This is a genomic window from Candidatus Bathyarchaeota archaeon, from assembly GCA_026014745.1.
Lineage (GTDB): Archaea > Thermoproteota > Bathyarchaeia > Bathyarchaeales > Bathycorpusculaceae > Bathycorpusculum.
In genome coordinates, this window is sequence record JAOZHS010000002.1 from 401,341 (window position 1) to 459,011 (window position 57,671).

The following is a 57,671-nucleotide window of genomic DNA, read 5'->3' on the forward strand; positions in this document are numbered from 1 at the left end:
CGAAAAACGTGACTGGCCAAATAATTCAATAAAGTTTTGCATAACCACAAAAGGGGTTATGCTCCGTTTTTGTATACCTAAGCCAAGTTGCCTGTTAATTCACAAGTCATATTAATTCATCAAAAAGATTGAGTGCTGGAGGCAGGTCGGTGGCGGATTGGACTCCAACAGAGCTGGAGAAGAAACTTTCTAACATAAAACTCGCTGTAACCATCCCTGTTAATCTCTACATAGAAGGGACACAGAGAGTTCTTGATTTATCACAAATGGAACAAATACTCAGCCAATCAAAACATATCTCAATTAGTGATTGTGCCTGCCGAAAGAAAATCCGAAAATGCGAAGCGCCACTCGATGTTTGTTTTAGTTTGGATGAGCGAGCAGAGAAATTGGCGAAGAAGGGATCAGCTCGGAAAGTAAGTTTGGCGGAGGCACTTGATGCGCTTAGGCGGTCTCATGAGGCAGGGTTGGTGCATTTAACAATTACTTACCAGGGAAAAGATAAGCCTGAAGTTGTCTGCAGTTGTTGCTCTTGTTGCTGTCACTCTTTGAGTGGGCTGATTAGGTTTGGAATGCCTGACGCCGTGGTCGCAAGTAAATATGTCGCCCAAATAGACTCGGACAAATGTGTAAATTGTGGAAAATGCATCTCGAGATGCCAGTTTAAAGCAAGAAGAATTGAAAACGGTCAAGTAAGCTATGAGGTTAAGCGTTGTTTTGGTTGTGGAGTTTGCGTGAGCACATGCCCAACCGGCGCCATTTCACTCGTAGAAAGGAAGAACCGTAACCGCTAGAGGAAAAATGCTTCGCCATCGCCATCTTGAGCTACTTAGTCTATTTAGCAAATCCTTTTAACAGGCAAAAACTGATTCAAAACCATGTCCACCACTAAGACGATGGTTGTTGATTGGAAAGGCAATCTCCGATTAACAGCAAAAAACGAGAAGGGACTAACGGTTAATTTTGACGCTCCAAAAGAGCACGGCGGAGAAGAAACCGCGCTTTCCCCCATGGAAAACGTGTTGGCAAGTCTCGCTTCATGTAGCAGTTTCCATGTCTTGACCATCCTTAAAAAGAAAAGACTCAGAGTCACCGATTACAGCGTGGAAGCCACAGCGGAGAGACGAGAAGAACCACCCCGCGTTTTCACAAAAATCCACCTAAAATACACAGTTAAAGGCGTAAATATTACTCCTGAAGCGGTGGCGAGTGCAATTAAACTCTCGGAAGAAAAATATTGTTCTGTAGGGGGGATGCTGCAGAAAGCGGTGCCCATAACGTCGTCATTTGAAATTGTGATGGATAATACCTGAAGAGAGCGTTTAGTAAAATCGCCGCCTACAGTGCATGCTAACCGTTACTTTTTGGAACTGCATACTATTATTAGGCGTGACTGCGCTAAATTGTTATAAGGGGTTTAGATTGGACAGGAACAGTTTGGTGTTTGTGGTTTTAGTTGTGATTTTGGCTTTGGTTTTGGTAGTGGGCTTTGTTAACCAAGTTGAACAGAACAACAGAAAAGAAGCAATCAAATCGCTTGTTTTAGACGCAGCCAACCTTATCTCAACTGACGGCGAATCGGCTTTTGGGCAGTTTAGGCAGCAGGGCAGCGAATGGTTCCAAGGTGACACCTACGTCTTTGTTTGGCAAACCGATGGGTTACGGCTTGTTTATCCTCCTGACCCTACGGGGGAAGGACAAAACATGACGGGATTGATGGATGCTACGGGTAAACCGATTGGAAGACTCTTCATAAACGCTGCACTGAGCCAAAATGAGGAGGGCTGGGTGGATTATTTGTGGCCTAAACCCGGCGAAACCACACCTTCACCTAAACAAACCTTCATCAAGGGCATCCAAACTAACCAGGGAATGTTACTTGTGGGCTCGGGGCTCTACATTGAGAGCTACGAGAACGCGTTGGCACCATTACAGTATGTCTCCGTTGTCGTGGAGGGTGTGATTGCAGCGATGGGGTTAGTCGTGGCGCTGAAACAGAAGCGGCTTTTTGGTTATGGAATATTTTTGACCTTTATCATCTATGTCTTCTATGATTTGGCAAGGTTGACATCCATCGAAATCTCTAACGACATTTTATATCCAGTCTTTTTTGTTGCCACACTCTCCATGCTATGGGTTGTCATCCTGATTTACAAAGAAAAAAGGCACTAGGCTTCTTAAGCGGAGCCAAGTGTTCGCTTCTTTTTATTTTAGGACAGTTACATTTGGGCTAGTGGGTTACTGGATGGTTGGCTGAAATCGACACCAGTATTTTTCTTCATTTCTGATATATACCATAAGTCAAAGGGGTCCTTGGAAACCGTAAAAGACGCGAAAACTGCAAAAAGTCCAATAATTACTAGTGATTGAGGAGTTATCAAGTATTCGGTTTTGAACTTGTTTGCGCTTTTTACCCTAACCCCTTATTTCATTGAACTTAAGTAAACTTTATTTCAACGCTGACTTCTACCCTTAGGCATGCGCGTCCCAGCTACGGTACTCCTTATTCTACTATTATCCGGTTGCTTCCTGCTTATGCTTGAAACACCTCGACTCGCCCAAGCGCAAATCAGCCCCGACGTGCCCCAATTCAGCCTAAAAATCAACGACCAATCCTACGACGTAGAACCTCGCAGCACCACCGACCCCTTCACCGGCGAACAAGTCAAAATCAGCGATGGGTTCCACGTTGACAAGAAGTTCATAGACTTAATCATCGAAAACCCTGACACTCACTCCTTTTACAGCGTTGTTAATGAGAGCGTCGTAAAGCTCTACTACAACATCAGGGTTAAGACGAATCTTGACGATAATTGGCGCAGTGATACAAATTCGTCCAGTAATTTGGCGCCTACTGAGGAATCCAATTACACTATAGTACCTTTTGGATATGGCTCACAGAATCTGGGAGGCTTTAGAATTTGGCTGGGTGACCTTGCGCCGGGAACAACGGTGGATTTCCAAGTGCGCGCCATTGATGGATTCTACACCAAAACAACCGAAGAGGATCCTATCTGCTGGCGCCTCACCGAATTTAACGTCTTCCACGAGACAGGCCATAGCGGTTGGAGCGAAACCCAAACCATAACCATACCTGAAACGCCAACTGCTACGCCTACAGAACCTGCAGCCACAAGCTCAAATATCATAGGTGCCCCTTCCACCTTGCCTGTATTGGCGGTTGTCGGTGTCACCGTGGCTGTTTTAGTAACGGCGCTATTTTTTCGATGGAAAAATAGGCACTCATAATATATGGACTGAATTCAGTTTTGTTTGAGGTAACAATAAATGCCCCAAAACCTTCTTTTTCCAGAAGGTTTACGCTATGATGAAAAGAGTTGCCCACGCCATCCTTTCTAGACCCGCCACAGAAAAGTATCCAGAAAAAAAGGCGGAGGTAGCAGAAAATTTTCGAGGGCAACCCATCTTGGACAGCTCTGCGTGTATTGGCTGTAGTTTGTGTTGTCGAAACTGTCCCGCGAAGGCCATAACCATGGTTGAGGTGGATGGAAAGAAGCGTCCCCAATTCGATTTGTCCGCTTGCATCTTTTGTTATCAATGCGTGGATATCTGCCCAAAAAAGGCTATCCATCAAAGCAGTAATTTTGAGTTGGCGACTACCGATAAAGCCTCGCTTATTATCAAGCCTAAGTCCCCTGACCAGCCATAGCCAGATTGCGGTGAAGACATTAGATGTGTTTCGTGTGATAATGTGCTTCTTTGAAGGTTACACCACAATTGTTGCAACGGTAAACTTGTATGCAGAATGCTGAATTTTCAAGCTTTTTAATTGAAGTTAGCGGTTTTCCGCATACGTTACAGTCAACCATTCAAGCACCCGAGCAAGAGAATACTTGGCTTGATGATATTTGAGCGCTTGTTGTTTGCTAGTAACAGTCACAATTCCGAAAATGTCAGACAAATAACAACCAAAAAACGCCATCAATATGATTTAACACAGAACCGGTAAAACAAAAATTCAAGAATAGTGAACTGTTGAACAGTTGTACAGTTAGTCGCTCAAGCGCCAGCGAAACCAACCAACCCCCAAGAGTCCATTCACCGGTAACCTCTCCGAAAAGGGCAAAAGAACCAGAAATATAGAAAGATAACGAGGGTAGAGGAGGGAAAGAGAGAGCGCAGGTTGAGCCTAAACCTCGACGGCATACACTGGCTCTGTTCTTTAGCACTTTCAAAGTCGCTTTCTTTGATGTTATCTCCGTTGCGCTCTTTAGCAGTTACTTCAGATCAGTTTTCGTGTCACCGTGAAGCCTGTTCCTCAACCTGCAAGAGACTACGCCCAAACATAAGATATAATTCTATGTTGTTGCGGCAAGCCACCCACGCTTAGGGCTGTTTTTTCATATCCAAACGGCAGGGTCATGCAGCAAAACTAATAAACAGTGCTACTAATTTCTAATTTAGTATTACCTAAGAGGATTCGCCATGGAAAAAAACGCACCCCACAACATCACACAAACATTCAAAACCCGCCAAATCACCCGCGTATTCGAACCCATAGAAGATGAAATAGCACTAATCACCGCTAACGCCCAATTCAAATACACCACCTGCAAAACCGACCAAAATACCCTAAAATTAACCCTAGCCTACATAGAAGACACCAAGAGAATCATAATTATGCTAAAAGCCCGCATGGAACTCCTACAAGAAAGCCAAAGCTAGTTATGCCCCAAGCTTAGCGGCGCAGTTAGTGAAAAAAGCAATTTCCATAAAGATATGCTAAGGCACATTACAGAAAAAGAAAAGTGGTGGGGTGAGGGCTCTGGCTTGATTTATGAGGGTTTTCTTTTGAATATTACGTGTTTGGGGTCTTTTAGCAACAAAGCGCCTTCCCATACTGCGAGGCCCACAATCACCATGACGCCGCTTAGGACTGATGCTTCGATTGATACTTCAAAGAATTCTCCTCCGCCCTCCATCAGGTAGGGCACTACGTGGTCAACGAGCACCATTATTGTTGTACCCCAGAATATCAGGCTAAGGTACTTGAGTTGGTATTTGTCGTTTTCAGCTTGCGTGTACCATATTGCGGTTGTGATTGTTGCCGCGAATGCTAGGATGATTAGCCACATATTTGGTTACCTCCGTTACGCTTATAACCTAGTGTTACGATATTTAAATTTAGTGTTACTAAGGAGAGGAAAATAAAAATGGCATGCTTCTTAGCACCAATGGCGCTCGCAATCGTAATGACAATCGTACAAGTACTAACTAGACACAGCGAACTATCGCATAAACTAAAACTAAGCGCACTAAACGCAATGCTATGGGGAGGCGTAGTCATTCTTGCCGCCGAACACGTCTTCCACGGCGAAATAACCGCATGGGCACCCTACCTAACCGCCATGTCATCACAGGCCGACACCGCAGTCATGCTATCTGAAATCGCCAGCATAGGCGGATCAATGACTTTAGCCATATCGGGAACTTGGGTGGCGATGCTTGCAGTGAACTCACTAATGATGAAGCGGATTGCAATCAAAGACCAAATGAGCCCACTTAGCAGACCAATCAGCACAACAAAATAATCAAGCCGTCAAAAAAGAGACAGCTTAAACAATCACCTTTCTTTTTTATCCACCACAAATCAGGGGGGCTACCTAAATTTTGCGGCGCGGTTAGCTATCAAAGCGGCTACTGCTCCAGCCGCTACACCCGAATCAATGTTAACGACCGCCAGCCCGAGTGAACAAGACTGCAACATCGCCATCAGTGTGCCTACACCTTTCTCGCCAAACCCATAACTGTTCGAGGTCGGCACGGCAATAACGGGCACATCTACCATCCCCGCAACCACCGAGGCTAAAGCGCCTTCACGTCCCGCCACCACAACCACAACATCCACGTCGGCAGCTACAACTGCTTTTAGGGGTTCAAGGAGCCGATGAATCCCTGCGACTCCGACATCATAGAAGGCAGATACGGCACAACCCATTTCTTGGGCGATAATTGTTGCTTCTTCGGCAACGGGTATGTCTGAGGTTCCTGCCGTTAAGACCCCGATTCTGCCTCCACTGGGTTTAGTGTGGAAGGTTTTGGTTTTTATGATTACCATCTTTGCCTTATCATTAACCTCCACAGAGGCGTCGCTGTCTGCAAAACAAGCCTTAACCGCTGCGATGTGAGCGTCACTGCATCTGCTTATGAGGGCGCGTCCGCACCGTTCAACCATACGCCGCGCGATGGCTGCCACGTCTGGGGGGGTTTTGCCTTCTGCCAACACAACCTCGGGCACGCCTTTGCGTAAGCCTCGGTTTCCATCGAGCCGCGCTAAACAGCCCACATCATCGATAGCAAGTAACTGTAGCATTTTTTCGGCTTCGACAATGGTGAGTTCTTTGGCGGCGACTTTGCCTAAAATATCTCTAAGAGATGACATAAGCAGACAATATTTAAAAAACGCATCATAATATATCTATTATGCTTGCCTAAACCAAACGCTTTTGTGATAACTATGTTGACTGACAACAAAATTTTGGTAATTGATTGCCAAGCTTCAGGTGTAGCCGGAGACATGATTTTAGGCGCCCTAATAGACTTAGGCGCAGACCAAAGCAAAATTGTTTCAGCCATAAAAACGCTGGAAGCCCCAGAGTTTGGCTACGAAAACCTCCACATAGACATAAAAGAGGTTCTCCGCGGCGAGTTTAGAGCCACACAAATCGACGTGACCTCAAAAACTGCACATAAGCGTCATGGCAGCCAACTCATCGAAATCGTGCAAAAAGCCGCAGCCAACCTCAACCTAACACCGAAAGCTCAAGCATTCGCTTCTGGAGTCATCCAAACCCTAATTCGCGCCGAAGCAACCCTTCATCAAACCGGCTTTGATGACGCCCACCTCCATGAAGTTGCACTAGTTGATACTGCAGCGGAGATTTTGGGAGTAGCTGCCGCGTTGGAGGATTTGGGGTTGTTTGAGGCAAAAATCGTTTCAACTTCTCTGGCGGTGGGGGGTGGCACGTTTAGGTTTTCGCATGGTGTAACGTCTGCTCCTGCGCCTGCGACGTTGGCGATTTTGCAGTCCAAGAATTTTCCCTTCCACGGTGGACCCATCGAAGCAGAGTTGGCAACGCCTACTGGCGCGGCGATTCTGGTTAATTTGGTTGATGAAGTCAGCAGGTTCTATCCCGCGGTTGTGCCGTTGCGTGTGGGTTATGGGGCTGGAACTAAAGAATTCAAAGAGATGCCCGCAGTTTTGCGCTTAACCATAGGCAGTAGCCAAAATGACGGATTGACGCGGGACGAAATCGCGGTTTTAGAAACTAACGTTGACGATGTCACTGGGGAAACGTTGGGTTACACGTTTGATAAGCTGTTGGCGGAGGGCGCTAAAGATGTCAGTTTAATCCCCATGTACACCAAGAAGAACCGCCCCGGAACAATCATCAAAGTCATAGCGGACCAAAAAGACGCCGCCCACCTCTCCAAAGTGCTTATTGATGAGACGGGTACGTTGGGAGTCCGCGTCTACTACTGTGAGCGGCATATCATCAATCGAGAAGTCCACACTGTCGATTTGCTTCTTTTTGGCAGCAAAGAAACGGTGCGCTTAAAAGTTGCCAAGAACGCTCAAGGCCGAATAATCCGCATCAAACCCGAATACGAGGACCTAAAAAGGCTGGCAGAGAAAACGGGGAAGCCGCTTCGGGAGCTCATGGAGTTGGCGGTGGCAAAGATGAAAGAAAAATTTCCTTAGAGGGCTACCATGGAGTTGCTTGAACGTAAACTTGAGCTGCTCAAGAAGTTTATTGCTGAAAAGGGCAAGGACGGCGTGGTAGTGGCGTTTTCAGGCGGCGTAGACAGCTCTACTTTAGCTGCGATTTGCCATGAGGTTTTAGGTGACAGAGCTGTCGCGGTCATTGCTCAATCCCCAACTTATAGCAATGCGGAAATGGTGGACGCCAAACTAACTGCACAAAACATTGGCATACCTCTCTACGTGATAGAAACCAACGAGCTAGAGAACCCTGATTTTAGGCGTAATCCTGAAAACCGCTGCTATTTCTGCAAAAAAGAACTCCTCCAAACCTTACTGGCCTACGCGCAAAAGCTGGGGTTTGAGGCGGTTTTTGAAGGCACTAACCATTCGGATTTAAGTGGGCATCGACCTGGCTTAAGAGCAGTTCAAGAAACCCCTAACGTTTACAGCCCATGGATGGAAACAGGGTTTAGTAAAGAGGAAATTCGCCAAGTTGCTAAACAACGGGGGCTTTCGGTGGCGGATAAGCCTGCGTTGGCGTGTTTAGCGTCGCGGATACCGTTTAATGTGGAGATTACTGCGGAGAAGTTGCGAAGAGTTGAGCAGGCAGAGCAGGCTGTTAGGGCTATTGTGGGTGTTGTGCAGATTCGGGTGCGGGACCACGACGGGTTGGCACGCATAGAAGTTGACCCAACAGAGCGTGTAAGGTTTTGCAGTGCAGAGGTCATGGATAAGGTGGCAGCGGCGCTTAAGCAGTTGGGCTTTAGGTATGTAACAGTTGATTTAGAGGGCTACCGTCAGGGGAGCATGCTAAAAACCCTTTAGTCTTGTACAGGGACTGCCCAATTGAGTTGCTATAGACCTTACTGTCCTCCCTTGTTGGCGGGGATTTTTACTGGTTTTCAACATGCTAATGCGCTTGTTTTGCGCCAATAGTGACCTACCCCCCTTAGGTTTCTGCATAGAACCACTAATAGGATCCAAATAGGCTACAAATAGAAAGGAATACCGTTAGCTTATACCAGTTGGGTCTAAACCCCACTTTGGCACGTACTTCACCAGAAGTGCTTACCAAACGCAAAATTTGAGGCAATCGCCTTTCTGCATTTTAGTAGTAACCTGTGGTCTATACACACGCCATGTGAAGCGTATTCCCCAACTGGTCACCATCTGAGAAGGACAGGTTGAGTCAAAACCCCACGTTTTTTCTCTCATAAGTCCATAAGTTCTTTTCAGGTCCTTTCTTGACGTTATCTTTGTCAGGTCCTTTAGGAGTAGCTTATGGTTTTAAGGAGGTTTCGTGAAGCGTATTCCTCAACCTGCAAGAGACTACGCCCAACCATCGGATATAACGATATGCTGCATCAACATGCTAGCCACAAATAAGCTCCACAAATAGCCAGTATACATAATAAAAAAGCTAGTTTTTTTGAATTTTATACAGACTATTTAGCGGTTAATTATAAATACACCTGAATTTGATAACAGACTTATAGCAAGCAAGTTAACTTGTTTGCAAAAAACGAAAGGAAATCTGAAAATGCATAAAAAACAGTCTATAATTTTGGCATTATTTCTAATGCTGATAATGTCTCTTAGCTTTATTCCCCTGCAAACAGCACGCAACGTAGGATACAAGTATCCCACTTGGTGCTACTGCGTTGTCAGCAACGACGTAATTGGCGTAGGGCAAACGGAAAAAATCATCTTCTGGATCAACAGCGTACCACCCACCGCAAACGGACAATACGGCGACCGATGGAAATTCACAGTCGACATCATGAAACCTGACGGAACCAACGACACCATAGGACCAATAACTTCCGACTCAGTGGGAAGCGGCTACACCATGTACGTTCCCGCAGAACCCGGCAACTACACGGCTGTCGTGAAATTCCCCACAACCGTAATCACAGGGTTACCCTTCAAACCCGGCGTGCCAGACGCCCAACAACAAGGTTACGCATCCATCAACGACACCTACTACGCAAGCATAAGCGACCCCACACCATTCACAGTACAGCAAGACCCTATACCGCTTTGGCCTGAAACACCCCTACCAAGCGCATACTGGACGCGACCAATCAACAGCGCCAACATCTACTGGTACACCCTCGCTGGCGACTGGCTAGACATGGTTGGCTCATTTGGAGGCAACAACAACGCCCAAACCAATGGCCCAACAACCAGCTTCGGATATGGTCTAGCCCCTGAAAGCGCCCACATAATGTGGTCAACCCAAGGATTTACCGGAGGCATCATGGACGAAAGATTCAACGACTACACCTACGTAACTTCACACTACGGCGGATTATCCTTCTCGCCCCTAGTTCTTGACGGCAAAATCTACTATAATGCCATAAACCCCCAAATGAGCGAAGGCTGGTACTGCCTAGACCTCTACACGGGCAAGCAACTCTACTTCCACAACACCACCGGCCCAGTAACAGGAGTCGGAGGCGGCATGTTCGACAACTACGGCTCCATCCCAACAGAGGCACTCTCATTCGCACAGATATACGACCCCGAATTAGACAACCAAATGGGCGGATACCCCTACCTATGGAGCATGTCAGCAGCTACCCCAAACACTTGGATGATGTTTGACGCATACACAGGCAGCTACATCTGCAGCATAAACAACGTCCCATCAGGAACCAACTTCTTCGGCATGACCTCAGCATGGGGCACCGGAGTATACGGCAAAGACGGAAGCATACTCAGATACAACATTGCAGGAACACCCGGCCCAAGCCCATTCGCACCCGCTGGACCACCCTTCTACCTGCAATGCTGGAACTCAACCCAAGCTATCTGGTGGAAAGGCACCCAACAAATGTACCAAAAAGGTGACTACTCAGGATTCTCAAGCAACAACTATGCCAGCTGGAGACCATACCTCAACTACACCTATGACGGAAGCCACGCCTACTCCCTCAATGTCTCGCTTCCATGGACATCATCATCAGGCAGCATCCAAACCATACGCGAAGACAAATACGTCATCGGCGGAGCTGCAGGCAGCAACAACGAACAAGGCATCACACCAGGATACCTCTGGGCACTAAACTTAGACCCCTCCAAAGGCGCATTAGGCGCACTACTATGGAACGTAACATTCACGCCACCCTCTTCTGCAGGCAACAAAACCGTAAGCATGGGAACCGTTGACCCCGAAGACGGAGTCTTCCTATTCTCTTGCACCCAGACCCGAACCCGATGGGGCTACGACCTCGCAACGGGAAAACATATCTGGCAAAGCGAACCTGAAGAACCCATGAAATACTACGGCATGAGCAACACCAACATCTACGAAGGCAAACTCTACTCAGGAACCTACCTCAACGGCGGCATCTTAGTCTGCTACAACATAACCACCGGCGAAGTACTCTGGAAATATGAACCCAAACAAATCGGCTACGAATCACCCTTCGGAGACTTCCCCGCAGAAATCGCATGCATCGCAGACGACAAAATATTCATCTACTCCAGCCCACTCTGGCGCACACAACCGCTCTGGCGTGGTTCATATGTACGCTGCATCAACGCAACCGACGGCACAGAAATCTGGAAAATCCTCCACTACGGCAACGTAATCGTCGCAGACGGCTACGCGATAGGCCTCAACTATTATGACAACAAAATCTACTGCTACGGCAAAGGACCCAGCCAATTAACCGTCACAGCCCCCGACGCAGGCGTAGACCTCGGCAAATCAGTCATTATCAGCGGCACAGTCACCGACATCTCACCCGGCACCAAACAAACCGAGCAAGCAGCCAGATTCCCCAACGGTGTACCCGTAGTTTCAGATGAAAGCCAAGAAGCATGGATGGAATTCGTGTATGAGCAGCAATCCGAACCCACAAACGCAACTGGCGTCGAAGTACAAATCGACGTGATAGACGGCAACGGCAACTTCCGCAACATCGGCACCGCCCTCACAGACGCATCAGGCTTCTACAGCTTAAACTGGTTCCCCGACATCCCCGGCAAATACACCGTTAGCGCAAGCTTTGAAGGCTCCAGAGCCTACTGGCCCTCCCACTCGCAGACAGCGTTTGCAGTTGACGAAGTAAGCAGCCAACCAACCCAGCAGCCCATAACTGCAGAGCCCCAATCCGACGCATACCTCATCGTAGGTGCAGCAGTAGCCATAATCATCGCCATAGCAGTCGTGGGTGCACTCATTCTGGTAGCTGTGAAAAAACGCCCATAACTCTTCCCCTCTTTTCTTTTTTTGTCCCTGTTCTTGAGCAGAATTCGGTAGACGCTAAACACAAAACTTAAACAATACTTTGTAGAGTGTATCGGTGCTGGTGGCGGGGTATCCGAGCCAGGTCTAAATAGGTGGCCAGACACCGCAAGGTGCACCTAAGATATGGAGGAGGACTTAAGATCCTCTGGCGCAGGCCTTCGTGGGTTCAAGTCCCACCCCCGCCACCACTTCCTTAAAAATACTGGGGGTTTATCCCTGGCAAACCCCAACAGTATTTTTTAAAAATCTAGGATCGCATTTGGCTGTTTTTCTTATTGAATTTGAGGAGCTTTCTAAAGGATTTTACAAAACCTTAAAAATAATCCATAGTTAAAGGTTAAATAACAATCTTCTGAATGGGAATAGTATGCGTAAAATCCGAGTATTTGTCAGTTCCTCCCTCTTAGAGCTTGAAAATGAAAGGGAGATGGCTCTAGAAACTATAAACCAGTTGAATATGGAGCCAGTAATGTTCGAACAACTCCCAGCAATGGACAAAAATCTCGAAAGCGCATATTTGGATGAAATAAAAAATTCGAATATTTTTGTCGCTATTTTATGGAAGGACCTTACCGAAGCTGTAGAAAAAGAGTTTAACACAGCAATTGAGCTTGGAGTTCCCGTGTTGCTTCTTGTCAAAACGATTACCTACCGTGAAGCAAGAACACAAAAACTTGAGAGCTTTTTGAGCGGAAATACTCAAATTGAACTAAACCAAGGAATTCAATATGTTCCTTTCCGAAAAAAGTTTCGAACCTTACGGGAACTTGAAAGAGAATTAAAGGAAGGCTTGATGAATCTTGTTTCTAGCAGATTTATAGAGCCTGCTTTAACTTCGACTAGTATTGAGACCACGTGGAAAACTGCGATAAACGTCATCAAAAATGCCAAAAGGCGTCTTTTGATAGTTGTAAAAACCCCTCAAATGCTATTAGGGCTAAGACCCTATGGTTCTGAACAAAAGAATTACTTAGAAGAGTCTTTTTTTTAAAGCAGTTGAAGCATGGATTGATTTATTGAAACAAGACGAGCACCGCCGATTTTTGTATCTATACTCTTTGGAACACACCAAAGAAGAAATATCAAAATACAATTTGCAGAACATTTTTGAAGCGAACTTGGAAAAATATAAAAAAATTGAAAACGAGACTAAAGGCAGATTTGAAATAGGTTCAATGCAGGAATTCCCAGGTCAAATTTTGGTCGGCGACAACACTTTCGGAATCCAATTTAGAGCGCCTAAAGACAAAGTGTTTTCTGTTTTTCGACAAGATGCAAGTATTGCTGAAAATCTTTTTGAAACTTTTCTTGAATACAAAGCTCAGAACCGATAAAGAGATACTACGCCATAACTGCAGGGGTCACGGAGTCAAACAAGCCGCCTCTGTGAAGCTTTTGGGTAGCTTGAGTCTGCATCCACAATAGCTGTGTAATCATTAGCCAGCAAGTGGAATTTGTGCTTGTAACAAAACTATAAATCAGTACCCAACCTATGCCTATCGTGTCTTTAGTTTTTGTTCTTGGAGCAGTGTCAAATGGTAAGTTGGCTTTGGGCTTTTAGAAGCATTTTAGCCCGCGTAACAGGGACGAACACAACCGAGACGGCCATAATAATTCCTTATGGCAGACACAGCTATGGTCCACGTCCTAAGCTGGTCGGGGTAGGAGGCGCCAAAGAAAGGGAGGTTACGCTTAAAAAATCAGCTGGCAGCCGGATAGGAAATTTCTGCTCTATCTCGGCGGGGCTTGTGTTTACCTTTTTAGACAAGCACAATTACCATTGGGGGTCAACCTACCCTTTCTACGCATTCTATGATGCTTGGAAATATGATGTGCCGCCCAACTATATCAAAGGCGAATTTGACGTATCAACGTTTGAAGCTAACCCCATTATCATCGAGAACGATGTTTGGATAGCCAGCAACGTTACAGTAAAAGAAGGCGTGACCATCGGGAACGGTGCAGTTGTTGCAATGGAGTCTTTGGTTACGAAAGATGTTCCGCCCTACGCAGTGGTGGGAGGTTGCCCTGCGAGAATTATTAAGTACCGTTTTGAGCCAGAGCAGATTGAAGAGTTACTTAAAATTGCTTGGTGGAACTGGTCGGACGAAAAAATCAGTCAATTTGTTCCGCTGTTGATGTCTGAAGATATTGATGCGTTCATAAGTGCCGCCAAAAAATCAACAGAGTCAACGACAGAGACTGGCGAAAAACCGAGTATAACTGAGTCGCTTAGCGTTCCGTTACACTATGCTGAGTAATTACGGTAGCTTGAGGGTTAGCTTTCTCCGAAATATTACTGTAATAGTCAATATAGTCAAAATCAGAAAGATAATTACTATTATGGACAAGAACTCAGGCACAGCGGGCATAAGAGCTGGATTTGGAGATTGAGTGGGCATCGGAGTTTTTGTTGGGGCGATAGAGGATGAGGGTGAAATTACATAAGAACTCTTTATTTCATCTACTGTTGTAGAATCGCAATGAGCGAATTGAAAAAGCTCAATACTTTCACTAGCTGAAATATCATACTGTTTCTGTGCAAACGGAATAATACCTTCCGTAACGTACTCTGATACTGCAATGACATTTACTTGCAAGCTATGGCCTCCATGGCTTACATTCACGGCTGCGGAAAACTCTGTTACTTTAGGCAAATAATAGGTGATTCCAAAACCGCAAGGTGTGCCATTCCATAGAACAAATGATTGCCCATCAACTATGCAAGTTATAGACCGTAGCGTGTTTTGTCCAACAACCACGGTATCAGAATTATCTGTTAATGAAGTTGGCAGTTTAAAACTTTTATTTGTTACCCATGAGTCCGGTTGAATTATTGTTATGTTCAATGGAACTGGATTGCTATAGCACACAGCTGGATGGTTGTATTCTGTTCTTTTTGGGGAGTTAATGATTATTTGGGGCGGATCTCTAATAGGCGGTATGGGTGAAGCCGACGTTCCCCAAGATGGATTAGCATCTGTCACTTGAACCAACGCAAAGGATTCCATTGAGAAAAGCATCACAAGAAGAGCTAATACTATAACGGGCTTTCTCATTGCTACCAAGTATGCACTATTAATGTTGCTTTTAAGAAGTTTTTCGTAAAGAATCCTTGACTAACCTATTCAAAGTTTCTTGACTAAGCCCTTCCGATTAGCCTAAAGGGCTTCAAAAAACGCCGCCAACATGTGCCACACACGTTGCTAAAATTATAGGGGTTTTCCCACACGAACCCTTTCATATTTTTTGTTAGAACCTTGCTTTAAGCAGAGTTTAGTTGAAGGATGCTAAAGATGGCGTTCGACCAAGCGGTTTTGTTGGCACCAACTTAGAGAACAACTCTATGTCGCTTGGTGGATAACCTGAGTAATATTTCGCGAAATATCCGAACATAGGCGTTTTTGGCAGGTAGGGCTTTAGTGTGGCTGCCCACGTTTGTAGGTCGCTTGCGCGGTCAACTTCGACTTTGCCCAAGGTGCCGTTGACTGCGGCGCGGTCGCCTTCCCAACGCATGTACAAGAAATCCGCCGTAACCTCGCGAGTCTCACGCATAAGGGGACTGTCTGCCCACGCCAACGCCACGCCCAACCGCCGCAGCAAATCGTAGAAGTCCTTGTTGAGCCAGCTTTTGTGGCGAACTTCAACCACGTACCGCAGCGTCTTAGGCAGCTTTGAAAGGTACGCTTCTAAATCTGCAAAGTGGCTAGCGGCAAAACTGGGTGGAAACTGCAGCAGCAAAGCGCCCAACTTTTCGCCCAGCAACTTGACGCGCTCCAGAAAAACGTCAGTTTCGGCGTCTGTGCCCTTGAGCATTTTGATGTGGGTGATGAGTTGGGGGAATTTGAGGGAAAACTTGAACCCTTCGGGTACCTGCGCTTTCCAGTTTTGCACCATTTGTTGGGTGGGGATGCGATAGAAGCTGCTGTCCACCTCGACGGTGCTGAAGTGGGTAGCGTAGTAGTGGAGGTAGTCTTTGGGGGCGGTTTTGGTGGGGTAAAATTTTCCAAGCCAGAAATTGTAGCTCCAGCCAATCGTGCCCAAATATAACTCAGACATTGTCTTTTCCCTTCAGCATCAACCAGTCCTTTTGGTCCTCTGCTTTCTTGAGGCGTACCAACACGTAGCGTCCTTTGAGGCGTTCGCCGTTGAGGGTGAACTCGATTTTGTCTTGTTCCCAGAGTTTGGGGGTGTAGTGTCCTTTGTCCCAGATTTTCACGGTTCCCGCGCCGTATTGTCCTTTGGGGATTTCGCCTTCGAAGCTGGCGTATTCGTAGGGGTGGTCTTCAGTTTCGACGGCTAGACGGCGGGTGCTGGTGTCTTGGGGGATGCCTTTGGGGACTGCCCAGCTTTTGAGGACTCCGTCTTTTTCGAGACGGAAGTCGTAGTGGAGGTTGCGGGCGTGATGCTCTTGAACCACGAAGATTAGGGGGTCGTAGGGTTTGGTTTCGCCTGGGGGTTCAGGGGTTTCTGAGAAGCTACGTTTGGAAGTGTATTCGGCAAGTTTAGGGTTTTCTTCTGAAGGGATCTTTGTTTTTTCAGGTTTTAGGGGTTCCATCTCTTTTTTCTCCACAATTTGGTCTAACGTGCATTGGTTAGGTTTTTTATCGTCGCGGAGCCGCTTATACCGTCCCATCCGCAACCGTTGGTCATGGGTCACGACTTGATAGGCAACCTCAACGACGAGTTTAGGCTCCAACCACGTTACGACGTCACCTGTTTCGGGCTTGAAGGGGACGGTTTCGGTTCGGAGTTTCTCGAATTTTTCTTTTAACTCTTTTAGGGTTTTTTGGGTGAAGCCAGTGCCCACTTTTCCCACATAAACAGGTGTACCCTCCCCATCGTAGAGCCCTAAGAGTAGGGCACCGAAGGTGTGCCTGCGGGATTCTTCACCTTGAGTGAACCCGAAAATTACGCAGTCACAGGTTTTGAGCTTCTTAATTTTTAGCCAGCTCCCTGTGCGCAAGCCTTCCTCGTATGGGCTGCTCTTCTTTTTGGCTACCACGCCCTCCAAGCCGCGCTGTAGGGCTAATTGGAAGTAGGCTTCTCCGCGTTCTTCAATGTAATCGCAGAGCAGCACGTTTTTGCCTTCTTTTAGCGACTCTTTTAGGATACTTTTACGCTGCATCAAGGGCAGATCAACGAGGGATTCGCCGTTTTTTTCGAGTATATCAAACACGATGTAAACTGCAGGTGTCCGTTGGGATTGCCGCTCAATCTCGCGTTGCCCAACCGCTTGCCCCCTCTCAAGCAGTCGCTGAAAATCGGGTACACCACCCGCCATAACAACGATTTCCCCATCTACCACAATTTTGCTGCCGAGGCTGGTGAGTTCTTGCAGCTCAGGAAAATTCTGCTTCAACTCTTTGCCGCTTCGACTCCGCAAACTAAAAGGTTCCTCAATGTATGCGAGGGCTCGGAATCCGTCCCATTTGACTTCAAATATCCAGTCGGCGTCGGTGAAGGCGTCTTCGGCGACTTTGGCAAGCATAGGCTGGTAGAGGTGACGAGTCATTTCTGCTCCAACTGCTTAAGGGTTTCCCGTAGCGCCGCCATGAGGTTTTTTGCTTCAGCTTCGGGAGGTTTCTCAACAATGATTTTTTCGCCTTTGAGTTTCTTGGCGACCAGCGCTTCAACTTTCTTTTGGTAAGTATCCTCAAATTCAGATATGTCGAATTCGCCTGAGAGGTCGTTAACGATTTTTATGGCAAGGTCTAATTCGACCTTCTCGGGTTGGGGAAGGTTGCCGAGTTTCTCAAAATCCTGCGGATCCACCACATCATAGGCATAACGCAGCGTCGTTAGCACTAACGCGCCTTTGTATGGGTGAAGCAGCGCGGGGTACTCTTTGGTTCGAAGCGTGATACGAGCCGCACCCGCCTTGTTTGTCCGTTGCAACGCGTTAAGGAGAAGGCTGTAGGCTTCTTTGCTCTTATCAGGCAACAACGCGTAGGTACGGTCAAAATAGACAGGGTCCACGGAGAAGTAATCTACAAACTTGCTGATGCGGATGCGTTTGTCGGAGTCGGGTCGAACCGCGTCTAACTCGTTTTTCTCAAAAACCACGTACTCGTCTTTGGCGACTTCGTAGCCGCGAACCACCTCATTCCAAGGCACAATGGCGTCGTCTTTGGTGCACATCTTTACGTATTTGAGGGGTTGCCCATCAGTTTTATGCAGAAAATGAAAGGTGACCCCGCGGTCATAAATCATCGAGTACAACTTGACGGGAACATTGACTAAGCCTATTGTAATGCTACCCGACCATATGGAGCGCGTGGGGGTGGCTGCACTGGTTTTCTCAGTTTGCTCTTGATCGGTTTGGGGTGGTTCTTGTTCTAAACCCAAAAGGTTTCCTCCAAAAACGGCAATATCCAAAAGTATCTATTGGGCTTCGAGGGTTTAACCTTTTTCAAAAACCAAGCAGGCGTACTAGAGTCTAAGTTTTGCTTGATGCGCAAAAAGTTCCCGCCAAGGATTACTTTGCCGCTGAGCCACGTTGGAGAGGTTAAAATCTGAGGGTTCGATTCCGCGGTGTACCTCGCGCCAGTCCAGCGGCGTTGAAACCGTCGCATTGGGAGTCGGACGGACGCTATAAGGCACAACCATGGTGCGCATCGGGGAATTCTGGAGATAATCCACAAACACCTTGCCAGGTTTCTTGGTATCTTTGAATTCAGAGACAATCATGCTGCTTTCTCCCGCGAGGGCTATGCCGACTTTGTGGACAAACACGCGAGTCTGCTCAAAAGTATGCTCCGCCTTAACGGGGACAACAACATGTAAACCTTTTTTGCCCGAGGTCTTCACAAACGGCGTGTAGCCTAAGCTTTCAAGTTTGTCTTTTAGGAGTAATGCCGCGTCGGCAGCGTCGCTTAAGGTTGCGGGGGGCTCAGGGTCAACGTCGAAGAAGAGGAGGTCAGGGTGGTCGATGTCTTTGGTGGTGGAGAAGGGCATGTGGATTTCGAGCGCCGCCAAGTTTGCCAGCCAAATCAGGGTGTCGAGGTCGTTGCAGACAATGTAGTTAACGTCGCGTTTGCTGGCTGTTGAGTAGATGCCAAAGGTTTGGACCCAGTTGGGGGTGCCTTCAGGCGCGTTTTTCTCGAAAAAGCTTGTTTTTTGTCCTTCTACGCCGTCGGGGTAGCGGGTTAGGACGAGGGGACGGTTTTTTATGAGGGGGAGAAGTTTGGGGGCGACTTTGATGTAGTATTCGATGACTTGGGCTTTGGTTGCGCCTATTTGGGGGTAGAAGATTTTGTCGAGGTTTTTGAGGTTTACTTTGGTTAGCTGCTTTAATTCATCAGAGTCGTTGGTCATCCTTGTCACCGTAAAAGGGAGTAAACTTGTTTATTGTTATGTGGAGTCTTAGCTTTTTGTTTTGTGGAAAACAAATGAGGCGACCATCGGACTGTACAATTATGCTTGTTTTAGCCTGAAAAATCGTTTTTTGTACAGTTACACCTATATAGGGAACCTGTTAATAGTATAAATTGCGGAATTTAATCAAGGATAAGTAAATTTTGGCTATCCGTTTGCTTGTTTCGAGATTATTCGCTAAATAAACATGGGGGAGAAAACACCATATGAAATCCAAAAAACCCACACTCGAAGACCAGCTTGCCTTCATCTCAGCGCAGCATGATGTTTACCCAACGGAGCTCTTCCAAGCTCTAACTCAAGCTAAAGGAGAAAGCAAAGTAGCCGTAGGAGACTTAAATGTTGAATACCGCGGCGACGTCAACGACCAAGCCATCTTTTTAATAACCAAAGACGGCAAAGTCGTCGCTCAATTCCGTGTTCCAATTAGCACCCTACAAAGTGGCGACGTTTCCTTTGACAGTTCCATGGGCTCTACTCGCGTGCGCAAAGAAATCGCCCGACAAAGCCCCGTACCTTCACATTATAAGGTACAAGACCTCCGCGTTGGCATGAAAAAAATCAACATAAACGCCGAAGTCCTCGAAACCGCCCAACCCTCCAAAGTTCACACCCAATTCCGAGACAACGCAATCGTCTCCAACGCCGTCATAGGCGATGACTCAGGAACAGTTCTGCTTTGCCTCTGGGATCAACAGGTCGGGTCGGTTCACGTTGGCGACTGCATCGAAGTCAAAAACGCGCATGTGGCGATGTTTAAAGGAGAAAAGCAGCTGCGTCTAGGCAAAAACGGTTCGGTGACCGTTTTAGAAAAACCACTTGAAAACTAAACCCACCATTTTTTTGGTGCAGTAATTTCTTTTACCTGATTAAATTGCAGTAGCTTCGCTTGTATCGTCTAGGTTTTTTTACAAAAATTAGAAATCGAAGGTGGAAGCTGCCGCATCCGTTGGAGGCGGTGGAGAGGCAGGTTTGGCTTTTTTCTTTTTACGAAACAACACAACCCCAACAACTGCAACCGCAGCCGCCACAGCCACAACTGCAATTATGATTATCAATGTGTAATCTGGTTGAGACCCAGACACCAGTCCATTGTTTTCGTTATACGTGCCGTCTGAGGGGGTGCCTATGAAATCGGGTCGTGTAAAATTGCCGTCACCACTTGGTCCGCCAGGCATGGTTCCATTGAAACCGCCTGGACCACCCATTCCGCCATCGGGGAAGGTGCCGTTGAATCCGCCAGGTCCCATGCCACCATCAAATCCCGGGCTGGGCATGGTTCCGTCTAATGGGGGCTGTTGGGGATTAAAAGTTTGAGCTGACACTCCATTGTTGATTACTATGAAAGCAAGCAGCAGTGTTGCCGTTGCAAGAGCAAGGGTTAAGAGTTTTCTGGTTTGGGTTATCGGCAAGGGTTCTTTTTCTCCTTAAAGCCTTAGTTAGCCAGCGGTTAGGTCGGGGGCGGATATAATATTTTACCAGATTGTTACCCAAAACAAAAGTCGGCTGAAAATCATAAGCCCTTTTCGCCATGAAAGGCACCTAAAGAGAAAAAGTCAGCTACGGATTACACTGAATTGAAAAAGAAAAAATGAAAAAGAGAGTTAGACGTATTTTTGTTCGTTGTAGCAGTACCAGCGGTTATACTGGGCAATCCACGTTAGAGGTTTGCCGCAGGTTGGGCAAGCCTGTGCAGAAGCTGATTGCGCTGGTTGGGCAGGTTGAGCGGTTGCCTGAGGTTGAACGAACTGCTGTTTAACCGCTTGTGGTTTAACAACTACAAAGTCCGCGGCGCCTTGGACATCTTCCCAGTCTATAATCAGGGTTTCTCCCGTTGCTTTTACTACTTTGAGGGATACACCCATACTTCCAATCTTAAAAATGACATCTTGAATTGTACCAAGCAGATGACCTTGAGCGTCGATAACCTGCATGGATAATAATGCATCTCGAGTTAGGGGTTTGTCGGATTTCTCCATAATCTCACACCGATTGATTATTAGTAGTGGATGGTTTTAAGAATTTTCTGGTTTACCAATAAACAAATCGTGACAAATACTGCTTTCAACAACCAAATTTTTTTGTTGTCTGTTTTAAAGCAAGGGCTAAATAGGTTGAAAACCGTTTATTAGTTAAAGGTGTTTTGCATGTCTGAGAAATTTGATCTTTCTTCAGAGGGAGTTACAAAGATTAAGCAAGCAGCCAACGAATTCAAAGACACACTTCTCACCTACTTCAAGGAACATAACGTGGAAATCAAAGAATGGAAATTCGCGGTCTCAAACAGCGAAGAGAGCTTTGAAGTTGATGCAGCCGTTAAAATCGTTGTTAAACCCAAAAAAACTCCTTAACCTCTTTTTTATTCGGATACCCGTTAGTCTATTTTGTTTTTAGATGATGACGGAACGGTGACTTGTGGCATAATCGGGTCACTTTGAATACTTAGCGTCATTGATGGTTTCAGCCCCAGCAAATTGATGAGAGGATACCCAATGAGCACTTGGCACCAAAATGTAATTAACCGTGACAGGGTGGTTGCTGCTACAGCTATCGCGACTGGCACACCATAGAGCGAAAATAGGTTGATAAGGGTGATTTCCACGGCTCCTACAGGGAAGCCAGCGGTCAAGGTTTCCACAGTTGAAGCTACACAATAAACTGTCGCCAAATCCAAAATGCCGATTTGGCTAAACCCTAATGAATAAAATATCATAAGGTAAACCATGAGGTTACAGAACCAAGCTATCACCGCGAATATGGCAGGTTTTATTAGCATACGTGGATTTTTGCGGTAGGTTCGGAAGGCTTCGCTAAAAGAGAAAAGGGCTTTTTGGAGATTCTCTTTTTCCTGTTCTTGCTTTGCTGGTCGCTTCACAATCACCGCGATTATGCGCATTAAAAAGTTGACTAATTTTTCGGCAGCGCCTTCTTTGAAGGCTAAATACAAAATTGCAGCCAAAATCGTCACGGTTCCAGCCGTAATGAGCGTGACAATTGTTAGCAAAAAACTTGGTATGGTATGGCTTAGAGCCAACGCGATGAAACCGATGATTAAGCCGCCCGTATATACGAAGGTGCTTAGCATGCGGGAGCTTATGACCGTCGCTGAGGATACCCCGACATCAGCTTGTGGTTCCCTTTGGGCGAGGTAAATGCGCGTGGCTTCGCCACAGACCGTTTCGCAGGGGATGACCATTTCGACAAAGTTGCCGATCCAATTGTAAAGCATGATACGGCGGAACCTGATTTGGACACGTAGAGCGTTAAGAAGATTGTACCAGATTAGGGAATCAAAAAAAACCGCCAGTACAACCGCCAAAATCGCTAACGAATAAAAGATAGCGTAATTCTTCAAATCCAGAGTGCTTAGCAACGAAATGAAGCCAGCAAAGTCCCCGAAGAATAGCAGATACAAAATGAAAGCAACAAGACCCACAGCTAATAAAGCAAGGGACTTGCGGTTAGGGTAATTGGGCGCTCGTAGATTTTGCAATAAATTCCTGCCTCAATACAGGCTAGAGGTGTGAACCCAAACATGCATTCAGTTATATTTATGTCAATTGCAGAAAACGACTTAACAGAAAAGCAACGGCAAAAAACAGGATAAGGGACTGTTACTCGAGGGGGATTTCCCAGTAACTGATTATATCTCCCTTCACCCATTTACCGCCTAGACCGCGGACAACATCATTGATGTCATCCCATTCAGCCTTCAAAAACTGCACAGGCTTCACCACGACTACATCGCCTTTTACAGTGAAGCTGAGGATTTTGCGCTGGTCAGGGCTGAACTCGTTTTCCATTTTTGCGGCATACCGGTTGATTGGTGGCTGGGTCAGGGACGGTCTTGCGACAGGAGGTTCAGGTTTAGCTTCTACTTTGGCGACTGGGGCAACTGGAGTCGGTGGAATTTCAGGCGCTACGACTGGAGCAGGAACATCTATGGTTGGGGTGGTTAAGACGGGTTCGGTGGGGGCTTCTAGTTTGTATTCAGGGGTAGGTTGGTTTTGAGGGGCGTCTTCGAAGGTAGCGCTATGGATAACGGCGGTGACTTGTTTTGTGTAGAGGTCTAGTTTTATGTCGAGAAGTTCCATGTCAGCAGGTAAGTTGGCGGCGAGAGAGGGCTTTTTTCCTTGCATTAGCTCGACGAGCGTTTCAGGGGTTAGTTTTATGGTTCGGATTTTCATTTATCCGTTCACTGGGTTCTTTGTAGGTTAGGCGCTAACTTAAAAGTATTGGACAAGATTGTGGCAAAAGAAAAAAGATGGTTAAATGTTGGCTTGTTTTTTGCGTTTTCTCCATTCAGCGAATGTGCCTGAGTAGACGCCCCAGCTTTTGAGACGTGGCGTGATTGTTCGGAGCAGCGCGGGGCAAACGATTATTTGGACTGCGAAGTTGAGGGCGAAGGTGGCGGCGAGTACGAATAGGAAGGAGAAGTCTCCGATTAAGCTGAAGCCCAGTATTCCGATGTTGAAGAGGTAGGTGTATTGCCAAAGGATGTAGGCGGTTCCTATGAAGAGGCTCAGGGCGTAAACTGCTATAAGGATGAGGAGGTTGCGTTTTGATTTGAGGTTTGCGACGTTTTGAGGGATAAGGAGCCAGTTTATTGAGAATATGATTAGGGCGGTGACTGATTCGACCCACGCGGCGTATGGTGGTACGGCTTCGACGTAGACGCCTCCTATGAAAGCGCCAATCATGCTGCCGGCGAGTCCGTACCAGCCGAACCATAAGGGGAGGACGCCTAGCAGGACGGCGGGGAGGTATAAGACGGTGAAGCCGGGGAGCATGCCGGGGGCGGAGCCGTAGAATAGGATTGCGTAGAGGGCGGCGACGACGGCCATTATGGAGATTTGTTTTGCTTTACTTTGTTGTTGTATCATCGGGGGGTTCAATCCAGGGTTGGGGTTTGAGGGCTTCCACGGGGTGAATGCATAAAAGGCTTATCGCCTGTATTACATATGTAATACACGATTAACTGTGCTTATAAAAGCCACAAAACCCCAAAATAACCAAGCTAAACAAAAAAATACAGCAAAACAAGACAAAAAGAAAAAGTCTCAGCCCATCTTAGTTTTGTCAGTAGCCTAAAAACTCAAATGTTATATTAGTGGAGCCCCATATCGCCTAGGTACTCTGGCTGCTTAGGGAGTAGACCTAACTATGAGTGCACCCACAAGCACTAAACAACCCAGTCAAGGAGTACTCTCCACTAAAACTCAAGCAATCGCCATAGGTTTAGTTTTAGCCATAATAGGCGCCTTAGTCTGCAATTCCTTTGCCAAAGACTCCCTAACAAACTATGCAGGCTTTGGCATGATGCTAGCTGGTATAGGCATATTCATTTTGGCGATGTTTGCAACCGCCGCCGCAACTCTTCGAAACCGCACAAGCCACGCAGACCCCAACCTTCCAAAAATCCGCAGCCCAAACATGCTCTATCTTAGTGTTTGGTCACTTGGAGTCGGCGTATTCCTAACAGTCATAGGCTTTATGCTAAGCAACACCTACGCGAAATACACAATTCTAAACGACGTAGGCTATCAAATGCTGCTTGGCGGCTCGTTAGTCGCCCTCGTAGGCATAGCCGGCGCAATCGTATCAACTGGACAAATCAAGCGCCCCTCAAATCAGCCCCTCACCCAACAGCAACAACAAAAAATGTACCATATAGAAATCCAGAAAAGCCAACTGATGGGCCAAATAACCCTCGCTGCAGGCGTTGCAATAACCATCGCGGGCTACTTTGTTGCAGGTAACTACGCTAAAGAGACAATCGAAAACTATGCAGGATTTGGCACGCTACTAATCGGCATAGCCATCTTAAGCGTCGGAGTATCCCAAACTGTCGCTATGTTTCTAAGGAACCGCTGGAACCTCATGGAATACTGCGCAAGCGAAGACCAACCCAGAGTAATGTTAGGAAGCATCTGGGCAATCAGCATCGGAGCAATGCTAGTCATCGACGGTTCTCTAATCGCAAGCTCCTACGCCAAAAACACAATCATGAATTACGCGGGCTTTGGAATGCTACTAGCGGGTACAGCGGTTTTTGTTTACGGTATGTTTGTAACGGCTCGACTCTCAGCCATGTCCGCAATGGGGTACATTTCAAGCAAAAGAGCGCTACCCAAAACAGCCGACAACTGTGAACCAAAACCGAAAATAGACCTCACAAAACGCCTGCAAGACTTCGGCAAAAACTTGGTTAAAACAAGCGCTATCCTAAACCTCGCAGGCGTCATGTTCTCCATTGGCTTGCTCTTCTTCAGCCTATGGCAACTAGACTTAATCGTTAGTGGACCCGTGTGGTGGGAATCAAGCGCAGGAGGTGCGGGTTGGAGTTGGCCAGGGCCAGGCGCCTATGCTAATGACTACTTCCAATGTTTTATTTGGAAAACCACAATCGGACAAGCTTACGACACCCTGTTCATGCTGGTATTTATTTCATTCATTGTGTTGTTTGCTAGCGCGTTCTTCTGGCCACGGTTCCGAAATAAACAACCTGAAAATTAAAGGGCACAATATCTGAAGTTAGTCAGCGGGCACTTTCATTTCAAGCAGGTCTAAGTCTGATTGCAAGGTTCGGTGCTGAGCTTCAAGAAAAGTTGGTTGCTTAGGAAAAAACACTTGACTTTTACCCTCCCGCCGTTTATCCAACAATCCCATGGCGTGCATTTCGTTGAGGTTTTTGCTTTCGAAAGCTCTTGCGCGCCCAGTCACGCGACTTAGTTGAGTTGCAGTTGCACAGCCAAGTTTGGTTAGAGCCATAAAAGTGGGCAGAAATCTGTGGGATACCTGAATCTGTACCTGGGGCATGGCGTTTACTTTGGCGTCGATAGCGTCTAGTTTTTTTAGGATACGGTCTAAAGTTAAACCGATTTGAAACATGTTCTTCATTGTTCCGCTACCTAAAGAAAACATTAAAAAATAAAACATTAGAATAATGTTGTAGCTTCGGAATTGGAAGGGCTATCACTCAGGCGTTTAGCCTTTAGTTTTTGTTGTGACTTTATGTTCTGACCTGTTTTTTTGGCTCAGAGGGCGTTTATTTGGTTTTTATCTGAATTTTGTGTTGACAGAAACTGTGTTTCTTAAAAAGTCCTGAAGAGGTTCATAGGCTCGCAACAGTTTGGTTGTATCGCGGTTTTCTGTTATTCGATATACCCGTTTGTTGCCGATCAGGAAGCCTTCAATCAGGTTTTCTCTCTCCATGGCATAGAGAGTCCCATAGACTGTGCCTGAACTGAGTGAAACACCGAACCTTTTTTGGAGGTATGCCATCACATCGTAGCCGCTCATCATACCCTTCTTAATTTCGTTTAAGATGAGTATGTCCATAAAGTCCCTGACAACCCTCTTTTTTAGGTCCGTTGTGACGGACAAAAAAATCACCATAACATTTAGGTACACAAAACAATATATTTATTGTCACGCCACGGAGTATTCGAAATCCGAATATGCAACAACTTTTAAATCCTACTCGTTCTAAACGAGATAATTAGCTACAACAGCCCAAAGACGGTTGCCCAGACATGCCCAAAAAATTGCTTCTAGAAATTAGCCTCATCCAAGAAAGCGAAAACACGCCAAACAACCAAATCATAAAAGAGATCAGCGAAGACATCAAAACTGGCAGATGCATTATCCCTTGGTGTAGCTCGGAACTAAAAATAATCCAAGTGGCCGAGTAACATCCTAACTGATTATGCACAGCCTATGTGTCAAGCGGAGATAGATCTAAAATATTTTTGGTAGAAAAGGCGTCCGTGCAATAGAGTATTTTATAAAAATTGTTTTAGGCAGTTAACCGAGTGCCTTTTGCACCAAAACCCTGTTGACAAGTTGTTAAGTCAATTAGAAGAGGAAATTGGTGAGTCTGTTCCTACTCCAACGGTCAAGAAAACCCCGACGAAAGGGAGAGGGGCTCCTCAACCGCTTCACAGGCTCTCCTCACCAACACACAAGCACTAATCTGGTTGATTTAAACTTATGCAAAAAGCAATACTGATTATTGAAAAGAAAGAAAAAGAAAATGCGGTTACTTACGTAACCGTAAAACAAAGATTATTGATACTAGGGCAATCAACAAAGAGACCACTGCTAAGGCTATTGCGGAAGTCTGTAGTGTATCCATTGCGCCGCTTTCAGTTGCAGAAGTACCTGCGGGTCCTGTTTCGCCAGTATCGCCTTTGTCACCTTTAGGTCCTTGGGATCCAGTTGCCCCCGTAGAACCCGTTGCTCCAGTAGAGCCAGTAGCGCCAGTTGCTCCCGTGTCACCTTTGTCGCCTTTTGTGCCTCGTTCACCTGTCGCGCCGGTTTCACCTTGGGATCCAGTTGCTCCTGTTTCACCTGTGTCGCCTTTAGGTCCTTGCGAACCTGTAGCGCCAGTTTGTCCTTGCTCGCCTTGAGGTCCAGTCATATCTGGAACCACGAAGTATGCAGTGACGGAGACACCATTTTGGTTGGTTGCTGTGATGTTATAAACCGCATTTGTGCTACTGGGCGGAGTGATTATAGCTGTGAAGCTGCCGTTAACGTTTGCTTGTATAGTTAAGGGAACTGTTGGGATAGCAGTGCCGTTGCAGTAAATGCTGATCTTGTCGTTTGCTTGGAAACCTGTGCCAGTTATGGTTGTGGCGAAGCCGCTGTCAGGAGTTAAAGTTATTTGCGGTAGGACATCAAAGAGAATCCAATCGTAGTATTCGTAGTAGATGCCGTCGTAACTGACGTCTAACCAGTAGCTGTCACCAACTATTTCGGGAACAACAAATGTCACTTGGAAGGTGCCATTTATGTCTGTGACTGCATCGGCTACTTTGCCGCCTAATATTGCGTAAGGAGTGAAGTGCAATGATAAGGGTGTGGTTGAATTCCAGCCTGTCCCGATTGCGGTGACTTGTGTACCTGCGGGGCCTTCCTCGACGTTTACAGTTACGTCAGGGTAAACATAGACAAGTTCTTGGGCATGGTTTCCTATTTCGTCTTCAGCTGCCAGCAGATGAACACCGGTAGCAGACGGAGGTACATAAATCGTGATTTGGATGTTGCCTTCAGCGTCGCTGGTAGTTATTGCAAGCTCAGTTACATTCCAAGTTAACGTAACTTGGCTGTTCGCGTCGAAACCTTTGCCCGTAATTTCTATGGGTTCCCCGACATTGACTTCGGTTTGGCTTAATCTTATCATGGTGTTAACTAATTCAAAGTTAACAGTTGCGTTGTTGAGGTTTTGATCGATTGCGGTAATATTGTATAAACCAGAAGCGACGGAGGGCACAGTGAAGTCTGTTGTAAATCGTCCTGATGCATCAGTGAGTGCAGTGCCTAAACCAACTTTTGTTGTTCCGTTAATGTCCCAAATCAAAGTGATGACACTGTGTGGACTGAAGCACACTCCGCGAAGTGGTATTGAGGAGTTCGCTAAACCGGTAGAATAGCGGATTTGCAATCGGGGTTGGCCTATAGAAAAGTAATCAATTGCGTAATTGCCGTTCGCGTCAGTTGCGGTTATGTTGTATTCGCCTAAAGCTACATTAGGAATCGTTATGGTTCCATTAAAGTACCCGTCAGAGTCAACGGTGAAGTTGCCTAATGCGGTGTTGGTTCCATTTATGTCCCAAACCAAGTCGACAGTACTGTTTTGGGTGAAGTAGTAGCCTTCGACTTCGACGTCCATGCCGCCTATGCCTACACTTTGAGAGAGGAATAACTCGGGACTGTAAGCCCAGAAGTATGCTAATCCGCTACAGCCATCTTCTTGAGTGGCGTTGAAAAATAACGTTGGATAATACGAATCGTTATACTCGGGGAGAGTTGTGATGGTGCAGTTGGTTATGAATTCTCCGTTTGCATCTGCCGTCACGTTAGCTATTGATTGTTGGTTGAATGTTATGGTTACATTTTGGTTTGCGCCAAAGTGTGTGCCGTTTAATTCTACTTCGGTTCCGATTGGTCCATATTCTGGGTCAATGGTTAAGACGGGGTTTATGGTGAAGTTTTTAGAATCTTCGGGGCCGTCAATTATGTTTAGGTATGTCCGTGTAGTGGCAGTGATGTTGTAGTGACCTGCATCAGGGTTCATGATGCCAGTTAACTGCATAGCAATTATTCTACCAGCGGGAATAACCGTTGGGTCATAAACTACGTAACGAAGGGTTTGACCGCTTCCAGGACGGTCAAGTTGTCCAGGCCCCAAATTTATAACGGAGCTTGCCTGAGCGTTAGTTATGTCGAAGCCATCAGGGAAGATCAGTTCTAGGGCTTCAATGATACCGCTTGTGCGGGTAGTGAATGTTATGGCATAGTTGGTGGTTTGACCGCCTGCAGGGTCATCAATTGTTACAGTTACATTTGGTGAAAGGGTTGCTGACGATAGGGGTACTGTGGTTAGCATCGAAAGCAATAGCAGCGTCAAAGTTAGCGTGATTAGTGTTCGGGTTTTATTTTTTTGGGTTAAATTCATTTTTTGTCCTCTTTTTTATGATTTATTAGCGTTACCAAGATAAGCGCTAATAATCATTATGAAATGGAAAACAACACGAGCGATCAACAGTTTTATCGAATAAAAATACTTATTTTGAATCAGTTACAACAAAACGCTTAGGGACGTGGTCGTTTAAAGAGTTCTTGCCGCCACTTTTCCTCCCAACTCGACCACCCCGTCTTCACCAAACCCTCACGCAAATTCGGCATCTCCGCTACCCAATCCAAAAAACCCCAAAACCGCTGCTTCTCTTTCAATAACTCCTCAGGTACACCTTTTTCAACGCACCACCGAACAAACGCTGCCTCAACCATTCCATGCAGGTCACCCGTAGACTCCACCACCTGAACCTTAAACCCAAACTTATCCAACCGCTCAACAACACTAGAAAGAACATACTCAGAACTGACCTTAATGCAGGTATCTTCGTCGGGCTGCATAACAGAGACGATTTCGTCGGCAATTTTGGCGGCGTCTTGGAGGTATTTTTTGTTTTGAAAGTTTGGAGGCTGAAATGATGTGACGGAGATTCGGCGTTCCATAAGCATAGGGTTGGGGGGTTTTAGGGCTCCGACTACCACGCCTAAGAGCAGGTCACTCCAGCCTGCAGCGTCAATCAGAATCATTTTTCCTGGGAGATAACAGTCCAGCGCCAAACCAAATCCCACAGTCTATTATTCTTGCAGGATTGCTTAATATTTAACGCAGAAAACCGGAGATTTGCATGTAAAAGGGGAAGTTTTAGGTTTTGGATAGCTTTAATTGGATGAGTTGATTTTGTATCTTGGGGGCTTTTAGGATGAAAACAACTGCAACAAAAGTCGCCATTGTCGGCGCAGGTTTTGTAGGAACAACCTTCGCATATTCCCTGCTTATCCGCGGGATAGCGCCTGAAATTGTTCTAATTGACACCGATAAAGATAGAGCCGAAGGAGAAGCAATGGATTTGAGTCACGGATTACCCTTTGTGGGACCCGTGAAACTGTGGGCAGGGGATTACCCCGACTGCAAAGACGCAGACATCGTAGTTATAACAGCGGGTGCAGCAAGAAAAGCGGGGCAATCTCGCCTTGAATTGGCGGCACAAAATTATGCGCTCATGAAAGACATAATCCCCAACGTAACCAAACACAACAAAGAAGCCATCCTTCTTATGGTAACCAACCCCCTAGACGTCATGACATACACGGCGCTGAAGCTTTCAGGATACCCTCAAACCAAAGTAATTGGCAGCGGAACCGTCTTAGACACGGCACGGCTGCGTTTTGCACTCAGCGAATATTTAGACGTAGACCCCCGAAACGTTCATTCCTATATCATCGGAGAACACGGTGACAGTGAAGTCCCAGTCTGGAGCTTAGCCACAGTCGCGGGTATGCGCCTTAAAGAGTACTGTCCACTCTGCAATATTCCATACGACCCAAATTACTTCGATGAACTCTTCATTAAAGTGCGAGACGCAGGCAAAGAAGTCATCCGACGCAAAGGACGAACCAATTACAGTATCGGCTTAAGCTTAACCCGAATCGTTGAAAGCATCATCCGTAACGAAAACTCGATTTTAACGGTTTCCTGTTACCTTGAAAACTATCATGGCGTAAGCGATGTATGTTTGAGTGTGCCGGCTGTTGTTAATCGGGATGGAATCCGAAAAATAATAGACCTACCGCTAACTTCCAGAGAAGAGACCGCTTTTCAGCGGTCCGCTGAGGCAGTCAAGGAAATCAACAAGTCAGTTGGCTTAGCACCCAAGATAGATTTAGCAGCAACATAGTTTACACAGCGTTTGAGTAAAAGCGTAAATGTTATAACAAAACATAGCCACAGCTAAATTCGATGACAAACCCAGGTTTTAGTCAAATAAATCCTCAAACCAAAGCCAAAATAAAACTGGCCACGTTGGTTGTCGTTGTAACCCTGCTTGTCGCAGTCTTCATGTACTACTTTACTCCCAAACAGTTTCGCTATGACAATTGGACATTTGTCATCTTCAACATCGTGCTCTTCAGCTTGTTCTTGTTGTTTGCTACTTCCCGCAAAAAACTCAACCGCCTCCCTAACAGCGTCTACGTTGCCTTCATTGTCGCCTTATTCGCCGAAATGTATGGCATACCCCTAACCATGTACTTCTTCATGGGTTTCTTCGGATACATGGACATCTTCAGCCTCGAATTTCTAATCACCCAAATAACTGGCCAAACACCTTTCTACATCTTCTACAACTCCTACGTGTTCCCATTCTCCAAAATTATAATCGGAATCGGCATATTACTGGTGATTTTTGGGTGGTACCAAATCTTTGCAGCCAAAGGCGAACTCGTCACCACCGGCCTCTACAAGTACATTCGCAACCCCCAATACGTCGGCTTTCTGCTTATAACGGGCGGATTGAACATTCAATGGTTAACTATTATCACAACAGCGCTATGGCCAGTCCTTGCAGTCCTGTATTATCGGCTGTCTAAGATTGAGGAAAAAGAATCTGAAGCCAGATATGGCGAAGCATTCTTGGAATACAAGCGGAAAACACCAGCGTTCATTCCTCGCATAAAATTCAGAAAATAACTTCTCCTTTTCTTTTTTTAGGTCGCTTGTAGTGACAGGGTGCTTACACACATCTTTATTAGATTTCTCTAGCTGCCTTTTGAGGGTGATTTGTATGCATCATTACAGGAAGTCTCTGGTTGTTGCAGGCATTGGGGCTGTCATGGCGGCTGTAGGTTTAGGAATGTTTGTGAAGGCTAAAAAAGAAGAAAAACACCACTGCTGCTGCAGATAACTAACAACTCCGCAGCCTCCAATGTGCGGAGTAATTGGGCATAAACTAAATACCTTAAAGCATGTTACGTTTGGGTATGGCATACCAGCCAAGGATAAATTCGCCTCGACGCAGCCCAAATGAATTCAAAAAGCCACTTCGAGAGAGGCGTAAAGACAAAAAACGCAGCCCCCGCCACAACCCGTCCCTCGAAGAGAAGCTTACTCCAAGTGTGCGTGACGTATCCGAGGCTACGCTTAAGCGGCTGCATACGTTGGGTAACCAAAAATTTGGTTCCTCCCCTTTTAGCCAACATTTCGACCGCTGGATAACCATAGTTGAGATTGTCATTGCAGAGTTTGAAGCCCACCCAAACATCACGGTTGACGAGCAATATGTAAAGGAGCGTGAGCAGGCGCTCGCAGTCATAAAGCTGCAGTTAGAAGAACGCCGTAAAAAAGAGGCTACTCTGGAACAGGAAATAAAAAACCTCGCCGACTGCAAAATCAACATCAAAAAAATCAACGCCGAATACGCCAAACACGCCAGCACCATTAGGGCTCGAAAAAGAAGCAAACTAAAACGTCTCTACGCGACCGTTGAGGATCTCAAAAAGGAGCAAGAAATGATTGTTCAACTAAAGGCGGGCTTTTTCCGAGGACTCTCCAAAAAGGAGAAGGAACAAAAAGAAGTAGCCATTGCTCAGCAGATAGATGAGAAACAGCGGGCGCTGGAGCTAGTTTTGTTAGAGTATTCTGTTGCCCAAAAAACGCTTCGGGAAGAGTATGAGAGAAAAAGGGAACCCGAAGTGGAGCAAATGAAGGTTTTCCGCAAAAACGTAGAAAGCCTTGAGACGGATGGTTCTTTGGAGGAGCGCTGGTTTGCCTGTGAAGCCCTCATTGACGCGGTTAACTCTTTTCTGCAGAGAAGCACCCTCAAACCGAATTAAGTCGGACTAAGGTTAATCGTCAAAGATGAATAGGTCGTCGAGGGTGGTGTTTAGGGCTTTGGCGATGTCGTGGGCAAGTTTAATGGAGGGGTTGTATTCGCCTTTTTCTATGAAGAGGATGGTTTCGCGGCGGACGCCTACTTTTCGGGCAAGGTCCTCTTGGGTAAGGTTGTAGCGTGCCCTGAACTCTTTAATTTTGGTTCTCAAGCTCGTCTCTTCCGCATAAGGTAAATGTAGGATATTGCAAACACTAAGCCGCTGATAAGGACTACTGCTCCAGAAACTTGGTCTGTGGGCAGTTCGTAGTTGAAGATTATGTCTACGAAAAGAGGGGCGAAGACTGCGCTCCAGATTGCGGCTATGAAGGCGTAGTAGCCTGCTTGGTAGGTTATGTTTTTTGTTCTTTCGTCTCCGACGGGGAGTCCTTTTGAGACGTTTTTGGTCATGTCGCTTAGGATGTAGAGGGCGAAGATGACTATTATTACGATTATGGCGAGGATGGCGATTTCGTCGTATTGGATGGATTGGGTGTTTGTTAGGTAGAGTGTTAGGGTTACGAGGACTATTGCGACAACCATGATTCCGAGGGTTATGAGGAGTTTTGATTTCATTTTAACCACTTTTGTTATTTATAGCTAATAATATGTTAGATAAACATAACAAATATTTAAGCCTTGCCAACAACCCCCCCCCCCCCCCAACCGCCAAAGACAAAAACAAAACCCCTCAAAAAACAGCTAAAAATCTTCCCGAACCAACCGATACAAAAACCACTCCAAACAACGCGCCCCATTCCGCTCATAAAACACCTGCGCAGACCGATTCCACTTCAACACCGAAAACTCAATCCGACCACAACCCTCCTGCTTAGCAACCTCCTTTATGAAAGCAAAAATTTTCGACCCCACCCCGTGTCCGCGGTACTCTTCGAGCACAAAAATATCCTCCAAAAACAGCGTAGGCAAGGCAAGAAAGCTCGAGTAGGTAAAAAAGTAGATAAAGTAAGCGACAGGTTTGCCGTTGACCGCGCCGATGTAGGCTTGGTATCGGGGGTTGGTGGCTAAGCAGTCGCGGCGCAGCCTTTCTTTGGCTTCCTCGTCGGGCGGAGCTAGCTGCTCGTATTCGGCTAGTTTGTCGATTAAGCTTAAGAAATCTTGAATTGTTTCGGCGTTTACCTTTTGGAGAGCCACGGCAGGTTCCTTGTTTGGCATATCGGGTTATTGGTTGGTTTTGTACTAAAGCGTTTGCTCACCTCATGCCTTTTTCTTTGGCGTTATCCGTTTGTGCAATTGAGCGCTGGCATGGTTGACTAACATAAATATCACCGTTTTTTTGCTTGCAATACAGCTTACCATATTTCATGCATTTTTTGTTAATTTTTGGTTTTGTGAGCTTGTTTTTGCAATAAAACTGAGTTCTTTTTCAGAAGAGTATAAAAGGGATGGTGCATAAAGAGGGTTTCAAAATTTAGGAAGAGAGAAAAAATTGAAAATAGGCAACATAGGCGATACACTGCACTCCATAAATCTTCGCAAACGCGCAAAGCCACTCGCCCTTTGCATCACCGCACTATTCATTATAAGCACACTCACAGCGTTATCCTCAAGCACTGTCCAAGCATCAGTAACGCCTGCTCTACACACCTCAGGTCGCTCCATCGTAGACCAAAACGGAAACACCGTCTATTTACGCGGCATGGGTCTCGCAGGCATGGCACCCAACCTTCTTCTTTGGGGGCCCTCTGGCACTGACAACTGGGGAGTTCAATGGAATCCTGACCCCGCAATAATGGACCAAACCTTCGCATCACTTCAATCAGATTGGCACGTTAACATGATACGTGTGTTCGTTTTACCAAGCTGGTACTACCGTGACAATATCGTACCCGCACAAGAAGACCCCAACGCATACTCACAAACCGCCATCAGCACCCGCGCTTATCTACGCACACTCTGTCAAGAAGCAGACAAATACGGAATCTACGTAGACATCGTCCCCTACATGCTAACACCCCCCGTCAGCTCTTTTAGCAATGACCTCTATGCCACCAGCAACTTTGGCTGGCAAGGACTACCAATGATGGGCTGGGACGAATCAGGCAACAGATTCCTCAGCGACGCAGGCTACGCAGGCAACGAACAGGGCTTCTGGAACTGGTTCTGGACGGACATGGCAAACAACCTCAAAAACTGCCCTAACGCAATCTTTGAAGCATGGAACGAACCTGGCTGGGGCGGCGGAGACGTCGAACCTATCCCAGCAGGCTACATGACCTATCTGCAAACCATGTACAACGCCATACGCGGAACAGGCTCAAACAACTTAGTCATGATACAATGGAGAATGGGCTGGAACCCCAACAACTACGGCGGAACCCTAGCATGGACATCAGACGTAAACAACGCACTAAACCCAACAAACGTGGTGTACACAACACACTTCTACTACTATGCACCCGCTGACCTCACAGGTTACTGGGCAACCGACTATAACACACTCAAAACTCAAGTACAAACCGCCATAGACAGCATGGGCATCGTGGCGCCACTGGTTATCAACGAGGAAGGTTCATGTACCATTCGCTCGGTTAATCGGGCTAACGACTGTACATGGTGGCAAAACCTCCTCATGGTTCAACGTGACTTAGGCATAGGCGCAGGAGCCTACTATTGGCTTAGCGACTCAGGACTAGGCGGAATCTATGCAGGAGAAGCACTACTTAGCAGCGGCTACTTACCTAACGACATGGGCCAAATCTACATCAACACATACGTACCCACACCAGAGACCACTGCAACTGCGACATCAACTCCAGAAGCAACATCAACAGCTACAACTACTACAGCAACAACAACAGTAGCACCAACGGATACACCAACCGCGACTCCTCAACCGACTATTGCCCCAACAGCAACACCAACAGAACAGCCAACAACCCCAGAACCTACCGAAAACGCACCGTATCAGCAACTTGTTCACCATTGCTTTAGTCAATGGCGTTTAATGCTTTGGTCGCCCCTTGATTTGTGGTTCTCCCAACTTTAGTGGCAGAAACCATAGCCTCACTTTTTTGTTTTACATTTTTAATCCCATTCTACGCTGGAATAGGCTGCGACTGCTCCTTAGCAAATCTTTTCGGACCCTTCGGAGGAGACTTCGGCTTAGGCGACTGTTTAGTAAAAATAGTTTTCCCAGTTTTAGCATCAAAATCCACAGTTACCGCTTCGCCTGAACTTATCTTACCAGACAATATCTCAGTTGCCAGCGGCGTTTCGATAGTTGTTTGAATTTTGCGTTTAAGCTCGCGCGCGCCTAATTCGGGTACGTAACTAATTTCAGCCAAATGCCCAATTAAGGCTTCAGTGAAGTTTAGCTCGATTTTTTGTGACCGCGCCGCATGCTTTACCCGCTCAAGTTGAAGCCGCACAATCAGCTTTATCTGTGGTTTAGATAAGGCGTGGAATACGATGATGTCGTCGATGCGGTTGAGGAATTCAGGCTTAAATTGCATCCGTAAAACCGTCATCAACTGTTCTTTGAGTTGCTCGTAGGTTTTGGGCGTCGGCGTTTGGAGGTTGTCTTGGATGAGGTCAGAGCCGATGTTAGAAGTCATGATGATTATGGTGTTCGTGAAGTCCACTACGCGACCTTTCCCGTCGGTTAAACGCCCATCATCGAAAACTTGGAGCAAAATGTTACTGACTGCTTGGTGGGCTTTTTCGATTTCATCTAGCAGAATCACAGAGTAAGGCCGCCGCCTAACCGCCTCAGTCAATTGCCCGCCCTCCTCATAACCCACATAGCCCGGCGGAGCACCAATCAAACGACTCACAGTGTGCCGCTCCATGTATTCGGACATGTCGATTCGGGTAAGCGCATTTTCATCACCAAACATGAACCATGCCAGAGTTTTAGCTAACTCTGTTTTTCCCACGCCCGTGGGACCCAAAAACATGAACACTGCAATTGGGCGTTTGGTGTCGGTTAGTCCCGCGCGGTTTCTCAGGATGGCGTCTGAAACCGCTTGGACCGCCTCATCTTGACCTACTATACGTTCGTGGAGGCTTTCTTTCATGCGCAGCAGCTTTTCTCTTTCCGCTTCGGTTAATTCAGAAACAGGTATACCGGTAATTTTGGAGACCACCTGCGCAACATGCGACGCTTTGACTTCTTCGGTGGTGACGCCTTTTTCTTTGCGCCAGTCGGCTTCTTTTTCGTCTCGTTCTTTTTCGAGTTTTTTGATTTCGGTTTCGAGTTTTTCGGCTTCTTTGAACCGCTTATGCTGCGATGCATACTCCCGTTCCCGTTTGAGTTTTCCGATTTGTTCATCAAGCTCTTTAACTTCGGGTGGACGAGAAGTTATGCCGATCCGGACTCGCGCCGCCGCTTGGTCTACCAAGTCGATGGCTTTGTCGGGGAGAAAACGGTTGCTTATGTAGCGCTCGGAAAGTTCTGCTGCGGCTACGATGGCTTCGTCGGTGATTTTGACTTTATGATGCGCCTCGTAACGGTCCCTAAGACCCCGTAGAATCTCGATGGTCTGGGGAACGGTGGGTTCGGAGACAAAAATAGGTTGGAAGCGGCGTTCCAGCGCTGCGTCTTTTTCGATGTGTTTTTGGTATTCGTTTAGGGTGGTTGCCCCGATTAGGTGAAGTTCTCCTCGGGCGAGATGCGGTTTGATGACTTGGGATACGTCTAAGCCGCCTTCTTCGCCAGTTCCACCTGCCTTCATGATAGTGTGAAGTTCGTCAACAAAGATTATGACTTCATCTTTGTGATTGACTATTTCGTCTAGAACCTGTTTGATTCTTTCCTCAAATTCCCCGCGATATTTTGAGCCCGCCACAAGAGAGTTTATGTTTAATTCAACAACACGCTTGTTCTGGAGTACCTCGGGCACTTCGCCGCTGACTATGCGTTGGGCTAAGCCTTCCACAATCGCGGTTTTTCCAACCCCCGGTTCCCCAATCAGGACAGGATTGTTTTTTGTGCGGCGAGACAATATCTCCACCATTGTCTCAATCTCTGAGGATCTGCCGATTACGGGGTCAAGTTTGCCTTCTTTAGCCAGTTTGGAGAGGTCACGGGAGTATTTGTCAAGGTTGGGGGTGACGCTTTGGGTTTCCACGCGACCTTGCTGAGCGCCTTTACCGACTACTTTTATGATTTGTTGGCGCACCGCTTCAGGCGTTAAACCATACTTACGCAGCAACTCACCTGCCATACCGTCCTCTTCCTCCATTAAGCCGACCAGCAAATGTTCAGGACCAATGTAGCCATGACCCAGTTGCTGTGCAGCTTCAAAGGACAACTCAAACACCCGCTTCACACGCGGAGAAATCCCCAACTCTTGGGGATGAACCTCTTTAGAGCCTTGGGGAGCATTATTTTCAATGTAGACGCGGACATCTTCGGGTTTGATGCCGAATTGCTTGTAAAGCTCCTTAACCACCTCGCTGTTTGAGATAGCATAAAGCAGGTGTTCAGTGTCGACTTCGTCGCGTTTTAATTTTAGCGCGATTTGGGCGGCGTCTTGAAAGAGTTCTTTTGTGTGCTCAGAGAGGTATTGGTCGATGTCGATGGCTTCGCGATGACGAGGGAGGGGGTAGCCAAGCGCTGATGAGGTTTCGCCGAAGTCTGTGCCGAATTCGGAGAATAAATTGTCAAAGATGTTGCCGCCAAACATTCGGCTGAAAGGCGAGAACGATTGTTGCTGGAGCATCCGTAGGTCCTGCGCGCAAACATGCAGAATCCGTGATTGTCCGTTCTCGACAACTTTGACTTCAGCGGTGGCGGGTCTAGTTTTACAAATATCACAAATTAGTCTCGACAAAAATTAGCGCCCTGTGTTTTGGGGTTTTTAGGGGATTTATACCTTTGTGGTTACAAACCTAAGTTACAGAAATGCCGCAGTTCTCACTGGATCACCCAAGAAACGTAGCCCAGACCACGCAGTTTAACTACTATCAAACGTTAAAAGCCGCCTTGTTCCCGTATAGGGCTTTGATTTAGGTGCTGTTTAGTGGTTATCTGCCAACATCAGGGTCAGAGTTGAAGTAACGTTGGCGATTCTTCTCAGCTTGTAGGTTACTAGCTCTTTGAGTTCAGCCTGTGAACTCGCAGTGGCTTTAACTATCAAGTCATATACGCCATAAGAAACGTAAACCTCGTCTATGGTGCCTGCTTTTTTAACTTCACTTAAGACTTGGTCTTCTAAACCAGGGGACACCTTGAACAATACATATGCGCTTGGCATATTAATCTACGGCAATATAATTGATGGGTGTTTGCATAAAATACTTGCGCAACTTTGAGCGTTTGACTTCTTAGCAACTACCATCACGCCAACCACAGACGTTGATGCTTCTGGATTTTGGAGGATAAGTATTGTATAATTTGAGAAACATTTGGGTATAATCTTGTAAAATCTATTTAATCTATATACGCCTACGATTTTTCAAAAACCAAAAAGGAAGAATTAAAATGGATTTACAGCAGCTATGGTCAGATTTCATAAGCGCCTCAACAAGCTATGAATCGATTACGGTAGATAGAGTCATCTTAGCGTTGCTTTTCTCATTCGCAATCAACATGCTGATTTTCTATATTTACCGAAGAACCTTCAAAGGCGTCATCTATAACCGCCAATTCAACATAGGCTTAGTCCTCACAGGTTTAGTTGTGACTTTGGTGGTGTTGCCCATCAGCTCCAACGTCGCCCTCTCATTAGGCATGGTTGGCGCATTGAGCATTGTGCGTTTTCGAACAGCCATCAAAGACCCCAAAGATATAGTGTTCACGTTTTGGACCATAGCCGTAGGAATAATCTGTGGTGCAGGACTGTACATGATTGCCATAGTGGGCGTCCCCATAATCGCGGGCATGCTCTTCATATTAGAACGCACACGATTCCACGGACCAGAACCCTACCTTCTGGTAGTTCACTATAAAAGTGAAGCAGAAGCCGCCGTTCAAGCTGCCCTCCCAAAGCATAAGATTCGTTCTCGAACGGTAAACAGTGACGGCGTCGAATTGATGGGAGAAGTCAGAATGAACAATAGCGAGATTCCAAAGGTTGATGAACTCTTAAAAATTGAAGGCGTAAAAGATGCGGCTGTTGTAAGCTACACCGCTGATAACGCCTAACCCTTTTTTGGGGGCAAAAAAAATGTCTGTTAGAAGACGAGAACTGAAGTACGCCATTGACCAATTAGAATACCAAGTTTTAAGAAGTAAACTAGCAACCATTTTGAAGCCTGACCCCAACATGCGTAAAAGCAACTACGTGATAAGAAGTCTCTACTTTGATGACCTTTCAAACACGGCTTTTTGGGAGAAAGAATCAGGCGAATTCCACAGAAAAAAGTACAGGCTCCGCATCTACAATCTTGATGATTCTCTGATAAAGTTCGAACGAAAAAGCAAAGATGGCAGTTACGTATACAAGGAAACAACCCTTGTAACTCGTGAAAACGCCGACCGCTTAATAGCTGGAGACTACAGTTTCATAGCACACACAGACAACGCGATTTTGAGGGATTTCTATGCAGAGGCTTCCTGTAAACTTATGCGGCCCGTAGTTATTGTAGAGTACGACCGCGAAGCGTATCAACAGCCCATCGGTAGAGTCAGAGTCACTTTTGACAAACGATTGCGAACCAGCGTGACTGCTAAAGACTTTTTTGACCCCCACGCTACTCTAATGAGTGCTCTAGACCAGCCGAATATAGTGTTAGAAGTCAAATACACCGAGGTATTACCCACTTACCTCAAGGGGCTGTTTCCAGATACGATTAAGCCGCAGTTGGCTATCGGAAAGTTTTCTATCTGCAGAGAACAACAAATGTGCCAAACAGGTTACCCATAAAAGTTTTTTAACAAAGTTTTTTTTTAAAAAAAAAATGTAGAAAGGTTAACGGTAGACTGCCGTTACTGTGCTTGTTGCTGTGAAACTTGTGTATTGTGTGCCGCCCGAGTAGGTGCCGCCAGTGTATAAGCCGTCTTGAGGTGTGCCTGTTGAGCTGCCGCCTATGTAGACGTTGTATGTTGTGCCTGTGTTCATTGCGGGGGAACAGACGACTATGGATTGATAGACTTTGGTTGGTTTGAAGGTGACGATGTTGCTGCCAGATGAGCTTTCGATGTGGATCAATGTGCCAGCTGAGTAGCTGTTTCTAAAGTTGACAAGCACTGAGCACTGTGTGGAGGTACTGCTTAGGGCTTGAGCCATGCCTGAACTGCCAGCTGCGACCAAGTAGCCTCCCGTCATCTTGAAGGAGCTGAAGTCTAGTGCGCCGTTGCCGTTGTCGGTTGGTCCGTTTACGAGAACGGTTCCAGCCGTCATGGTTACTGCGCCGTTAACGTCTATGCCGTCTCCACCAGCATCCACGTATATGTAGCCGCCGTTTATGTAGAGTGCACAGTTGCCGCTGTTCGTGAAACCGTCTCCGCCACCTGGACCACCCATTCCTGGGCCTGGCTGGGTTCCAGAGTTGTCGTTGCCTCCTGCGCCGTTTATGCCGTCGTCGCTTGCGATTAAGTGGATGTTTCCGCCGTTTATGGTGATGATGACGCTTTCTATGCCTTCATAGGATTTTGCTATGTTAATGGTTCCGCCGTTGATTGTGATTGCTGAGTCTGCGTGTATAGCGTCGTCTCCTGTAGATATGGAAAATGTTCCGCCGCTGATGGTTACGGTTCCGTTTGAGTGGATGGCGTCATCTGCGGAGTTTAGGGTGAAGGTTCCGCTTGAAATCGTTACAGAGGATAGTCCTTTGATTGCTTTTGCAGATGTGCTAGTGCTGCCGCTGCTGCCTCCGGCGGTTGATGCCGTTATTTGTCCGCCAGTTATGGTAACGTCTGTTGCTGCTGATATTGCGTCGCCGTTGCTGCTGATTGCTAGGTTGCCGTTTTGGATGTCGATGTAGCCTCTTGTTGCGTTATCGGCGTTGTCTGATAGTAAACCGTTGTCGCTGCAGCTAATGGTGATTTTTCCGTCTTTGACTATGACGTAGTCTTTTCCGCGTATGCCGTCATTGCCTGCGTTTACAGTGATTGTTCCACTTTTGAGGATTAATCCGTCTTTGCTTGTTATTCCATCATCTATGCCTTGGACTGTTAGGGCGCCTGTGCCGTAGATTGTGAGGTCGCTTGTGCAGTATATGGCTGCGTTGAGGTCTGTTGTGGTTGCGGTGCGGGTATCTTTTATCGTGTTTGTTGTTCCGTCGTCCAGTATTATGACTGTTTTTTTGGCGTCGACTATGTAGATGGGGGCGCTATTTGAGCAGGTGACATCGACGTTGCTTAAAATGAGTTGAACGGTGCCTTTGTCTGCGCTGTTAACGATTATTTGTCCGTTTGTGAGGGTGCCGCTGATTTTGTATGCTCCCGCTGAGGTTATTGTTGCTGTTGAGCCATCGATGGTTACGGTGGATGCGTCGGCGGTTATTGAATTGGAATTTAGGGTTATGTTTACTACTTGGCTTTCGTCGTAGACGTAGTCTGCTGCGTCTTCGTGGTCTTCTTCATGTGTAGTCGTCGTAGTGGTGGTGTCGGTGCCTGAGGTTTGGCTACCGGTGTTTGAATTGGTCGTCGGCGTAGCTGTAGGCGTGGCTTGGGTTCCAGATTGGTCGGTGGTGCCTGTTGGCGTGGCGGTTGATTGATCTTGGTTGCCTGTTGAATCGGATTCGCCGTTGTTGCTGTTGGCAAAGGAGTTTACTAATTCGTAGGCTGCAATGGATAGTATTAGGCAAGCGCATACGGCAACTAATATCAATCGTGTTTTGTTCATTTGACTCACTAACCGACCTGTGGTTTGGAAAATATTAAAGCATTTTACAGGATTTTACCCAAATTATTACAGATTTAAGAAAGCCACAAACCGACAAATATGCGAGCGAGACAGCGCTTGAGCCAACTCGTTATGCATATAAACCGCAATAACTCATAGATAGTGCCGAGGTTCTTGGAGGATAAAATATTGAAGTATACCGTTTTGTTTATGGATATTGAAGGCGAGTCGCATTTTAAAGAGGAAACCGTAGAATTTGAGTCGGTTAATTTTGCGCCACCTGCCCCTGCCGTGGAACTCTCTAGCTTCTGTGATGCCCGCAAGATGGTTTTCTTTAAGATAGCCCAAGGTTGGTTTGGCGATTGGCACCCTGCACCTAAACGGCAATTCTTCTGTTGCCTAATCGGGGAGGTGGAATTGGCAACAAGCGACGGTGAAAAACGCTTCTTCAAGGCGGGTGACGTTTTTCTTTTGGAAGATACTGCGGGTAAGGGTCATCAAACTAGAGTTGTTGGGAATCAGGATTATGTGGCGGCTATTGTACAGTTAGAGTAGAAGTAGAGGGGTTACCAGCTAGTAATATTGGAAAAAAACCATGAGACGAAATTCCGATACCACTAGCCAGTAATATCGTTAATTGGGTGTAACCGCCTATTAAATTTTATCCATCCACATTCACTTACACGCCCCCCTCTCCACTCATCCCCAGCGTCGTTTGAAAAGCCCTTTTAAAAGCAATAAACACACCCTAAGCTTCCGCACAGAAAGGGAGAAGCAACATGACAAACAAACACTGCAAAGAAGGCTGCCCATATGGGGAAAACCGTTGAATCCTACCGCATTGCCTTGGAGGAGGAAATCCGCCGCTGGAGAGGTTTCCAAAAAGCCCTGAGAACCGAAGACCGCGAAGCTTTTGAAGCCGTGATGGATGCCTGCCGAAGCTACGCGTCCGCGGCAAGCAACGCAACCCAACCCATCCTCTTTGAGCCCATGGTGATTTCGATTCTGGTAGCGCAACAAAAGAAAATCCAGCAGCTAGAGAAGAAAATAGATGCCCAACACGCCGCGTCAGGTTAGGGGCTGGCTACTAGACGTTTACCCCTCGGAATCTGGCAAGGTCACTGTGTGGGTAATCGCCGAAACCGGGGAAAGAATCAAATTAACCGACAATTTCCAACCCGCCATCTACGTCTCCGCCAAACAAGAAGACATAGACCCCTTAATCTGCCAGTTAGCCGACAACCCCAAAATCGAAGCCCTAAAAATAGTCTACAAATACGCGCAACCCACGGACAGCCAGAAAAGTCGCGTCATCGAAGTAACCGTCAAAGACTGCCGACAAATCCCCGCCTTAACCACAGAAATCCTCCGCATAGGCCGCTATCTACGCTATGAACTGCACAACTGCGACCTCCACAGCGACCGCGCATACATGTTTAGCCACGACCTTTTCCCCCTCGCACACCTAGAAGTCACGGCGGGCAAAAGGGGGTTAAGCTACAGGCTGCTAGACTCAGTGGAAAGCATAGACTACGTTATTCCCCAACTGCGGGTCATCAAATTGGAGGTGGAGGTCATCAAGAAGCAACTGTTGCCTACGTTTGAGGATGAAATCCGCTGCATCCGCCTCAAAGGGGCAGGCCAAGAGGAAGTGGTGATTGATTATGGCGACGAAGCCACGAAGCTTTTGCAGTTTGTTTATGCCATAGACGAGTTTGACCCCGACATAATCGTGACGAGCGGCGGCGACGCCTACCTATTTGGCTACCTCCTAAACCGAGCCCACATAAACGACATCGCAGCCGAATTTAACCTCAACAGAGACAAAACCCGCCTAACCCAAAAACCCGCTGGAGCAGGGAGGAGCTACATGTCATATGGGCATACGTTCTATCGGGCAAGCATGATGCGCCTCTACGGCAGAATACACGTGGACGAAAACAACACCTTCGTCATGAGTGAATCAGGCTTTGACGGCTACGTCGAGATAGCACGCACCTGCAGAGCCCCCCTCCACACAGCAGCCAGATTCTCGATTGGGTCTAGCATGTCCTCGATACAATTCTATCAAGCCATCAAGGATGATTTTCTGTTACCGCGGAACAAAAAAATCCCTGAAGCCTTCAAATCCGCCAGTGACCTGCTGGTAGGCGACCGAGGAGGATTCGTCTTTGAACCCCGCGTAGGCATCCACGACTCAGTGGGGGAACTGGATTTTTCCTCGATGTACCCATCTTTGATGTACAAGTATAACATTTCCGCCGAAACCGTACTCTGCAAATGCTGCCCCGACTCACCCATCCGCATTCCAGACCTCAACTACCACATCTGCACCAAACGACTCGGCATGGTTCCCAAAACCGTCAACTTAGCCCTAACCAAACGACTAACCTACAAACGCCTCAAAAACGAAGCCACAGACGAACGCCTCAAACAGATGTATGATAGCCGCCAAACCGCTTTGAAATGGATACTGGTGACATGTTTTGGCTATTTGGGGTTTAAGAACTCCAAATTCGGCACCGTCGATGGACATATCGGCGTCTGCGCGTTTGCCCGAGAAGCCTTCCTAAAAGCGGCGCACCTCGCAGAAGACCACGGTTTCGAGGTCATTCATGGCATTGTGGATTCGCTGTGGCTAAAAAAACCCAACGCCACCCCCCAAGACTATCAACACCTCTGCAAAGCAATAACCGACGAAATCGGAATCCCCATCAACTTTGAGGGAATATATCGATGGATCGCGTTTTTACCCTCTAAGCTGCACCCTAAGATAGGGGTTTTGAACCGCTATTTTGGCGTGTTTGATGATGGCAAACTCAAAGTCCGCGGCTTAGAGGTCCGCCGTAGTGATACGCCCAAATTTGTTTATGACGCACAGATGGAGATGATGAAGGCTTTAGCTTCCGCCCGCAACAACCAAGAATTCACCGAAAAAATCCCCGCAGCGCTACAGGTTGTTAGGGCGTATCGGCAGCGGCTAATCGACGGCGACATTGCCTTGGGCGATTTGATTGTTACGCGTCATCTCTCCAAAAACCCCGACGAATACAAGCAAAAGGTAAGCCAACTTATCGCCGCAGAACAACTCCAACAGCAAGGAGCCCCCGCACACGCAGGCAACAACGTCGCGTTTCTCTTCACGGACACAAAAAACAGGCGTCCCAGCCGACGGGTACGGGCAGAAAAACTCCTCCAAAACGGCGTCAACGCGGATGTTGAGAGGTATTTGTCGCTGCTTTATGCCTCAGCTGAAACGCTGCTTAGCGTGAAGGGCTACACCGCAAAGAAGGTACAAGACGCAGTTGAGGGTTACGCGGAGGATACATTAGCGAAATATCTGCGGTAACGCAAGGGTTTGAAAAACGGGTTATCAGCCAAGAGCATTTGAAGCATTGTTTTTCTTCTTTAAAGCAACCGCAAAAACCGCAAGCAACATTGACGCGATTGCCACGCCTGCAATGATTTCTATAAAGAGGTGATTGTTGTCAGGGTATGTTTCGATGGGGGGTTGGCTGTCAGATGGTGTTTCGGGGGGTAAAGGGGTTGCTGTTTGGGTGTTATTGGAACCTATGCTTTCATTTTGAAGTGCGCCAGCGATAGTTGTTTCGTGGAGGTAGTTGATTTCGCCTGTATCAGCCCATAACCTAACACGAATGCCAGTAACCATGCCAGGATAAACTGTGTCAAGAGGCAAAACAACTTCCCATTGAGGATACAACGCGTTGTCTTTGGGTTGCATAGTTAACTCGGCATAGCGCCATCTAGTTGTTTCGTCGACAGTCAAGTTATTAACAATTGAGCCGCCTATAGCATAAGAGTAGTTTTTTGCGCTCTCTTTGGCTAGGTTTACAGCCTGCTCTTCAGAAACAAACATATCAACACTCCCTATAGGGTACTGGCGCCAATTATCACTAAACAACTTCAAAGTTCCGTTTCGAAAGACCAGAGTTATTTGATTGTAGGTGTTATGAATGCCGTTAGGCGCGTCCATCCACTCAAACCGCTCAGAAGCGTCTCTAACTATGGTCAGTCTTACATCGTTGGATGTGATTGTTAGAGGCTTTATTTCCGTGATGTTGTTGAGCATATTTAGCAGCGGTTGAAGATATCCAGCTTTTGATTCGCTTTGATATCTATCCATAAAGCGTTTGGCTAAATCAAGAGTATCTGTGTTAGGTCGAGTGAGAACTGGCAAACCATCAATCGGGGTTATATTGCACCAAATCATAGCGTCATTTTTGAAGATGAAAGTACAGTCAATTTTGCTCTCTTCTGAGTTTAATTCATATAGCAATATAATCTCCGTAATACCCTGCTCATCCACAGATTCTTTCTGTGATTTTAGATGGAACTCATATTTCGCGACATCAAGTTCAACCACATTTTCCAGAAATGCCCTTGCGGTTTCCTCTTTAGTTACGTTAGCTGAACAAGAGGCTGGCACCTGAACAAGTGCAACCACAAAGAGCGCAACGATTATCAGGCCAAAGACAGTTTTGCGCAAAGCAACAGCCGAGAAAGTATCACCTTTTCAAATTAAATATTTTACGCGAAAAACTAAGAAAAATCAAAACGATGACAAACCACATCCACTAAAAAAACCCTAAGGAGGGTAGGTCCGTATTGGCGCAGAAACAGTCTATCAGCATGTTGAAAAAAAGCAATTAAAGGAGAGGGTAGGGTCTCTGAGGTACTCTATCTTCAAAAACAGACAAACATAAACAAAACAACAAAAAATTGCCAAAAATAGGTTAGCCATGCATAGGTCAAACATACAGCGAGCCTCACTCATCGAAACTTTTGTTTCAGCCAAATATCGCTCAGACACTATATTGACTCGACACCTTAGGCGATTGGTGGCCGCGGGCTGAGCTAGTCGACCGAAGTCTTCTAGCTTACACCCCGGCTCCATCAAACTCATCTTTTATGAGAGCCTTCGTCCAGTGAAACTGGAATGGCTGCCTCTTTTCGGGAGAGGCTTCGAGCTTAGATGCTTTCAGCTCTTATCCACAACGGCGTGGCTGCCCGGCGACTGCCTTATCAGACAACCGGTTAACTAGAGGCCACAGCGTCCCGTTCCTCTCGTACTAGGGACCCTTTCCCCTCAAGCAGCCAACACTCCCAGCAGATAAAGTCCGACCTGTCTCACGACGGTCTAAACCCAGCTCACGTTCCCTTTTAATAGGCGAGCAGCCTCACCCTTGGCCCCTTATGCAGGGCCAGGATAGGAAGAGCCGACATCGAGGTACCAAGCCGCGGGGTCGATGGGGACTCTCGCCCGCGACGAGCCTGTTATCCCTAGGGTAATTTTTCTGACACATCCAGCCCCCACCAAAGGGGAGCATGGATGATCGCTAAGCCCGGATTTCTCCTCTGCGTCCCTTACTGTTTGGGACTCAGTCAGGCTGGCTTTTGCCCTTGCACTCTACGGAGGGTTTCTGTCCCCCCTGAGCCAACCTTAGGGCGCCCTTGATATCTTTTCAAGGGCGTGCCGCCCCAGCCGAACTGCCCACCTACCGTTGTTCCAGCCCGCAAGGGGCCGGTGAGAAACACGGTTGCAGAAGGTCGGTGTTCCATTGTTGCCTCCCCCAGGTCCCAGAGAACCCAGGATCGACGGCTCCCGACTACGCTCTGTATCCACAACCGTATTCCAGCGGCAGGCTGCAGTAAAACTCCACAGGGACTTCTTTTCCCGCTGGGAGATCGTGGACTGTTCGTCCACGTTATGTGGTTTCACCGGGTAGTACGCGGGGACAGTGGGGCCCTCGTTGATCCATTCATGCACGTCGGAACTTACCCGACAAGGCATTTGGCTACCTTGAGAGAGTCAGAGTTACTCCCGGCGTTTGCAGGCCCTTAGCCCAGTTGGACCCAGGTTTCAGGTACCTGTACTGGCCAGGATTCAGAAGCCGTTCACAAGCTTTCGCTCTTGCGGCTTCCTGTGTTTTTATTAAACAGTCGAGACCCCTTTGTCACTGCGACCTGCTCTCCCAGCACAAGGCTGAAAGAACAGGCACCCCTTATACCAAAGGTACGGGGCTAATTTGCCGAGTTCCCTCGCATTACTGTATACCCGAAACGCCTTAGGTTGCTAGCCTAGGGACACCTGTGTCGGTTCTAGGTACGATCATAAAGGATCCTTCTTAGTGTGTTTTTCAGTGGCTCCAGAGATCAACTGAACCTCCCTAAAACGGGTGGCTATTCCCAATTTCGCCCAGTTCTCGTCATTACGACACTCCCTGGGTTTATAAGGTTAAACAAGGCGAAGACCTTGCTCAGTTTACCCCGAAACGTCAACACTAAGCTTGCGTTGCCGCGCGTACCTCTATGGTTCCGGAATTTTAGCCGGATTCCCTTTTTCGGCATAATCGGTTAAGTTATGCCTTAGGATCGACTTACCCCCGGCTGATGATCGTTGCCGGGGAACCCTGGCCCCTTCGGCGGAGAAGATTCTCACTTCTCTTTGCTGTTACTACCACCGGGATTCGCAATCCTAATCGGTCCACTGGACCTCACAGCCCAGCTTCTGTCCAACTAGGACGCCTTCCTACCAGCGCAGCTTAAGCTGCGTTCTGAGGTATCGGTGGCTGGCTTAGCCCCGTCAATTTTCGGGGCCGTCAGCCTCGGCGGGTGAGCTGTTACGCTATCTTTGAAGGATGGCTGCTTCTAAGCCTACCTCCCCGCTGTTTAAGGCTGACGACGCCCTTTGGTTTGACATTTAGCCAGCACTTGGGGACCTTAACCTCAGTCTGGGTTGTCCCCCTCTCGGTCGTGGAGCTTACCCCCACTAACCCGTCTCCCAAGGTCTTAGGTGCGAGTGGATTCGTAGTTTGAAAGGAAAGTGGACTCTTTCGAATCCTTGTTTCCCAATCAGTGCTCTACCCCACTAGCTGCCTCGCTTGGGACTGGGCTCAGGCCCACTTCGGAAGGAACTAGCTATCACCAGACTAGATTGGTCTTTAGCCCCTAGCCCCAGGTCTGAGGAACAAATTGCACGTTAGAACCCCTGCGAGCCTCCACTAGGCTTTCGCCTAGCTTCGCCCTGCCCAGGGCTAGATCGTCTGGTTTCTAGTATGTATAGTTATGACTTCGGGCCCTTTCAGACCCTGCGCCTGGCTCTTGCGAGTTGCGCGCTTATCGGTTTCCCTTTGCTTACAAGTTGATGCTTTTAGGCTTGCCATAACTATAAACTCCCCGGCCCGTGTTTCTAGACGGAACGCAAAACCCTGATCCACCTTCCTCGTACTGCCGCTTCACAGCGGTCTCCTATGGAAAGCTTCGTTTCTTTAGGGCCTTGCACGTCTGTAACTATCTGGTTTCAGGCACTTTTCACCCCCATTCCGGGGTACTTTTCAGTTTTCCGTCACCGTACTAGTGCGCTATCGGTCTTGAGATGTATTTAGTCTTGGAAGTTGGTGACTTCCAGCTTTCCACACCAAAGCCATGGTGTGGTAGTCTGGGACTCTCGCTCAACTCTTTCTGTGTTACGTTTACGGGGCTATCACCCTCTGTGGCAGGCCTTTTCAGGCCATTTCAACTTTTTCAGTGAAGAGGAAGCAAGGCCCTTAACCCTACATCTCCCATGCCTTTCGGCACGGGATTCGGTTTGGACTGTTCCCATTTCGCTCGCTGCTACTAAGGGAATCCCGTTTTGGTTTCTTTTCCTCCCCCTACTAAGATGCTTCCGTTCGGGGGGTACCCACTCCGTAAAGGAGTAACGACTCCGTAGAGTCTATGAGAAGTCTCATTCGGGTATCCTCGGTTCTAAGGCTGCTTGCGCTTACCCGAGGCGGTATCGCGGCTTGCCGCGCCCTTCTTCGGCTCTCAAGCCGAGCCATCCTCCAGATAGCGTGGCGTTGTTCGGGCCAATGGTAGTGTCTGTTTGGCGTTTGGTGAAACATTGTTTCGTTGTAGTGTATTGGCGTCGTTGTGTATGTTTGACCTATGCATGGTGTCATTTTAAGCGCCAGTAGCGCCCATTCACCGCTTCACCCCACATCGTGTTCTGGTGTGGGGCTGCATCCTTTAATGGCATAACCCATTTTTTGCTGAATTGCATTAGAAGCGAGGTCGTTTAATATAAGCATATCGTTGCGGTTTCTGGTTGTCGTTCGGCGAGTCGTCGGCTGGTAGCTTCTTCTTCCAATGCAATCTTGGCTCAACATTCCAGGTCAGGGTTGCTGAGTTGCACCCGATAGGGAACTTATCTTAGCAACATCCCATCATATAAGAGTGTCGCTACATATGGAACAACAGCTACAAAAATTGTAACAATTACGACCCACATATCCAGAAAGAGCCGAGCAACCCCTTTGCCCATTCCAACAAGTTAACGCCCATCCCCGCGCGCGCAAAGTTACCTTTTACATCAGACACAGAAAAGCAACCAAACATGAAAAAATACCCACAGAAAACTGCGGCGCAACAAAATAAATCGACATTGAGGTCAAATTATTTGGATACAGGCTTCTAAACAGTTACGCCTTATATACTTTAGATAATGGAGGGGTAGGTCTTTGGGGTCTCCAATCAGGTAACTATGTTTTGGAGCAGTAACTTTTATTTGGGCAAAGTTTTATGTGATGGGTGTATCTGGGTGAATTTGGGTGCCTCGATAGCTCAGCCCAGTAGAGCGGCTGCCTTGTAAGCAGCAGGCCGCGGGAGCAAGGCCCGCTCGAGGCTCCAAAAATTTTAGATAAAGAAAAGTGGGTTGTTGCTTGAAACGCAACCAACGCCGCGCATACCACAACCTAACGTGCGTTTTTCGCCAACATGTTTGGGTCTTTGGTGTTTCTATGTTGTGTCCTATAGGGGGTAGGTGAGGTGCCCGCTTGCATTGTGCTGTCTTTGCCTTCGATGCTTTCTTGTGGATTCTTTGAAAGATTCTGCATACACTCACATGCACATCCTGACTGATTCAACATGGAACTATGGACCGCGTGTGAAGAAAAACAGTTACGCCACACCGAAACAACCGCAGAAAAACGTTGCAACCAACAAAAGCAGCCGCAGACGCAAGCTATCTTGTGGAAATTCCTAAACCGCAACACCCACACAAAGAGAGAAAAACCGATTTTACCCTTTGAATAATCGGAGAGGGTAGCTGCAGAGAAACGTGGTTTTAGGCTTCGGGTTCTTCTTCGCCTTTCGCCGCTAGCTTCGCCTTGATCGCTTTCGTGTCAGTAATAACCAGCTTGTATTTGCGGGCTTGCGTGGAGACGATTTCGTTCTCAAAGAGCTTCTTGAGTGACTTGAACACTTTCTTAGATGGCTCACCAGTTTTGTCCGCTAACTCCTGAAGAGACAAATCTTTGCCATCAGCCTGAAGGGTTGCTACAACTTTTTCATCAGTTTTGTTTAGTTTCATTTTTCATTACCCCGGACAGTATTGGTACGGTTTGTATTGATGTGAGTTGGCTAAAGTATTTTACGGTATATAGAGCTGATTTCTCATAGGCTATTTAGCGACTGAAGTCTTTCTCACGGCATAACCGTTTAAGGGACAAAAGAAAAAGAGCAATACCAGAGAACCGATTAAGCTGTGGCTAACAACTGGTTACCACAAGCGCTTATTACATACAATAATCTCATTAAAAATGCTTATTTTACAACATATTTTGGCGATTAAAATGAAAAATTTTAAAAATATAAAAACCAAGCGAACGCTATATACAGCAATAATCATAATTTTGATTGCCTCACTAATAACAGCCATTTCACCCAACGTAACGACTGCACAGATGGCAGATAACAGCCTAGGAGTCCCCCACTATTATGGCCCCTACCCCAACTACGCAACCAGTCAACTCCCCACTGTCACAACCGACCCTAACACCGGAAGCATAACCTCGGTTTCAGGAGGCATCCGAAAATTCATCGATTCTCTGCCGCTAGTAGGCGAAAGCGGCGCAAACAACCTTGGCCAATACATACCCGAAGCCGTGGCAGACACAACAACTTACCCCGGATGCGATTACTACGAGATTGCACTCGTAGAATTCACCCAACAAATGCACACAGACCTAACACCAACCACCCTACGCGGATACGTACAGCTTGAAACACCCGCAAATTATGACATAAGCAAACATTATCCACTCAAATACCCCGATGGGTCAGACATCCTTAAAGTAGACGGTTCACAAGCAATCGCAATAGACCGACCTCGCTACCTCGGCCCCCTAATCACAGCACAAAAAGACGTCCCTACCCGCGTTACATTCACCAATTTCCTCCCAACAGGTATGGACGGGGACTTGTTTTTACCAGTTGATACAACAGTCATGGGAGCAGGCATGGGACCCATTCCGATGCTAAACCCTGACGGCTCAATAATGTACAACCCCGATGGAACCATAATGTATGAATCCTACACCCAGAACCGCGCAACAGTACATCTTCATGGCGGAAACACCCCCTGGATAAGCGATGGAACAGTTCACCAATGGATTACACCTGCTGGAGAAGACACAGTCTACCCCAAAGGAGTAAGTGTACAATATGTTCCCGACATGTGGTTTGTTAACGGTAATGTGATTCCCGACACTATCGGTCAAACAACTCCCCCTGTTCCAGAAGCATCCAATAATCCAGGAGCAGGCGCCCTCACATTCTACTACACTAACCAACAAAGCGCAAGACTACTCTTCTATCACGACCACTCATACGGCATTACCCGTCTAAATGTCTACGCAGGAGAGACAGCGGGATACATAATCCGAGACAGCACCGAACAATCATTAATAAATCAAGGCATAATCCCCCAAAACGAAATCCCACTAATCATCCAAGACAAAACGTTCGTTCCCGACACAACCACACCCATAACTAACATGTATGGCACATTTGCCTCTCAACTTGCCTTCCAAGACCCCACTTGGGATACAGCGCGATATGGAGGAACAGGAAACCTATGGTACCCACACGTTTACATGCCAATGCAGAACCCCGGAGACCCCTCGGGACAGAACCAATTCGGCAGATGGCAATACTCCCCATGGTTCTGGCCGCCATATACACCCACACATGGACCAGTCGCTAACCCATATTATAACCCACTTGACCCCAACAACCCCATGGAACCAAAACTTATCCCCGGAACCCCCAATCCGTCAATGCCCGGAGAAGCCTTCATGGACACACCAGTCATAAATGGCATCGCCTACCCCTATCTGGAAGTACAACCCCAAACCTATCGCTTCCGCATCCTAAACGCTGCAGATGACCGCGCGTGGAACCTACAATTCTACGTAGCAGACAACACCACCGTAACATTTGATGGCAGAGTTAACACAGAAGTTAAAATGGTTCAAGCTAGCTACAACTCAACATATCCAGCAGGTTGGCCCACAGATGGTAGAGACGGAGGCGTCCCTGACCCCGCAAACATTGGACCATCATTTATCCAAATTGGCAACGAAGCAGGTTTCCTCCCCCGCCCAACAGTTTTGCCAACTCAACCAGTTGATTGGAACTGGAACCAAGGCAATTTCGACTTTGGCGTACTCCTAAAATACACATTACTATTAGGTGCAGCTGAACGCGCTGATGTGCTCGTTGATTTTTCGCAGTTTGCGGGTAAAACACTTATTCTCTATAATGACTGCCCGGCCCCAGTCCCAGCCAATGATCCTCGACAAGACTACTACACAGATAATCCGGACCAAACGGATTCAGGAGGCGCCCCAAGCACTATCGCAGGCTACGGCTCCAATACGCGGACAATAATGCAGATTCGAGTAGCAAATACAACCCCCGCAGCACCTTATGACCTCGATGCATTGAACAAAGCCTTTGCTTCAACAGCGACTACTCAAGGTGTTTTTGCCGCATCTCAGAAGCCCATCATCGTTCCAGAAACAACGTACAATTCAGCATACAACCAAACCTTTACAAATACCTACGGCACCATCTACGATAATTCACTAACCTTTACACCAATCAACTCTGCCACTTCAGTTACAATTCCGCTGCAAAACAAAGCCATACATGACGAAATGGGTGGAGCATTTGAAGTGGAATATGGTAGAATGTCGGTGATGATGGGTGTAGAGCAGCCAAAATCAACACCCTACACGCAGACCACAATTCTGTATAACTATATGGATTCACCCACCGAACTCATCAAACCCTCCATAGTCGGAACTCAAATCGGTACATTAGATGACGGAACCCAAATTTGGCGTATCACCCAAAACGGCGTAGACACACACCCAATGCATTGGCACATGTTTGACGTACAGTTAATTAACAGAGTAGGATGGGACAATCTTATTCGACCGCCAGACGCAAATGAACTCGGCTGGAAAGAGACAATCCGAGTTAACCCACTTCAAGACATCTATATTGCATTGCGACCAATCGTTCCCGACCTACCATTCGATTTACCTAACAGTATTCGCCCAATGGACCCCACGCTACCTCTTGGAGCCACCATAAAGACCAGCACGTTCATAATGGACCCCACCGGTCAACCTATCACTGAAATAAATAATGAAATCAACTTTGGCTGGGAATACATGTGGCATTGCCATATGTTAGCCCATGAAGAAATGGATGCAATGAGACCCATCGCTTTAGCGGTTCCACCAAAAGCGCCATCAGATTTGAGTGTAATAGGTTTCGGAAACAGAGCAACCTTAACATGGAAAGACAATGCACTTAGCGAAACAGGCTTCACGATACAGCGTGCAAATGACGCAAACTTCGTCACTGCAATAACACTGGCGACTGTTGGAGCAGGCACCACCACCTATATTGATACCACGATCAGCCCAAGAACTGCATACTACTACAGGGTACAAGCAAACAATTTGGTCGGCGACACAACAGTATATACCGGAGCAAATGGCTTCCCAACTCTGCAGGCAAATTCAGGATGGTCAAACACTGCTGTTCTCAATGGACCAACACCTCCCAATGCACCATCAGATCTCAGAGTCACTAATGTTGCCGCTAACAGAATCAGTCTAGCATGGACAGATAACTCGTTCAACGAATTAGGTTTCATAATTCAGGTGGCGACCGACAGCGCATTTACACAGAATGTACGAACCTTTTCTGTTCGGGCAGGCGTAACGACATTTACCGATACCGGTGTTACAGTCAACAGACAGTACTACTATAGAGTGTTAGCGTACAATGCTGCAGGAAATTCAGCGTGGTCCAATGTAGTCAATCCCTCCACCAATCCACCAACCGCGCCCTCCAATTTAGCTGCCTCAAATATAGCGCGAAGAAGCGTAACTTTAAGCTGGACAGTCAATTCTAACAATCAAAACGGCTTCACTATTCAAAGAGCCACTAATGCAGCTTTTACTGCAAACGTAAGAACCTTCAGTGTCGCAGCAGACACCAACGTCTACCTTAACAATGCACTTACACCAAACACCCTATACTATTATCGTGTTCAAGCCTACAATGGAATTGGTTCTTCATCGTGGTCAAATGTGATCTCTGTAAGAACAATACCCTAAGTTTAGGAACCACTCCTAAACTCCCCTTTTTTAATTAACAAATGGAGACAAAAAAATGAATAAAAAACACAAGAAAATCATAATCACAAGTATCATCATCACGTTAACAGTTAGTCCGATGCTTTTACTAAATTATCTTTTGACAGCAGATTCCACACCAACCATCACCTTTACCTTCGACAATGGTCAACCGATTCTGACAACAAAACAGAATACCCCAATAATCCAAACAGTGGATAACCTGACACTGTTAATCAGTTCCCCCAATGATAAAAAAAGCCCCGCTTTTTCAATACAAAGCTATGAAACCACATTTGTTCGCTTATCCCAATTCTCAGGTAACTACCTCTTTGACAATAAACCAACCTCAGAAGCACTAACTCTACAATTTGACCAATGTTTGTGCAGCATACAATTAACATTCGCCACGATCGAATATTGTGGCGGAGAAGGCACTAATCCCAGCAGAATTACACTTACAGCATATAGAGACACCATGGATTCAACACCTATTGGAGAAAACAGCGCAGAAGGCGTCTTCGGAGTCGACGCATATCCTCAAGGCACACTTACGTTTGATTCAACCACACCATTCAATGTATTAAAAGTAGAATTGCCCATTCAGGGACCAGATAAAGCCAAAGACTTCTATATAGACAACATCAGTGTTCGCATCGTAGCATAAAATCGGCAAAAAAACGGAAGCATCACAGGGTTTAGTAGTAAACTGTTTTCTATTCACAATAAATTTTAGGCTTCGGACTTTCAATCCGTTTTCTGAGCTTCATCAGTTTTAAGGGCAGCTTTCTTTTCCGGCGCCACCTTGAGCCCATGGTACTCGTACATGATGCG

At 46.9% G+C, this 57,671-nt stretch carries 55 protein-coding genes, 2 tRNA genes, 1 rRNA gene and 1 pseudogene (2 of these 59 only partly in view); 32 read left to right on the forward strand and 27 right to left on the reverse strand.

What is annotated here, in order from left to right; all coding sequences use genetic code 11:
* From NWE92_08770 to NWE92_08800, 7 genes are all read left to right on the forward strand, one after another.
* On the forward strand, nt 1-32 hold the end of the coding sequence (locus NWE92_08770) for a TRAM domain-containing protein (GenBank protein ID MCW4029722.1). 208 nt of this gene lie to the left of the window's left edge; 32 of the gene's 240 nt are visible here — the last part of the coding sequence; its start codon lies beyond the left edge, outside the window; its stop codon occupies nt 30-32.
* Nucleotides 33-149: 117 nt separating this feature from the next.
* Nucleotides 150-794 carry a 4Fe-4S binding protein gene (locus tag NWE92_08775; GenBank protein ID MCW4029723.1) on the forward strand — a complete coding sequence of 215 codons (645 nt, stop codon included), beginning with the start codon at nt 150-152 and terminating at the stop codon, nt 792-794.
* Between the two features lie 84 nt (nt 795-878).
* Nucleotides 879-1,313, forward strand: a complete 435-nt coding sequence (locus NWE92_08780; GenBank protein ID MCW4029724.1) for an OsmC family protein — start codon at nt 879-881, stop codon at nt 1,311-1,313.
* A 109-nt stretch (nt 1,314-1,422) separates the two neighbouring features.
* On the forward strand, nt 1,423-2,172 hold the full coding sequence (locus NWE92_08785; protein ID MCW4029725.1) for a cache domain-containing protein: 750 nt from the start codon (nt 1,423-1,425) through the stop codon (nt 2,170-2,172).
* Nucleotides 2,173-2,478: 306 nt separating this feature from the next.
* Nucleotides 2,479-3,249: a hypothetical protein gene (locus NWE92_08790; protein MCW4029726.1), complete on the forward strand. Its 771-nt coding sequence runs from the start codon at nt 2,479-2,481 to the stop codon at nt 3,247-3,249.
* Nucleotides 3,250-3,506: 257 nt separating this feature from the next.
* Nucleotides 3,507-3,773, forward strand: coding sequence for a hypothetical protein (locus NWE92_08795; protein ID MCW4029727.1), 267 nt, complete (start codon nt 3,507-3,509; stop codon nt 3,771-3,773).
* A gap of 673 nt (nt 3,774-4,446) precedes the next feature.
* The gene (locus tag NWE92_08800; protein MCW4029728.1) at nt 4,447-4,686 is read left to right on the forward strand and encodes a hypothetical protein; all 240 of its coding nucleotides are present in this window, start codon (nt 4,447-4,449) and stop codon (nt 4,684-4,686) included.
* Between the two features lie 110 nt (nt 4,687-4,796).
* On the opposite strand, the gene NWE92_08805 is transcribed toward NWE92_08800, so the two are convergent.
* Nucleotides 4,797-5,096 (reverse strand): hypothetical protein, encoded by a 300-nt coding sequence (locus NWE92_08805; protein ID MCW4029729.1) that lies wholly within the window; start codon nt 5,094-5,096, stop codon nt 4,797-4,799.
* Nucleotides 5,097-5,174: 78 nt separating this feature from the next.
* Here NWE92_08805 and NWE92_08810 point away from each other — a divergent pair, with 78 nt between their 5' ends.
* The gene (locus tag NWE92_08810) at nt 5,175-5,552 is read left to right on the forward strand and encodes a hypothetical protein (GenBank protein MCW4029730.1); all 378 of its coding nucleotides are present in this window, start codon (nt 5,175-5,177) and stop codon (nt 5,550-5,552) included.
* A 68-nt stretch (nt 5,553-5,620) separates the two neighbouring features.
* Here the strand turns inward: NWE92_08810 and larB are convergent, their stop codons facing one another.
* The gene (larB, locus tag NWE92_08815) at nt 5,621-6,403 is read right to left on the reverse strand and encodes a nickel pincer cofactor biosynthesis protein LarB (GenBank protein MCW4029731.1); all 783 of its coding nucleotides are present in this window, start codon (nt 6,401-6,403) and stop codon (nt 5,621-5,623) included.
* A gap of 75 nt (nt 6,404-6,478) precedes the next feature.
* Here larB and larC point away from each other — a divergent pair, with 75 nt between their 5' ends.
* The 7 genes and pseudogenes from larC (at nt 6,479) to NWE92_08850 (ending at nt 14,023) form a co-directional block, all read left to right on the forward strand.
* Nucleotides 6,479-7,723, forward strand: a complete 1,245-nt coding sequence (larC, locus tag NWE92_08820) for a nickel pincer cofactor biosynthesis protein LarC (protein ID MCW4029732.1) — start codon at nt 6,479-6,481, stop codon at nt 7,721-7,723.
* A 9-nt stretch (nt 7,724-7,732) separates the two neighbouring features.
* The gene (gene larE, locus NWE92_08825; GenBank protein ID MCW4029733.1) at nt 7,733-8,551 is read left to right on the forward strand and encodes an ATP-dependent sacrificial sulfur transferase LarE; all 819 of its coding nucleotides are present in this window, start codon (nt 7,733-7,735) and stop codon (nt 8,549-8,551) included.
* A 715-nt stretch (nt 8,552-9,266) separates the two neighbouring features.
* A complete protein-coding gene (locus tag NWE92_08830; protein ID MCW4029734.1) occupies nt 9,267-11,945 on the forward strand; it encodes a PQQ-binding-like beta-propeller repeat protein in 2,679 nt (892 codons plus the stop codon).
* A 102-nt stretch (nt 11,946-12,047) separates the two neighbouring features.
* A tRNA-Leu gene (locus NWE92_08835) sits at nt 12,048-12,172 on the forward strand.
* Nucleotides 12,173-12,351: 179 nt separating this feature from the next.
* A complete protein-coding gene (locus NWE92_08840; GenBank protein MCW4029735.1) occupies nt 12,352-12,975 on the forward strand; it encodes a DUF4062 domain-containing protein in 624 nt (207 codons plus the stop codon).
* Between the two features lie 25 nt (nt 12,976-13,000).
* Nucleotides 13,001-13,318, forward strand: coding sequence for a hypothetical protein (locus tag NWE92_08845; protein MCW4029736.1), 318 nt, complete (start codon nt 13,001-13,003; stop codon nt 13,316-13,318).
* Between the two features lie 201 nt (nt 13,319-13,519).
* A pseudogene (locus tag NWE92_08850) lies at nt 13,520-14,023 on the forward strand (CatB-related O-acetyltransferase).
* A 222-nt stretch (nt 14,024-14,245) separates the two neighbouring features.
* Here NWE92_08850 and NWE92_08855 read toward each other — a convergent pair.
* The 5 genes from NWE92_08855 to ligD (NWE92_08875) form a co-directional block, all read right to left on the reverse strand.
* The gene (locus tag NWE92_08855; GenBank protein ID MCW4029737.1) at nt 14,246-15,052 is read right to left on the reverse strand and encodes a hypothetical protein; all 807 of its coding nucleotides are present in this window, start codon (nt 15,050-15,052) and stop codon (nt 14,246-14,248) included.
* 208 nt (nt 15,053-15,260) lie between these two features.
* A complete protein-coding gene (locus tag NWE92_08860) occupies nt 15,261-16,043 on the reverse strand; it encodes a DUF72 domain-containing protein (GenBank protein ID MCW4029738.1) in 783 nt (260 codons plus the stop codon).
* Nucleotides 16,036-17,499 (reverse strand): non-homologous end-joining DNA ligase, encoded by a 1,464-nt coding sequence (ligD, locus tag NWE92_08865; protein ID MCW4029739.1) that lies wholly within the window; start codon nt 17,497-17,499, stop codon nt 16,036-16,038. Before ligD (NWE92_08865) ends, NWE92_08860 begins: the two co-directional genes overlap by 8 nt.
* The gene (locus NWE92_08870) at nt 17,496-18,362 is read right to left on the reverse strand and encodes a Ku protein (GenBank protein ID MCW4029740.1); all 867 of its coding nucleotides are present in this window, start codon (nt 18,360-18,362) and stop codon (nt 17,496-17,498) included. Before NWE92_08870 ends, ligD (NWE92_08865) begins: the two co-directional genes overlap by 4 nt.
* Before the next feature lie 54 nt (nt 18,363-18,416).
* On the reverse strand, nt 18,417-19,301 hold the full coding sequence (gene ligD / locus NWE92_08875; protein MCW4029741.1) for a non-homologous end-joining DNA ligase: 885 nt from the start codon (nt 19,299-19,301) through the stop codon (nt 18,417-18,419).
* Nucleotides 19,302-19,567: 266 nt separating this feature from the next.
* On the opposite strand from ligD (NWE92_08875), the gene NWE92_08880 reads away from it, so the two are divergent.
* On the forward strand, nt 19,568-20,191 hold the full coding sequence (locus NWE92_08880; protein MCW4029742.1) for a hypothetical protein: 624 nt from the start codon (nt 19,568-19,570) through the stop codon (nt 20,189-20,191).
* An 87-nt stretch (nt 20,192-20,278) separates the two neighbouring features.
* Here NWE92_08880 and NWE92_08885 read toward each other — a convergent pair whose 3' ends face one another.
* Both NWE92_08885 and NWE92_08890 read right to left on the reverse strand, forming a co-directional pair.
* Nucleotides 20,279-20,773 (reverse strand): hypothetical protein, encoded by a 495-nt coding sequence (locus NWE92_08885; GenBank protein ID MCW4029743.1) that lies wholly within the window; start codon nt 20,771-20,773, stop codon nt 20,279-20,281.
* A 192-nt stretch (nt 20,774-20,965) separates the two neighbouring features.
* Nucleotides 20,966-21,340 carry a PRC-barrel domain-containing protein gene (locus tag NWE92_08890; GenBank protein MCW4029744.1) on the reverse strand — a complete coding sequence of 125 codons (375 nt, stop codon included), beginning with the start codon at nt 21,338-21,340 and terminating at the stop codon, nt 20,966-20,968.
* A 168-nt stretch (nt 21,341-21,508) separates the two neighbouring features.
* On the opposite strand from NWE92_08890, the gene NWE92_08895 reads away from it, so the two are divergent.
* Entirely contained in the window at nt 21,509-21,712 is a 204-nt protein-coding gene (locus NWE92_08895; GenBank protein ID MCW4029745.1) for a hypothetical protein, read from the forward strand.
* Between the two features lie 23 nt (nt 21,713-21,735).
* On the opposite strand, the gene NWE92_08900 is transcribed toward NWE92_08895, so the two are convergent.
* The 3 genes from NWE92_08900 to NWE92_08910 all read right to left on the reverse strand — a co-directional run bounded on the left by NWE92_08900 (nt 21,736) and on the right by NWE92_08910 (nt 24,244).
* The gene (locus NWE92_08900) at nt 21,736-22,854 is read right to left on the reverse strand and encodes a flippase-like domain-containing protein (GenBank protein ID MCW4029746.1); all 1,119 of its coding nucleotides are present in this window, start codon (nt 22,852-22,854) and stop codon (nt 21,736-21,738) included.
* Nucleotides 22,855-22,975: 121 nt separating this feature from the next.
* Nucleotides 22,976-23,548, reverse strand: coding sequence for a hypothetical protein (locus NWE92_08905; GenBank protein MCW4029747.1), 573 nt, complete (start codon nt 23,546-23,548; stop codon nt 22,976-22,978).
* A gap of 81 nt (nt 23,549-23,629) precedes the next feature.
* On the reverse strand, nt 23,630-24,244 hold the full coding sequence (locus tag NWE92_08910) for a hypothetical protein (GenBank protein ID MCW4029748.1): 615 nt from the start codon (nt 24,242-24,244) through the stop codon (nt 23,630-23,632).
* A 280-nt stretch (nt 24,245-24,524) separates the two neighbouring features.
* On the opposite strand from NWE92_08910, the gene NWE92_08915 reads away from it, so the two are divergent.
* A complete protein-coding gene (locus NWE92_08915) occupies nt 24,525-25,877 on the forward strand; it encodes a hypothetical protein (GenBank protein MCW4029749.1) in 1,353 nt (450 codons plus the stop codon).
* A gap of 18 nt (nt 25,878-25,895) precedes the next feature.
* Here NWE92_08915 and NWE92_08920 read toward each other — a convergent pair whose 3' ends face one another.
* Together NWE92_08920 and NWE92_08925 are read right to left on the reverse strand one after the other, a co-directional pair.
* A complete protein-coding gene (locus tag NWE92_08920) occupies nt 25,896-26,261 on the reverse strand; it encodes a hypothetical protein (protein MCW4029750.1) in 366 nt (121 codons plus the stop codon).
* 159 nt (nt 26,262-26,420) lie between these two features.
* Nucleotides 26,421-26,747: a PadR family transcriptional regulator gene (locus NWE92_08925; GenBank protein ID MCW4029751.1), complete on the reverse strand. Its 327-nt coding sequence runs from the start codon at nt 26,745-26,747 to the stop codon at nt 26,421-26,423.
* Nucleotides 26,748-26,896: 149 nt separating this feature from the next.
* Here NWE92_08925 and NWE92_08930 point away from each other — a divergent pair, with 149 nt between their 5' ends.
* Complete coding sequence (locus NWE92_08930) at nt 26,897-27,055, forward strand: hypothetical protein (GenBank protein ID MCW4029752.1); 159 nt, start codon at nt 26,897-26,899, stop codon at nt 27,053-27,055.
* 347 nt (nt 27,056-27,402) lie between these two features.
* Here NWE92_08930 and NWE92_08935 read toward each other — a convergent pair whose 3' ends face one another.
* The gene (locus tag NWE92_08935; GenBank protein MCW4029753.1) at nt 27,403-29,823 is read right to left on the reverse strand and encodes a collagen-like protein; all 2,421 of its coding nucleotides are present in this window, start codon (nt 29,821-29,823) and stop codon (nt 27,403-27,405) included.
* A gap of 137 nt (nt 29,824-29,960) precedes the next feature.
* Nucleotides 29,961-30,500 carry a hypothetical protein gene (locus NWE92_08940; protein MCW4029754.1) on the reverse strand — a complete coding sequence of 180 codons (540 nt, stop codon included), beginning with the start codon at nt 30,498-30,500 and terminating at the stop codon, nt 29,961-29,963.
* Nucleotides 30,501-30,643: 143 nt separating this feature from the next.
* On the opposite strand from NWE92_08940, the gene NWE92_08945 reads away from it, so the two are divergent.
* The 3 genes from NWE92_08945 to NWE92_08955 all read left to right on the forward strand — a co-directional run bounded on the left by NWE92_08945 (nt 30,644) and on the right by NWE92_08955 (nt 33,551).
* A complete protein-coding gene (locus NWE92_08945; GenBank protein MCW4029755.1) occupies nt 30,644-31,618 on the forward strand; it encodes an L-lactate dehydrogenase in 975 nt (324 codons plus the stop codon).
* A gap of 62 nt (nt 31,619-31,680) precedes the next feature.
* Nucleotides 31,681-32,409 (forward strand): isoprenylcysteine carboxylmethyltransferase family protein, encoded by a 729-nt coding sequence (locus tag NWE92_08950; GenBank protein ID MCW4029756.1) that lies wholly within the window; start codon nt 31,681-31,683, stop codon nt 32,407-32,409.
* A gap of 290 nt (nt 32,410-32,699) precedes the next feature.
* Nucleotides 32,700-33,551, forward strand: a complete 852-nt coding sequence (locus NWE92_08955) for a coiled-coil domain-containing protein 22 (protein MCW4029757.1) — start codon at nt 32,700-32,702, stop codon at nt 33,549-33,551.
* A gap of 12 nt (nt 33,552-33,563) precedes the next feature.
* Here NWE92_08955 and NWE92_08960 read toward each other — a convergent pair whose 3' ends face one another.
* From NWE92_08960 to NWE92_08970, 3 genes are all read right to left on the reverse strand, one after another.
* Nucleotides 33,564-33,758, reverse strand: a complete 195-nt coding sequence (locus tag NWE92_08960; protein ID MCW4029758.1) for a helix-turn-helix transcriptional regulator — start codon at nt 33,756-33,758, stop codon at nt 33,564-33,566.
* Nucleotides 33,755-34,162 (reverse strand): DUF2178 domain-containing protein, encoded by a 408-nt coding sequence (locus NWE92_08965; protein MCW4029759.1) that lies wholly within the window; start codon nt 34,160-34,162, stop codon nt 33,755-33,757. Before NWE92_08965 ends, NWE92_08960 begins: the two co-directional genes overlap by 4 nt.
* Nucleotides 34,163-34,288: 126 nt before the next feature.
* Nucleotides 34,289-34,762, reverse strand: a complete 474-nt coding sequence (locus tag NWE92_08970; protein MCW4029760.1) for a GNAT family N-acetyltransferase — start codon at nt 34,760-34,762, stop codon at nt 34,289-34,291.
* 274 nt (nt 34,763-35,036) lie between these two features.
* Here NWE92_08970 and NWE92_08975 point away from each other — a divergent pair, with 274 nt between their 5' ends.
* Nucleotides 35,037-36,596 (forward strand): cellulase family glycosylhydrolase, encoded by a 1,560-nt coding sequence (locus NWE92_08975; GenBank protein ID MCW4029761.1) that lies wholly within the window; start codon nt 35,037-35,039, stop codon nt 36,594-36,596.
* Nucleotides 36,597-36,645: 49 nt separating this feature from the next.
* Here the strand turns inward: NWE92_08975 and NWE92_08980 are convergent, their stop codons facing one another.
* Nucleotides 36,646-39,384, reverse strand: a complete 2,739-nt coding sequence (locus NWE92_08980) for an AAA family ATPase (GenBank protein MCW4029762.1) — start codon at nt 39,382-39,384, stop codon at nt 36,646-36,648.
* Nucleotides 39,385-39,570: 186 nt separating this feature from the next.
* Nucleotides 39,571-39,807: an Lrp/AsnC family transcriptional regulator gene (locus tag NWE92_08985; protein MCW4029763.1), complete on the reverse strand. Its 237-nt coding sequence runs from the start codon at nt 39,805-39,807 to the stop codon at nt 39,571-39,573.
* 227 nt (nt 39,808-40,034) lie between these two features.
* Between NWE92_08985 and NWE92_08990 the strand changes: the two genes are divergently transcribed.
* Both NWE92_08990 and NWE92_08995 read left to right on the forward strand, forming a co-directional pair.
* On the forward strand, nt 40,035-40,697 hold the full coding sequence (locus NWE92_08990) for a DUF4956 domain-containing protein (GenBank protein MCW4029764.1): 663 nt from the start codon (nt 40,035-40,037) through the stop codon (nt 40,695-40,697).
* Nucleotides 40,698-40,719: 22 nt separating this feature from the next.
* A complete protein-coding gene (locus tag NWE92_08995) occupies nt 40,720-41,418 on the forward strand; it encodes a polyphosphate polymerase domain-containing protein (GenBank protein ID MCW4029765.1) in 699 nt (232 codons plus the stop codon).
* A gap of 45 nt (nt 41,419-41,463) precedes the next feature.
* Here NWE92_08995 and NWE92_09000 read toward each other — a convergent pair whose 3' ends face one another.
* Nucleotides 41,464-43,341: a carbohydrate-binding domain-containing protein gene (locus NWE92_09000; GenBank protein ID MCW4029766.1), complete on the reverse strand. Its 1,878-nt coding sequence runs from the start codon at nt 43,339-43,341 to the stop codon at nt 41,464-41,466.
* A gap of 189 nt (nt 43,342-43,530) precedes the next feature.
* On the opposite strand from NWE92_09000, the gene NWE92_09005 reads away from it, so the two are divergent.
* The 3 genes from NWE92_09005 to NWE92_09015 all read left to right on the forward strand — a co-directional run bounded on the left by NWE92_09005 (nt 43,531) and on the right by NWE92_09015 (nt 46,690).
* On the forward strand, nt 43,531-43,896 hold the full coding sequence (locus NWE92_09005) for a hypothetical protein (GenBank protein MCW4029767.1): 366 nt from the start codon (nt 43,531-43,533) through the stop codon (nt 43,894-43,896).
* 258 nt (nt 43,897-44,154) lie between these two features.
* On the forward strand, nt 44,155-44,418 hold the full coding sequence (locus tag NWE92_09010) for a hypothetical protein (GenBank protein ID MCW4029768.1): 264 nt from the start codon (nt 44,155-44,157) through the stop codon (nt 44,416-44,418).
* On the forward strand, nt 44,393-46,690 hold the full coding sequence (locus NWE92_09015; protein ID MCW4029769.1) for a hypothetical protein: 2,298 nt from the start codon (nt 44,393-44,395) through the stop codon (nt 46,688-46,690). Before NWE92_09010 ends, NWE92_09015 begins: the two co-directional genes overlap by 26 nt.
* Nucleotides 46,691-46,714: 24 nt before the next feature.
* Here the strand turns inward: NWE92_09015 and NWE92_09020 are convergent, their stop codons facing one another.
* Both NWE92_09020 and NWE92_09025 read right to left on the reverse strand, forming a co-directional pair.
* On the reverse strand, nt 46,715-47,848 hold the full coding sequence (locus tag NWE92_09020; GenBank protein ID MCW4029770.1) for a hypothetical protein: 1,134 nt from the start codon (nt 47,846-47,848) through the stop codon (nt 46,715-46,717).
* 329 nt (nt 47,849-48,177) lie between these two features.
* Nucleotides 48,178-51,212 (reverse strand): 23S ribosomal RNA (locus NWE92_09025).
* 740 nt (nt 51,213-51,952) lie between these two features.
* Here NWE92_09025 and NWE92_09030 point away from each other — a divergent pair.
* Nucleotides 51,953-52,029 (forward strand) — tRNA-Thr (locus NWE92_09030).
* Nucleotides 52,030-52,094: 65 nt separating this feature from the next.
* Here the strand turns inward: NWE92_09030 and NWE92_09035 are convergent.
* A complete protein-coding gene (locus tag NWE92_09035; GenBank protein ID MCW4029771.1) occupies nt 52,095-52,235 on the reverse strand; it encodes a hypothetical protein in 141 nt (46 codons plus the stop codon).
* 31 nt (nt 52,236-52,266) lie between these two features.
* On the opposite strand from NWE92_09035, the gene NWE92_09040 reads away from it, so the two are divergent.
* Nucleotides 52,267-52,434, forward strand: coding sequence for a hypothetical protein (locus NWE92_09040; GenBank protein MCW4029772.1), 168 nt, complete (start codon nt 52,267-52,269; stop codon nt 52,432-52,434).
* A 31-nt stretch (nt 52,435-52,465) separates the two neighbouring features.
* Here the strand turns inward: NWE92_09040 and NWE92_09045 are convergent, their stop codons facing one another.
* A complete protein-coding gene (locus tag NWE92_09045) occupies nt 52,466-52,711 on the reverse strand; it encodes an Lrp/AsnC family transcriptional regulator (GenBank protein MCW4029773.1) in 246 nt (81 codons plus the stop codon).
* Nucleotides 52,712-52,973: 262 nt separating this feature from the next.
* Between NWE92_09045 and NWE92_09050 the strand changes: the two genes are divergently transcribed.
* The gene (locus NWE92_09050) at nt 52,974-56,819 is read left to right on the forward strand and encodes a fibronectin type III domain-containing protein (protein MCW4029774.1); all 3,846 of its coding nucleotides are present in this window, start codon (nt 52,974-52,976) and stop codon (nt 56,817-56,819) included.
* A gap of 55 nt (nt 56,820-56,874) precedes the next feature.
* A complete protein-coding gene (locus NWE92_09055; GenBank protein ID MCW4029775.1) occupies nt 56,875-57,504 on the forward strand; it encodes a hypothetical protein in 630 nt (209 codons plus the stop codon).
* Nucleotides 57,505-57,584: 80 nt separating this feature from the next.
* Here the strand turns inward: NWE92_09055 and NWE92_09060 are convergent, their stop codons facing one another.
* On the reverse strand, nt 57,585-57,671 hold the 3' end of the coding sequence (locus NWE92_09060) for a ribbon-helix-helix domain-containing protein (GenBank protein MCW4029776.1). 126 nt of this gene lie beyond the right edge of the window; only the last 87 of its 213 coding nucleotides appear in the window; the start codon falls outside the window, past its right edge; it ends in the stop codon at nt 57,585-57,587.

What these genes read in the sequence shown, in the direction of transcription:
- NWE92_09045 (MCW4029773.1), bottom strand. Translation starts at nt 52,711, where the DNA reads ATGAAACTAAACAAAACTGATGAAAAAGTTGTAGCAACCCTTCAGGCT.
- NWE92_09035 (MCW4029771.1), bottom strand. Translation starts at nt 52,235, where the DNA reads ATGCAGAATCTTTCAAAGAATCCACAAGAAAGCATCGAAGGCAAAGAC.
- ligD (MCW4029739.1), bottom strand. Translation starts at nt 17,499, where the DNA reads ATGACTCGTCACCTCTACCAGCCTATGCTTGCCAAAGTCGCCGAAGAC.
- NWE92_09015 (MCW4029769.1), top strand. Translation starts at nt 44,393, where the DNA reads ATGCCCAACACGCCGCGTCAGGTTAGGGGCTGGCTACTAGACGTTTAC.
- NWE92_08985 (MCW4029763.1), bottom strand. Translation starts at nt 39,807, where the DNA reads ATGCCAAGCGCATATGTATTGTTCAAGGTGTCCCCTGGTTTAGAAGAC.
- NWE92_08930 (MCW4029752.1), top strand. Translation starts at nt 26,897, where the DNA reads ATGCCCAAAAAATTGCTTCTAGAAATTAGCCTCATCCAAGAAAGCGAA.
- NWE92_08860 (MCW4029738.1), bottom strand. Translation starts at nt 16,043, where the DNA reads ATGTCTGAGTTATATTTGGGCACGATTGGCTGGAGCTACAATTTCTGG.
- NWE92_08830 (MCW4029734.1), top strand. Translation starts at nt 9,267, where the DNA reads ATGCATAAAAAACAGTCTATAATTTTGGCATTATTTCTAATGCTGATA.
- NWE92_08950 (MCW4029756.1), top strand. Translation starts at nt 31,681, where the DNA reads ATGACAAACCCAGGTTTTAGTCAAATAAATCCTCAAACCAAAGCCAAA.
- NWE92_08995 (MCW4029765.1), top strand. Translation starts at nt 40,720, where the DNA reads ATGTCTGTTAGAAGACGAGAACTGAAGTACGCCATTGACCAATTAGAA.
- NWE92_08955 (MCW4029757.1), top strand. Translation starts at nt 32,700, where the DNA reads ATGGCATACCAGCCAAGGATAAATTCGCCTCGACGCAGCCCAAATGAA.
- NWE92_08790 (MCW4029726.1), top strand. Translation starts at nt 2,479, where the DNA reads ATGCGCGTCCCAGCTACGGTACTCCTTATTCTACTATTATCCGGTTGC.
- NWE92_08840 (MCW4029735.1), top strand. Translation starts at nt 12,352, where the DNA reads ATGCGTAAAATCCGAGTATTTGTCAGTTCCTCCCTCTTAGAGCTTGAA.
- NWE92_08795 (MCW4029727.1), top strand. Translation starts at nt 3,507, where the DNA reads ATGGAAAGAAGCGTCCCCAATTCGATTTGTCCGCTTGCATCTTTTGTT.
- NWE92_08945 (MCW4029755.1), top strand. Translation starts at nt 30,644, where the DNA reads ATGAAAACAACTGCAACAAAAGTCGCCATTGTCGGCGCAGGTTTTGTA.
- NWE92_09000 (MCW4029766.1), bottom strand. Translation starts at nt 43,341, where the DNA reads ATGAACAAAACACGATTGATATTAGTTGCCGTATGCGCTTGCCTAATA.
- larE (MCW4029733.1), top strand. Translation starts at nt 7,733, where the DNA reads ATGGAGTTGCTTGAACGTAAACTTGAGCTGCTCAAGAAGTTTATTGCT.
- NWE92_08880 (MCW4029742.1), top strand. Translation starts at nt 19,568, where the DNA reads ATGAAATCCAAAAAACCCACACTCGAAGACCAGCTTGCCTTCATCTCA.
- NWE92_09010 (MCW4029768.1), top strand. Translation starts at nt 44,155, where the DNA reads ATGGGGAAAACCGTTGAATCCTACCGCATTGCCTTGGAGGAGGAAATC.
- NWE92_08905 (MCW4029747.1), bottom strand. Translation starts at nt 23,548, where the DNA reads ATGAAAATCCGAACCATAAAACTAACCCCTGAAACGCTCGTCGAGCTA.
- NWE92_09055 (MCW4029775.1), top strand. Translation starts at nt 56,875, where the DNA reads ATGAATAAAAAACACAAGAAAATCATAATCACAAGTATCATCATCACG.
- NWE92_08800 (MCW4029728.1), top strand. Translation starts at nt 4,447, where the DNA reads ATGGAAAAAAACGCACCCCACAACATCACACAAACATTCAAAACCCGC.
- NWE92_08890 (MCW4029744.1), bottom strand. Translation starts at nt 21,340, where the DNA reads ATGGAGAAATCCGACAAACCCCTAACTCGAGATGCATTATTATCCATG.
- larB (MCW4029731.1), bottom strand. Translation starts at nt 6,403, where the DNA reads ATGTCATCTCTTAGAGATATTTTAGGCAAAGTCGCCGCCAAAGAACTC.
- NWE92_08780 (MCW4029724.1), top strand. Translation starts at nt 879, where the DNA reads ATGTCCACCACTAAGACGATGGTTGTTGATTGGAAAGGCAATCTCCGA.
- larC (MCW4029732.1), top strand. Translation starts at nt 6,479, where the DNA reads ATGTTGACTGACAACAAAATTTTGGTAATTGATTGCCAAGCTTCAGGT.
- NWE92_08810 (MCW4029730.1), top strand. Translation starts at nt 5,175, where the DNA reads ATGGCATGCTTCTTAGCACCAATGGCGCTCGCAATCGTAATGACAATC.
- NWE92_08935 (MCW4029753.1), bottom strand. Translation starts at nt 29,823, where the DNA reads ATGAATTTAACCCAAAAAAATAAAACCCGAACACTAATCACGCTAACT.
- NWE92_08920 (MCW4029750.1), bottom strand. Translation starts at nt 26,261, where the DNA reads ATGAAGAACATGTTTCAAATCGGTTTAACTTTAGACCGTATCCTAAAA.
- NWE92_08915 (MCW4029749.1), top strand. Translation starts at nt 24,525, where the DNA reads ATGAGTGCACCCACAAGCACTAAACAACCCAGTCAAGGAGTACTCTCC.
- NWE92_08805 (MCW4029729.1), bottom strand. Translation starts at nt 5,096, where the DNA reads ATGTGGCTAATCATCCTAGCATTCGCGGCAACAATCACAACCGCAATA.
- NWE92_09050 (MCW4029774.1), top strand. Translation starts at nt 52,974, where the DNA reads ATGAAAAATTTTAAAAATATAAAAACCAAGCGAACGCTATATACAGCA.
- NWE92_08965 (MCW4029759.1), bottom strand. Translation starts at nt 34,162, where the DNA reads ATGAAATCAAAACTCCTCATAACCCTCGGAATCATGGTTGTCGCAATA.
- NWE92_08910 (MCW4029748.1), bottom strand. Translation starts at nt 24,244, where the DNA reads ATGATACAACAACAAAGTAAAGCAAAACAAATCTCCATAATGGCCGTC.
- NWE92_08990 (MCW4029764.1), top strand. Translation starts at nt 40,035, where the DNA reads ATGGATTTACAGCAGCTATGGTCAGATTTCATAAGCGCCTCAACAAGC.
- NWE92_09040 (MCW4029772.1), top strand. Translation starts at nt 52,267, where the DNA reads ATGGAACTATGGACCGCGTGTGAAGAAAAACAGTTACGCCACACCGAA.
- NWE92_08895 (MCW4029745.1), top strand. Translation starts at nt 21,509, where the DNA reads ATGTCTGAGAAATTTGATCTTTCTTCAGAGGGAGTTACAAAGATTAAG.
- NWE92_08970 (MCW4029760.1), bottom strand. Translation starts at nt 34,762, where the DNA reads ATGCCAAACAAGGAACCTGCCGTGGCTCTCCAAAAGGTAAACGCCGAA.
- ligD (MCW4029741.1), bottom strand. Translation starts at nt 19,301, where the DNA reads ATGACCAACGACTCTGATGAATTAAAGCAGCTAACCAAAGTAAACCTC.